The 41,825-nt window shown below is 62.8% G+C and carries 44 protein-coding genes and 1 riboswitch (1 of these 45 cut by a window edge); of the genes, 23 read left to right on the plus strand and 21 right to left on the minus strand.

What is annotated here, in order from left to right; translation table 11 throughout:
- A protein-coding gene (locus tag NVV77_RS03310; protein WP_295410714.1) for a citrate synthase crosses the window boundary here: on the minus strand, positions 1–241 show its 5' end (the start). Its footprint begins 890 nt before the window's first position; the window shows 241 of its 1,131 coding nt (coding positions 1–241); the start codon lies at positions 239–241; the stop codon falls past the left edge of the window.
- An 84-nt stretch (positions 242–325) separates the two neighbouring features.
- Here NVV77_RS03310 and NVV77_RS03315 point away from each other — a divergent pair, with 84 nt between their 5' ends.
- Positions 326–1,396 carry a citrate synthase/methylcitrate synthase gene (locus NVV77_RS03315; RefSeq protein ID WP_295410716.1) on the plus strand — a complete coding sequence of 357 codons (1,071 nt, stop codon included), beginning with the start codon at positions 326–328 and terminating at the stop codon, positions 1,394–1,396.
- Here NVV77_RS03315 and NVV77_RS03320 read toward each other — a convergent pair.
- From NVV77_RS03320 to NVV77_RS03330, 3 genes are all read right to left on the minus strand, one after another.
- Positions 1,372–2,931, minus strand: coding sequence for a VOC family protein (locus tag NVV77_RS03320; RefSeq protein ID WP_295410719.1), 1,560 nt, complete (start codon positions 2,929–2,931; stop codon positions 1,372–1,374). The genes NVV77_RS03315 and NVV77_RS03320 overlap by 25 nt on opposite strands.
- A gap of 163 nt (positions 2,932–3,094) precedes the next feature.
- The gene (gene mutL / locus NVV77_RS03325; protein ID WP_295410721.1) at positions 3,095–4,909 is read right to left on the minus strand and encodes a DNA mismatch repair endonuclease MutL; all 1,815 of its coding nucleotides are present in this window, start codon (positions 4,907–4,909) and stop codon (positions 3,095–3,097) included.
- 81 nt (positions 4,910–4,990) lie between these two features.
- Positions 4,991–5,473, minus strand: coding sequence for a RidA family protein (locus NVV77_RS03330; RefSeq protein ID WP_295410796.1), 483 nt, complete (start codon positions 5,471–5,473; stop codon positions 4,991–4,993).
- 189 nt (positions 5,474–5,662) lie between these two features.
- On the opposite strand from NVV77_RS03330, the gene NVV77_RS03335 reads away from it, so the two are divergent.
- From NVV77_RS03335 to NVV77_RS03345, 3 genes are read left to right on the plus strand one after another with little or no spacing between them, the layout of a single operon-like run.
- A complete protein-coding gene (locus tag NVV77_RS03335; RefSeq protein WP_295410723.1) occupies positions 5,663–6,337 on the plus strand; it encodes a TetR/AcrR family transcriptional regulator in 675 nt (224 codons plus the stop codon).
- A 40-nt stretch (positions 6,338–6,377) separates the two neighbouring features.
- Positions 6,378–7,232 (plus strand): DMT family transporter, encoded by an 855-nt coding sequence (locus NVV77_RS03340; RefSeq protein WP_295410725.1) that lies wholly within the window; start codon positions 6,378–6,380, stop codon positions 7,230–7,232.
- Positions 7,233–7,271: 39 nt separating this feature from the next.
- Entirely contained in the window at positions 7,272–7,724 is a 453-nt protein-coding gene (locus NVV77_RS03345) for a nucleoside deaminase (protein ID WP_295410727.1), read from the plus strand.
- A gap of 3 nt (positions 7,725–7,727) precedes the next feature.
- Here the strand turns inward: NVV77_RS03345 and NVV77_RS03350 are convergent, their stop codons facing one another.
- From NVV77_RS03350 to NVV77_RS03365, 4 genes are all read right to left on the minus strand, one after another.
- Positions 7,728–8,606, minus strand: coding sequence for a patatin-like phospholipase family protein (locus NVV77_RS03350; RefSeq protein ID WP_295410729.1), 879 nt, complete (start codon positions 8,604–8,606; stop codon positions 7,728–7,730).
- Positions 8,607–8,748: 142 nt separating this feature from the next.
- Positions 8,749–10,023 (minus strand): phosphoribosylamine--glycine ligase, encoded by a 1,275-nt coding sequence (purD, locus tag NVV77_RS03355; RefSeq protein WP_295410731.1) that lies wholly within the window; start codon positions 10,021–10,023, stop codon positions 8,749–8,751.
- Between the two features lie 77 nt (positions 10,024–10,100).
- Positions 10,101–11,471 carry a glutamate--cysteine ligase gene (locus NVV77_RS03360; protein ID WP_295410733.1) on the minus strand — a complete coding sequence of 457 codons (1,371 nt, stop codon included), beginning with the start codon at positions 11,469–11,471 and terminating at the stop codon, positions 10,101–10,103.
- Between the two features lie 75 nt (positions 11,472–11,546).
- On the minus strand, positions 11,547–12,296 hold the full coding sequence (locus tag NVV77_RS03365; protein WP_295410736.1) for a 16S rRNA (uracil(1498)-N(3))-methyltransferase: 750 nt from the start codon (positions 12,294–12,296) through the stop codon (positions 11,547–11,549).
- A gap of 121 nt (positions 12,297–12,417) precedes the next feature.
- Between NVV77_RS03365 and ubiA the strand changes: the two genes are divergently transcribed.
- The gene (ubiA, locus tag NVV77_RS03370) at positions 12,418–13,347 is read left to right on the plus strand and encodes a 4-hydroxybenzoate octaprenyltransferase (protein ID WP_295410738.1); all 930 of its coding nucleotides are present in this window, start codon (positions 12,418–12,420) and stop codon (positions 13,345–13,347) included.
- A gap of 188 nt (positions 13,348–13,535) precedes the next feature.
- On the opposite strand, the gene NVV77_RS03375 is transcribed toward ubiA, so the two are convergent.
- Positions 13,536–14,051: a DUF6101 family protein gene (locus NVV77_RS03375; RefSeq protein ID WP_295410740.1), complete on the minus strand. Its 516-nt coding sequence runs from the start codon at positions 14,049–14,051 to the stop codon at positions 13,536–13,538.
- 273 nt (positions 14,052–14,324) lie between these two features.
- On the opposite strand from NVV77_RS03375, the gene NVV77_RS03380 reads away from it, so the two are divergent.
- Positions 14,325–15,194 (plus strand): 3'(2'),5'-bisphosphate nucleotidase CysQ, encoded by an 870-nt coding sequence (locus NVV77_RS03380; protein WP_295410742.1) that lies wholly within the window; start codon positions 14,325–14,327, stop codon positions 15,192–15,194.
- Positions 15,187–15,432, plus strand: a complete 246-nt coding sequence (locus NVV77_RS03385; RefSeq protein WP_295410743.1) for a DUF4170 domain-containing protein — start codon at positions 15,187–15,189, stop codon at positions 15,430–15,432. The genes NVV77_RS03380 and NVV77_RS03385 overlap by 8 nt, the downstream gene beginning before the upstream one ends.
- Here NVV77_RS03385 and NVV77_RS03390 read toward each other — a convergent pair.
- Genes NVV77_RS03390 through NVV77_RS03410 form a run of 5 tightly spaced genes read right to left on the minus strand, consistent with a single transcriptional unit; the run spans position 15,429 to position 19,834 of the window.
- Entirely contained in the window at positions 15,429–16,592 is a 1,164-nt protein-coding gene (locus NVV77_RS03390) for a hypothetical protein (protein ID WP_295410745.1), read from the minus strand. The two genes, NVV77_RS03385 and NVV77_RS03390, sit on opposite strands and share 4 nt — an antisense overlap.
- A 2-nt stretch (positions 16,593–16,594) precedes the next feature.
- Complete coding sequence (locus tag NVV77_RS03395; RefSeq protein WP_295410747.1) at positions 16,595–16,816, minus strand: DUF2093 domain-containing protein; 222 nt, start codon at positions 16,814–16,816, stop codon at positions 16,595–16,597.
- 48 nt (positions 16,817–16,864) lie between these two features.
- Positions 16,865–18,481: an exodeoxyribonuclease VII large subunit gene (gene xseA / locus NVV77_RS03400; protein ID WP_295410749.1), complete on the minus strand. Its 1,617-nt coding sequence runs from the start codon at positions 18,479–18,481 to the stop codon at positions 16,865–16,867.
- Between the two features lie 31 nt (positions 18,482–18,512).
- Complete coding sequence (locus NVV77_RS03405) at positions 18,513–18,944, minus strand: GNAT family protein (RefSeq protein ID WP_295410751.1); 432 nt, start codon at positions 18,942–18,944, stop codon at positions 18,513–18,515.
- 2 nt (positions 18,945–18,946) lie between these two features.
- The gene (locus NVV77_RS03410) at positions 18,947–19,834 is read right to left on the minus strand and encodes a LysR family transcriptional regulator (protein ID WP_295410753.1); all 888 of its coding nucleotides are present in this window, start codon (positions 19,832–19,834) and stop codon (positions 18,947–18,949) included.
- A 150-nt stretch (positions 19,835–19,984) separates the two neighbouring features.
- Here NVV77_RS03410 and NVV77_RS03415 point away from each other — a divergent pair, with 150 nt between their 5' ends.
- Positions 19,985–20,248, plus strand: coding sequence for a DUF1127 domain-containing protein (locus NVV77_RS03415; RefSeq protein WP_295410755.1), 264 nt, complete (start codon positions 19,985–19,987; stop codon positions 20,246–20,248).
- A 167-nt stretch (positions 20,249–20,415) separates the two neighbouring features.
- Here the strand turns inward: NVV77_RS03415 and NVV77_RS03420 are convergent, their stop codons facing one another.
- Together NVV77_RS03420 and NVV77_RS03425 are read right to left on the minus strand one after the other, a co-directional pair.
- On the minus strand, positions 20,416–20,604 hold the full coding sequence (locus tag NVV77_RS03420; RefSeq protein ID WP_295410756.1) for a PilZ domain-containing protein: 189 nt from the start codon (positions 20,602–20,604) through the stop codon (positions 20,416–20,418).
- Positions 20,605–20,675: 71 nt separating this feature from the next.
- Positions 20,676–21,158, minus strand: coding sequence for an invasion associated locus B family protein (locus NVV77_RS03425; RefSeq protein ID WP_295410798.1), 483 nt, complete (start codon positions 21,156–21,158; stop codon positions 20,676–20,678).
- Positions 21,159–21,550: 392 nt separating this feature from the next.
- On the opposite strand from NVV77_RS03425, the gene coxB reads away from it, so the two are divergent.
- From coxB to NVV77_RS03485, 12 genes are all read left to right on the plus strand, one after another.
- On the plus strand, positions 21,551–22,432 hold the full coding sequence (gene coxB / locus NVV77_RS03430; RefSeq protein ID WP_295410800.1) for a cytochrome c oxidase subunit II: 882 nt from the start codon (positions 21,551–21,553) through the stop codon (positions 22,430–22,432).
- 20 nt (positions 22,433–22,452) lie between these two features.
- Positions 22,453–24,150: a cytochrome c oxidase subunit I gene (ctaD, locus tag NVV77_RS03435; RefSeq protein WP_295410757.1), complete on the plus strand. Its 1,698-nt coding sequence runs from the start codon at positions 22,453–22,455 to the stop codon at positions 24,148–24,150.
- A gap of 88 nt (positions 24,151–24,238) precedes the next feature.
- A complete protein-coding gene (locus NVV77_RS03440) occupies positions 24,239–25,147 on the plus strand; it encodes a heme o synthase (protein WP_295410802.1) in 909 nt (302 codons plus the stop codon).
- Positions 25,144–25,326 (plus strand): hypothetical protein, encoded by a 183-nt coding sequence (locus NVV77_RS03445; RefSeq protein ID WP_295410758.1) that lies wholly within the window; start codon positions 25,144–25,146, stop codon positions 25,324–25,326. The genes NVV77_RS03440 and NVV77_RS03445 overlap by 4 nt, the downstream gene beginning before the upstream one ends.
- Complete coding sequence (locus NVV77_RS03450) at positions 25,326–25,886, plus strand: cytochrome c oxidase assembly protein (protein WP_295410759.1); 561 nt, start codon at positions 25,326–25,328, stop codon at positions 25,884–25,886. Before NVV77_RS03445 ends, NVV77_RS03450 begins: the two co-directional genes overlap by 1 nt.
- A gap of 2 nt (positions 25,887–25,888) precedes the next feature.
- A complete protein-coding gene (locus NVV77_RS03455) occupies positions 25,889–26,725 on the plus strand; it encodes a cytochrome c oxidase subunit 3 (RefSeq protein ID WP_295410760.1) in 837 nt (278 codons plus the stop codon).
- 62 nt (positions 26,726–26,787) lie between these two features.
- A complete protein-coding gene (locus NVV77_RS03460; protein WP_295410761.1) occupies positions 26,788–27,141 on the plus strand; it encodes a DUF983 domain-containing protein in 354 nt (117 codons plus the stop codon).
- On the plus strand, positions 27,138–27,905 hold the full coding sequence (locus NVV77_RS03465) for an SURF1 family protein (RefSeq protein ID WP_295410763.1): 768 nt from the start codon (positions 27,138–27,140) through the stop codon (positions 27,903–27,905). The genes NVV77_RS03460 and NVV77_RS03465 overlap by 4 nt, the downstream gene beginning before the upstream one ends.
- Positions 27,906–27,984: 79 nt before the next feature.
- Positions 27,985–29,379, plus strand: coding sequence for a threonine synthase (gene thrC, locus NVV77_RS03470; RefSeq protein ID WP_295410765.1), 1,395 nt, complete (start codon positions 27,985–27,987; stop codon positions 29,377–29,379).
- 62 nt (positions 29,380–29,441) lie between these two features.
- Positions 29,442–30,704 carry a pitrilysin family protein gene (locus tag NVV77_RS03475; RefSeq protein ID WP_295410766.1) on the plus strand — a complete coding sequence of 421 codons (1,263 nt, stop codon included), beginning with the start codon at positions 29,442–29,444 and terminating at the stop codon, positions 30,702–30,704.
- Positions 30,705–30,707: 3 nt separating this feature from the next.
- A complete protein-coding gene (locus tag NVV77_RS03480; protein ID WP_295410768.1) occupies positions 30,708–31,322 on the plus strand; it encodes a GNAT family N-acetyltransferase in 615 nt (204 codons plus the stop codon).
- 331 nt (positions 31,323–31,653) lie between these two features.
- Positions 31,654–34,380 (plus strand): EAL domain-containing protein, encoded by a 2,727-nt coding sequence (locus tag NVV77_RS03485; protein ID WP_295410770.1) that lies wholly within the window; start codon positions 31,654–31,656, stop codon positions 34,378–34,380.
- 41 nt (positions 34,381–34,421) lie between these two features.
- On the opposite strand, the gene NVV77_RS03490 is transcribed toward NVV77_RS03485, so the two are convergent.
- Complete coding sequence (locus tag NVV77_RS03490; RefSeq protein ID WP_295410772.1) at positions 34,422–34,997, minus strand: YqgE/AlgH family protein; 576 nt, start codon at positions 34,995–34,997, stop codon at positions 34,422–34,424.
- A gap of 130 nt (positions 34,998–35,127) precedes the next feature.
- Here NVV77_RS03490 and NVV77_RS03495 point away from each other — a divergent pair, with 130 nt between their 5' ends.
- The 3 genes from NVV77_RS03495 (at position 35,128) to NVV77_RS03505 (ending at position 37,147) form a co-directional block, all read left to right on the plus strand.
- Positions 35,128–35,946: a protein-disulfide reductase DsbD domain-containing protein gene (locus tag NVV77_RS03495; protein ID WP_295410775.1), complete on the plus strand. Its 819-nt coding sequence runs from the start codon at positions 35,128–35,130 to the stop codon at positions 35,944–35,946.
- A gap of 110 nt (positions 35,947–36,056) precedes the next feature.
- Positions 36,057–36,551 (plus strand): peroxiredoxin, encoded by a 495-nt coding sequence (locus tag NVV77_RS03500; protein ID WP_295410777.1) that lies wholly within the window; start codon positions 36,057–36,059, stop codon positions 36,549–36,551.
- A 17-nt stretch (positions 36,552–36,568) separates the two neighbouring features.
- On the plus strand, positions 36,569–37,147 hold the full coding sequence (locus tag NVV77_RS03505) for a hypothetical protein (protein ID WP_295410780.1): 579 nt from the start codon (positions 36,569–36,571) through the stop codon (positions 37,145–37,147).
- Between the two features lie 51 nt (positions 37,148–37,198).
- On the opposite strand, the gene gcvPB is transcribed toward NVV77_RS03505, so the two are convergent.
- The 4 genes from gcvPB to gcvT are packed head-to-tail and all read right to left on the minus strand — an operon-like array spanning position 37,199 to position 41,619.
- Positions 37,199–38,743 carry an aminomethyl-transferring glycine dehydrogenase subunit GcvPB gene (gene gcvPB / locus NVV77_RS03510; RefSeq protein WP_295410782.1) on the minus strand — a complete coding sequence of 515 codons (1,545 nt, stop codon included), beginning with the start codon at positions 38,741–38,743 and terminating at the stop codon, positions 37,199–37,201.
- On the minus strand, positions 38,740–40,083 hold the full coding sequence (gcvPA, locus tag NVV77_RS03515) for an aminomethyl-transferring glycine dehydrogenase subunit GcvPA (RefSeq protein WP_295410785.1): 1,344 nt from the start codon (positions 40,081–40,083) through the stop codon (positions 38,740–38,742). Before gcvPA ends, gcvPB begins: the two co-directional genes overlap by 4 nt.
- Positions 40,084–40,085: 2 nt before the next feature.
- A complete protein-coding gene (gcvH, locus tag NVV77_RS03520) occupies positions 40,086–40,451 on the minus strand; it encodes a glycine cleavage system protein GcvH (protein WP_295410788.1) in 366 nt (121 codons plus the stop codon).
- 10 nt (positions 40,452–40,461) lie between these two features.
- Entirely contained in the window at positions 40,462–41,619 is a 1,158-nt protein-coding gene (gene gcvT, locus NVV77_RS03525; RefSeq protein ID WP_295410791.1) for a glycine cleavage system aminomethyltransferase GcvT, read from the minus strand.
- Between the two features lie 54 nt (positions 41,620–41,673).
- A riboswitch (glycine riboswitch) is annotated at positions 41,674–41,771 on the minus strand.
- Between the last annotated feature and the right edge of the window lie 54 nt (positions 41,772–41,825).

A 41,825-nucleotide genomic window follows, 5' to 3' on the forward strand; every position in this document is an offset into this window, starting at 1 on the left:
AAATGGCGGTGGAGAGAACCGGCTCGCCCCAGGCGATGCTTTCGGCGGCCACTGTCGTCGCCGGGCGGCGGCCTTTCTGGCGGGCGGCGAGGCGTTCGACATCGTCCTGCCGATAAAGGCTGCGGCGCGGGTCTTCCGGATCGGGACGGGCGGCGATGCGGCCGCGGCTGACATTGGCATAGAGCGTCTGCGGCTTGGTGCCGAGAAGGGCAAGGGCGGCTTCCGCGGATATCCAGCTCATGGCATCTCACATTGATCAATTGCATCAAGATTGACGTCAATCTTGATGTGGCCAATCTAGCGGTAAAGACGAAGGAGACGCAACATGTCTGGACTGGATGATGTCATTGCCGCTGAAACCACGCTGTCGGAAGTCGACGGCGCCAACGGCCGGCTGGTGATCTGCGGATACCGGCTCGACGAACTGGCCGGGTCAAAGTCCTATGAGGAGGTTTTGGCGCTGCTTGCGGGCGAAGTGCTGCCGCGTGGCGCGGCGCTCAAAACCCGGCTGGGCATGGCGCGGCTGCGCGCCTTTGCCGAAGTTGCCTGGCTCGACGAGGCCATTCTGGCGCTATCAATCACCGAGGGGCTGCGGGCGCTGATGGCGCGGCTGCCCGATGGCGAGGATGCCGATACCGCGCTGCTGCTGGTGGCGGCCCCGGCGGTGTTCGTGCCGGCTTTGGTGCGGCGTAAGGCGGGGCAGGCGGCGATTGCGCCGGATCCGGCGCTGGGTCATGCCGCGGATATGCTGGCCATGCTCAAGGGCAAGGCGCCGAGCAAGGCGGAGGTTGATGCGCTCGATACCTATCTCGTGACCGTGAGCGATCATGGGCTCAATGCGTCCACCTTCGCCGCGCGGGTCGTGGCTTCGACGCGGGCCGGCTATACTTCGGCCGCGCTCGCGGCGCTGGGGGCGCTGAAGGGCCCCCTGCATGGAGGCGCGCCGGGGCCGGTGCTCGATATGCTCGATGCGGTGGGAACGCCTGAACGGGCCAGTTCCTGGCTGACGGGCGAACTGGCGCGCGGCGAGCGGTTGATGGGCTTTGGGCATCGCATCTATCGCGTGCGCGATCCGCGGGCCGATGCGCTGAAGGGCGCGCTGACGCGATTGGGTGCGGCAGGCGATATGGATGCGGAGCGGATAAAGCTCGCCGAGGCGGTGGAGCGCGAGGCGCTGGCGCTGCTGCGGCTCAGGAAGCCGGACCGGGCGCTCGATACCAATGTGGAATTCTTCACCGCCTTGCTGCTCGAAGCGCTGGGCTTTCCTCGCGATGCCTTTACCGGCGTTTTTGCCGCGGGCCGCGTCGGCGGCTGGCTGGCCCATGCGCATGAGCAGGTGGCGAACGGGCGGCTGATCCGCCCGCAATCGCGCTATGTGGGGCCCAAGGCCGCCTGATCCCGGAGCCATTCGGCAATACTCGGCGCATCCTCTGCGCCGAGCCCGTGGCCGGCAGCGAGCACGCGGACAGATACCGTTGCGCCATTGGCGCGCATGGCTTCGGCGAGCTTTTCGCCCTGACCACGGAAGGCGTCGGTTTCGCCGAGGAGGATGAGGACGCTGGTGCCGCTGAGATCGGTCTGCGGGACTTCGTCGAGCACCATGGCCGGGCGGATGAGCACGGCGCGGCGGACGAAGCCTGGATGCAGGAGCAAGGCGGCGGCGAGGAGATTGGCGCCGTTGGAATAGCCGAGGGCGGCGAGCTTTTCCGGGTCTGGCCTATAGGCGGTGTTTACCTCGCCGAAGAAGGCTTCAAGGGCGCCGGATTCGAAACGGATGTCCTTCTGGTCGAAGATCGACGGGCCAAAGCTGCGGAACCAGCGCTGCACGCCGCTTTCGGTGCTGCGGCCGCGCATGCCGAGCAGCGTCGCGTTTGGCGCGGCGCGGTGTGCCAGCGGCATCAGGTCGGTTTCGTTGCCGCCGGTGCCGTGGAGAAGGGCGATGGTCGTGCCATCCGGATTTTCGGGCGTAAAGAAGCGGTGCTTGTAGATGAGGTCGCGATAGACGACGCGCTCTTCGCCGGGGAGGCCAAACTGGGGCAGCATGACTTTTACCGCCTCGGGATCGGGCGTGTCGGGCGGCATGAACAGGGTGTGGCCGAGCTTTTCCAGCGTCTCGTCGAGCGTGAAGCCGGGACCGTCGCTGGCCATCTCGATCAGAACATTCCCGGGCTCGCGCACATAGAGCGAGGTGAAATATTGTCGGTCGTGGAGATTGGTCATGCTCGAATTGAGTTTTCGCAACTCGCGCTCGACGGCCTCAACTTCTGCCTCATCCTTGGCGCGAACGGCGACATGGTCGGCTGTGCCAGTGCCCGGAGCGCCGGGCCAGAAGCCGGCGGCGTCGCGGATGTCGAGGACGTCACCCACATCGGAGACGAGGCGTTGGATCGGGCCTTCGACGGGGCCGGTGCGGAAGCCGAAATTGCGGGTGAGGAAGGCGGTGGTTTCTTCCTGCACTTCTGAGAGCAGAGTGACGCCCCGAATGCGGCGGATCGCGTGTTCGGCGGGAATGTCGGTTTCGGGCATGGTCAGCGCGGGCAGATTGGCGCTGACGAGTTTTATGACGACGCCATCGGGATCACGCAGGCGGAGGACGGTTTCGCCGAATTCCTGCGCTGTGCCCTCGACCTTGACCTGATGGGTCAGGGCGCGCTCGAGCCAATAGCCGATCGAGCCCTGGGGAATGGCGAGGGAGAGTTCGCTGACCTGGCCGGCACCGGCCTGGCCCGATGAGCCGCCCTGCCAGACGAGGAAAGTGATGAGCGAGCCGGGACTGGCGGCGTAATCGCCGTAGAAGAGATGCAGCTGGCGGGCGTCTTCATAGCCGCCGGTGCGCTTGACCAAGCGGAGGCCGAGGAAGCCGACATAGAAATCGACATTGGCCTGCACGTCTCCGGTGATGAGGGTGACGTGGTGGATGCCGGAGGTCATGGGGCGCTCTCTCTTGGTCTGGTGCCTGCCGATACCCCCACCCTTAATCCCTCCCCACAAGGGGGAGGGAGACGAAGGAACCGCGAGATCGAGGCAACCGCCTCCCTCCCCTTGATGGGGAGGGAATGAGGGTGGGGTGGGGCCACAAACTCGATGCCAGACGTCACCGGCTGCGTCCAAACAACCGCTCGATGTCGCCCTTTTTCAGTTCGACATAGGTCGGGCGGCCATGGATGCATTGGCCGGAATGAGGCGTCGATTCCATGTCGCGGAGGAGGGCGTTCATTTCGTCGACGCGCAGGCGCCTTCCGGAGCGGACGGAACCGTGACAGGCCATGCGGCCGATAATGGCCTCCATGCGGTCGGTCAGCGCAGCAGCGCTTTCCCACTCGGCGAGCCCATCGGCGAGATCGCGGATGAGGCTGTCCACGTCGCTATTGCCCAGGATTGCCGGGGTCTCGCGCACGGCAATGGCGCGGGGGCCGAAGCGGTCGAGATAGAGGCCGAATTGTTCGAGCTCAGGCGCTGCTTCTTCGAGGAGCGTGCACTCCTCCTCGGGCAGTTCGATAATGATCGGGATGAGCTGGGCCTGGCTCGCGACCGGGCCGGCGGCGAGCTGGGCCTTGAAACGCTCATAGACGAGGCGCTCATGGGCGGCGTGCTGATCGACCAGCAGAAGGCCCTTGTCGCTTTGCGCGATGATGTAATTGTCGAACATCTGGGCGCGGGCGGTGCCGAGGGGGTAGTCGATGATCTCGGGTGTTTCCGGCACGGTCTCGACGCGGGCGCGGGGCTCGGTGAAACCACTGAAGCGGCCGGGAGAGCGGTCGAGATTGAGTGGGGCTGTGCTTGGCGCGTAGCCGTAGCTTATCGGGCGCGGCGGGGCCAAGGTCGGCGTATAGCCGATAGGCTCGGGAGCCGGGGCCATTTCGGGGGCGGTGAAGGCGCCGAGGATATCTTCGGCGACGCTACTGGAGGCCTTGAAGCCGGCAGCGGCGAGGGCGACGCCAATGGCGCGGATGACGGCGCCGCGGATGGCGCCCTGATCCTGGAAGCGCAGTTCGGCCTTGGCCGGGTGCACGTTGACGTCGACCTCTGCCGGATCGATGGCGACGTAAAGGGCGACGACGGGGAAGCGGTCGCGGAAGACATAGTCGGCATAGGCGGCGCGGATGGCGCCGACCAGCACCTTGTCGCGCACCGAGCGGCCATTGACGAAGTAGAACTGCGACAGGGAATTGGCGCGGGTATAGGTGGGGAGGCCCGCCATGCCGGCGACGACGACGCCGTGGCGCGCCATGGCGAGGGGCACGGCATTGTCGACGAAATCGGCGCCCATGACCTGGCCGAGACGGGCGGCAAGCGCGCCCTCGCCGGTGATGGCTGGCCAGTTCGACATCATCCGGTCCGAGCCTTCGAGGATGAAGTGGATTTCGGGATTGGCCATAGCGAGGCGCTTGACCACGTCGGTGATCGCGGCGGTTTCGGAGCGGGTGCTTTTGAGGAATTTGCGGCGTGCTGGGACCTGCGCAAAGAGATCGCGCATCTCGATCACGGTGCCGCGGTTCATCGCCTGCGGCATGGGTCCGGTACGACGGCCATTGTCGACGACGACGGCGAGGCCGGTTTCTGCTTCGGCGGGTCGAGAGGCGACCGAGAGGCGCGAGACGGAGCCGATGGAGGCCGGGGCCTCACCGCGGAAGCCGAGGGTGCGGATATCGTCGAGATCGTCTGCGCTGAGTTTGGAGGTCGCGTGGCGCTCGACCGAAAGCATCAGGTCGTCGCGATCCATGCCGTGGCCATCATCGGTGATGCGGATGAGATCCATGCCGCCATTGGCCGTGGCAATGGTGATGCGGCGAGCGCCGGCGTCGATGGAGTTTTCGACCAGTTCCTTGACGACGCTGGCGGGGCGTTCGACCACTTCGCCGGCGGCGATGCGGTTGATCAGGTCTTCGGGTAGCTGGCGAATGGGCAAGGCGATTCTCCTTGCCCACAATATAGGGGAGGCCGCGCCGCTTTCCGACCCGGAATGGCATTTGTGCCCAGACGGGCCGAACTAGTCGAGCACGACCACCGCCTCGACCTCGAACAGCATGGGATCGATGGCCAGTTTCGGCACGGGCACCAGGGTCTGCGCCGGCAGGTTGGCGCCGAACATTTCGACGACGTTCTGGGTCAGCACGCCGAGCTTGGACATGTCGTGGTCGACGACATAGACGGTGAGCTTGGCGACCTGATCGGGGCTGGCGCCGATCCCCTCGAGCGCGGCGCCGAGATTGGCATAGGCCTGTTTGACCTGGGTGGCGAAATCGGGCGAGAGGCCGCCGGTGCTGTCCTGGCCGCCCTGGCCTGAAATATAGGCGATGCGGGCATTGGGCGCCACGATCACTGCCGTGCTGTAGCCATTGGGTGCGGGGTCGCCGAGATTGGGCGGGTTGACGATGGTCAGCTTGTTCTCGGCCGCGTTGGCCGGTGCTGCAAATGCTGCGGTCATGATGATGGTTCCTCCGATGATGAGACGCGTGATGGCGTTTGGCATGATGATCTCGTGGCTTGGCGGATCGCGGGGCATGGCCGGTTTCCGGCACGATTGAACTTTGTCGCGGATGTCGTTAGGCAAGACTCGTACAGTGTACGAATTTATTGCATCGTACGTTGTACGAGTCAATCGCCGGCCATGGACAAGGCTTGTGCTCGTGGTCAGAATTGAGCGGAAACGGGGACGTGGATGGCAGACAAGGTAGCCGGTCGGCGCGGCAGGCGCCTGCAGGGGCAGGGGGCAGAAGCGCAGGGGAATGAACCGGGGCTGACGCGTGAGCGGATCGCTGCGACGGCCGTGGGCATGCTGGACGCGAACGGCCTTAACGGTTTGACCATGCGGGGACTGGCCGAGGCGTTGGGGTCAGGCGTCATGAGTCTTTACTGGCACGTCCAGAACAAGGAGGACGTGTTCGACCTGGCGCTCGATAGTGTGCTCGAATATCGCGGTCCGACGGCGCTGCAGGATTGGCGGGGCGATATCGTGCACGTGCTGGAGGATTGGCGCGCCACCATGCTGCGTCACCCCTGGTCGGCATCGTTGCTGCCGCGCCGGGCGCTTGGTCCGAATATTCTTGTGCGCCTTGAGCGGCTGAGCAAATGCCTCTCGGCTGGTGGCGTGTCGGACACTGATGTGAATGCCGCCATCTGGTCGCTGTGGAACTATGTGATGGGGGCGACGGTCACGCGGGCCGGCTTTGGACCTTCGGACGAGGACCGGGCTGCCTCCCAACAGCGTTTGGCGGAACTCGGTGCCCTCTACCCCTCGATCGAGCACTCGCGTCTACTGCTCGATGATGATTGGGACGGCACGTTCCGCAGGGGTCTCGACTTCCTGCTCGATGGCATTGCGCCGAAGCGATGAGGCGCTGCGGTTACCGCCTATCCTGAGGTAGAGGATATCCATGCGCATCATCGTGCTGACAGTTCTGGCTCTGGTGGCCTTTGCGGCCAATTCCGTATTGGCGCGCCTGGCGCTTGCCTCGCCGGCCATTGACGCGGCCGGTTTTACCGGCGTGAGGCTGGCATCGGGAGCCGTGGTTCTCGGTCTGCTGCTCTGGTTCAGGAATGGCTCGCCGCGAGCGTTGGTGCAGTTGACCGGTACCTGGGCACAATCGGCTGCGCTCTTTGGCTACGCCATCTGTTTTTCCTTCGCCTACAACCTGCTCGGGGCCAGCATGGGGGCGCTGATCCTGTTTGCCAGCGTGCAGATCGGCATGGTGGCGCGGGCCGTCTCGGCCGGCGATCGGCCTGCGCCTCTTGAATGGATCGGCCTCGTGGCAGCAGCGGGTGCCTTTGTCTATCTGGTGTCACCGGGCCTTGCCGCGCCGCACCCGCTGGGCGCTGCGCTCATGATCCTGGCGGGATTGTGCTGGGCCGGCTATTCGCTCCTGGGGCGCGGTTCGAGCCAGCCGCTCTCCGATACCGCGGGCAACTTTATGCGCTGCCTCCCGCTGGCCGTGCTGTTGATCATTGTGGGCGTGTGGACCGGGGCGCCGCGCCTTGAGGGGATAATCCTGGCTGTGGCCTCGGGCGCCCTCGCTTCCGGCCTCGGCTATGCCATCTGGTACGCGGCCCTGCCGCACCTGAGCCGGACCCGCGCCGCGGTCGTGCAATTGAGCGTTCCGGTCATCGCCGGTTTTGGAGCGGTGGTCTTTATCGGCGAGGCTTTGACGCCGCGTTTGCTCATCGCCTCGGCGGTCATTCTTGGCGGCATTGCTGTTGCTATCGTTATGGCCGGACGGCGTCGCAGTGCCTGACCTCTTGCCGCTCACGCATTGCCCGTTTAGGACACGGCAATGACCCAATCCCTCGCCCCCATGGATCTCGCGCTGCGCCTTGCCCAAGAGGCGGCGGCGCTTGGCGAGGCACCTGTGGGCGCGGTGGTGATGGAGGGTGAGCGCGTGCTTGCCGCAACGCGCAATCAGATGCAGGCCCTGGGTGACCCGACGGCACATGCGGAAATGCTGGCCATTCGCGAGGCGTTGAAAGTGCGCGGCACCGGGCGGCTTGATGGCTGCGATCTCTATGTGACGCTCGAACCCTGCGCCATGTGCGCGGGGGCCATAGCCCATACCCGCCTGCGCCGGGTCTATTTCGCGGCCGAGGATATCAAGGCGGGAGCGGTGGAGAACGGGGTCCGGCTGTTCGACCAGCCCACCTGCCACCACAAGCCTGAGGTGATCGGCGGGGTTTCGGCCTCGCGCGCCGAGGCCATGCTGGTGGACTTCTTCCGCAAGCTGCGAAGCTAGCCGCTAGCGCTGATTGCTCTGGATCGGCTCGACCTTGTTCTGGATATAGTCTTCGATCTTGCGCGTCAGCATGTGCTTGAAGCGGTCTTTTTCCGATTCCACATGGGTGATGATCTCGCGCACCCGCCAGAATTCCATGGCGCCGAAATTGGCAACATGGGGCCGGATATAGATATCGGGCGGGTAGGCGGCCATGGAATGGGCGATCAGGGAATGCATCATGATCTGCGCCGAGCCGAACCAGATGTCGAGCGGGCGATGGTCGGTCTTGTTGATGCCCACTGATGGGTCGCCATTGACGTCGATGCCGATGAGAAAGTCGGTGCCGATATCGGCCTGGTCGAGGGGCAACGGATTGACCACGGCACCATCGACCAGGATGTGGCCGTTGTGGACGATCGGCTTGAAAATGCTCGGCATAGAGATGGAGCCGGCAATAGCGGGGCGGAGGGGGCCCGAATTGAACACGACCTGATGCCAGGACTGGAAGTCGGTTGCCACGACATAGAGCGGAATCTTGAGATCGCTGAAGTCGTTGGGGAAGTTCGGCGGCGTGAAGGCATCGACGATATGGGTGGCGTCGAGCTGCATGGAGATGCCGTTGCGCAGCAATCCGCCGAGGCCCTTGATCTGCGTCGACCAGAGTTTTGTGGCAATGGTGCGCAGGGTGCCCAGCACTTCAAAGGAATGTTCGCGCAGTTCCTTGCCGGTCATGCCGGCCGCCCAGCCGGAACCGATCAGCGCGCCGATGGACGTGCCTGAGATGACCGAGGGCCTGATGCCGAGCTCGTCCATCGCCTCGATATAGGGGATATGGGTGAGGCCACGGGCGGACCCGCCGCCCAGGGCAACGCCGATCTTGGGGCCAGATGCAATGCTCATTCCGCTTCGCTCCCTTCCCTTGGAGCGCAGCCGGTCCACCAGCACCTTGCCTCGCATTTGCAGCGGGGTCAGCTTGCGATCCGGCGGCGTCTCGTCGAAGACGGTCCGACGGGAGTGTAGGCCCGCAAGATTGAGGAAAGGTTCAGGTCTGTTCCCTGGCGATTTCACGCCAGCCGATATCTCTTCGGGAGAAGCCTTCTGGCCAATCCACTGCGTCAACGCCTCGATAAGCACGGTTCTGTGCCTCTCTCACCGAATTACCGAGCGCCGTGATATTGAGCACGCGCCCACCATTGGCGAGTAAACGGCCCCCGTCGCGCTTCGTTCCGGCGTGGAACACGGTCAAATCATCCGTATCGAGGCCGTCGGCGCCGTTGATCTCGCTGCCTTTGCCATAGTCACCCGGATAACCCTTGGTCGCCATGATAACCGTCAACGCATAGGCGTCTTTCCAGATCACATCATGACCCCCAAGGGTGCCGGTCGCGGTGGCATGGAGGAGGGGCAGCAGGTCGCTTTCCATGCGCATCATCATCACCTGCGTCTCGGGATCGCCGAAGCGCGCATTGTATTCGACGAGTTTTGGACCATCCTCGGTGAGCATGAGGCCGGCATAGAGAACGCCCTGATAGGGCGTGCCGCGTTTGGCAAGGCCCCGGGCGGTGGGTTCGACGATGTACTGCATCGCGAACTCGTACTGTTCGCGGGTCATGACGGGGGCGGGGGAATAGGCGCCCATACCGCCGGTATTGGGGCCGGTATCGCCGTCGAAGGCGCGCTTGTGATCCTGGGCGGTGGTGAGGGGCAGGAGCGTTTCACCATCGCAGAGGACGAAGAGGCTAACTTCCTCGCCTTCCATGAATTCTTCGATGACGACGGCGGCGCCGGAAGCGCCAAAGGCGCCGGAGAAGCAGTCGATGATGGCTTCCTCGGCTTCCTCGACGCTCATGGCGACGGTGACGCCTTTGCCGGCGGCAAGGCCATCGGCCTTGATCACGATGGGTGCGCCCTGGGTGTAGATATAGCCAAGGGCGGAAGCCTCATCCTCGAAGCGGGCATAGCCGGCCGTTGGGATATCAAACTCGTCGCAGAGGGCTTTGGTGAAGCTCTTCGAGCCTTCCAATTGGCCGGCGGCCTTTGAGGGGCAGAAGCAGGTGAAGCCTGCGGCACGGACGTCGTCGCCAAGACCGGCAACGACCTGCGCATCGGGGCCGACGACGACGAAGTCGATGTTTTGCGCCTTGGCTGCGGCAATCACCGCGGCGTGGTCGGTGATGTCGACGGAGAGGTTTTCGGCAATGGCTTCAGTGCCGCCATTGCCGGGCATGACGAAGAGCTTGGTCAGCTTTGGCGACTGGGCGATTTTCCATGCGAGGGCATGCTCGCGCCCACCAGAACCGATGACCAGAACCCGCATCTCGTGCCTCCATGCCGTGTTGCGGGCGTGATGCACGAGAGTGACGGGAAGGGCAAGAAAAAGCTGGTCGGTCGACCCTACATCTCGGCTTCTTTGAAGATCGGCGTCACGTCGCCGTTCCACTCGTTGCGGAACTTGTCGAGCCAGCGGCCGGCCTGGGATTTTCCGGTGCGCACCGTCTCTTCGAGGCAGGCGAGGTGGATGGTCTCGTCCTGGCCCTTGGCATTGAGGCGGTTGCGGCGCACGAGGCCGGCTTCGGCAATGCCGACGGCCTGGGCGGCGGCATCAAAAATGCTGGAACGGTCGAAGGGCGTGGTGAGGCCAAGGCGCGGGACTTCGCGGCGGAGATAGTCGCGATCTTCCTGCGTCCAGTTGCGCGTCAATTCCCGGGCAGCTTCGAGCGAGACTTCATCATAGAGAAGGCCGGTCCAGAAGGCGGAGAGGGCCGTGACATGGGCTTCATCGCCCATATCGGCGCCGCGCATTTCGAGGAACTGTTTTAGGCGCACTTCCGGGAACAGGGTGGAAAGGTGGTCTTCCCAATCTTTCACCGTGGGCTTTTCGCCGGGCAGCTGGGGAAGCTCACCCTTCAAAAAGGCGCGGAAACTTTCGCCGGCGACGTTCACGTACTGGCCGTTGCGGATGACAAAGTACATCGGCACGTCGAGCGCGTGGTCGGCATATTGCTCGAAGCCAAAGCCTTCGTCGAAGGCGAAGGGCAGCATGCCGGTGCGGGCATTGTCGGTGTTGAGCCAGATATGGCTGCGGAAGCTGAGATAGCCGGTGTCGCGGCCATCGGCGAAGGGCGAATTGGCAAAGAGCGCGGTGGCGATGGGCTGCAGCGCCAGGCTGACGCGCAGCTTCTTGACCATGTCGGCTTCATCGGAGAAGTCGAGATTGGTCTGGACGGTACAGGAACGGTACATCATCGAGGTACCGAGGGTGCCGACCTTGTCCATATAGGGCGTCATGATGCCATAGCGCGACTTGGGCATGACTTCGATTTCATTGACCGCCCAGAGCGGGGTGACCCCGAGCCCGAGGAAATGAATATCGAGCGGCGCGGCCACTTTTTTGGCAACGCGCATATGCTCGGCCATTTCGTCGGCCGTGCCGTGGAGGGTTTCCATCGGCGCGCCGGAAAGTTCGAACTGGCCACCGGGCTCAAGGGAAATGCCGCCGGCAACTTCATTGTTGCGAAGGCCGATGGGGTTTTCGCCATCGTAGAACGGATGCCAGCCGGTTTCCTTCTCGATCCCGTTAAGGAGGGCACGAATGCCGTTTTCGCCCTCGTAGGCGACGGGGCGCAGGGGATCGGTGTGGAAGACGTGTTTTTCGTGCTCGGTGCCGATTCGCCATTCGGAAGCGGGTTTACTACCGCGTTCCATCGCTTCGATCAGGTCTGCGCGCGATTCAATCAGAGGCGAAGCAGTGTCGGCGCCGGCCATGTGATCCTCGTCTAAAGGGTGAGGTCTAAATTGGGCCGGCACCATAACGAGCGCAAGCCGGAATGCAATCGGCTTTTATCGCCAATCACCGATGATAGCTTGAATGACGGCCATTGCAGCGACGGCCGCCGTGTCGGCACGCAGGATCCGCGGGCCGAGGCTGATGGGTACGACGAAGGGAAGCGAGCGGAGTTTTTCGCGCTCGGTATCCGAAAATCCGCCTTCGGGGCCGATGAGGAGGCCGATTTTTTGGTCCTTGAGGGTGGCGAGCGCCTCGACGGGCGAGGATGAGGCTTCGCCTTCGTCAGCAAAGATCAGCTTGCGGCTTTCGTGGATCTTGGGCCAGTCGGAGAGCAGGCGATCAAGGGTGATTTCATCGGCAATCGTGGGAACGGAGAGCACTTCGCACTGCTCGGCGGCTTCCACGGCATTGGCGTGGAGGCGCTCGGTCTTGAGGCGGTGGACCTGGGTATATTGGGTCATCACCGGCTGGATCGTGCCGGCGCCCATTTCGACGGCCTTCTGGATCACATAGTCGAGACGTTCGTTCTTGAGCGGGGCAAAACCATACCAGAGGTCGGGTTTTTCGGTCTGGCGCGCGACTTCTGCGACGACGGTGAGCGTGACGGATTTTTTCGAATCGCTGGTCAGCCGGCAGAGCCAGGCGCCATCGCGGCCGTTGAAGAGCACCACTTCATCGCCGACGCTCTTGCGCAGCACGGCGGCGAGATAAAGCGACTGGTCCTTGTTGAGTGCGACTTCGGCGCCCTTGGCGAGATCGGCATCAACGAAAAGGCGGGGCAGGCTGGCGTGGCTACGAGGCATTTTTCTTGGGACGCGGCAGCGTGCCGCGCCCTCCTCTTTGGATGGGCTTGGCATCAGGTCTACTTTGTCTCAAGCGATTGGAGTAGACCTCTGGTGAGTCGAACCGCGAGGTCATGGCACCATGTCCGATATTCATTCCGCACCCGTTGCTGACGCCCAGAGGGACAATTGGGTCGATCGCCATGCGCCCGATTGGCTGAAACCCTATGCGCGGCTGGCGCGCTGGGATCGCCCGATCGGCTTCTGGCTGCTGTTCTGGCCCTGTGCCTGGGGTCTGGCACTGGCGGCGGTGGAAATTCCGGAGCGCGGCTTTGGCTGGGTCTCGGTCATTCTCATGTTCATCGGTGCAGTGCTGATGCGGGGCGCGGGCTGTACCTTTAACGACATCGTTGACCGCGACATCGACATGAAGGTGGCGCGTACGCGGCTCCGGCCAATCCCTTCTGGCCAGGTGACCTCGCAACAGGCCCTGGCTTTTCTGGTTGCCCAGGCGCTGCTTGGGGCGATCATTCTCTTCCAGTTCAATCGCTTCACGGTCTGGGCGGGCGTTGCCTCGCTGGCGCTAGTGGCGATCTATCCGTTCATGAAGCGGATCACCTGGTGGCCGCAGTTTTTCCTCGGTCTCGCTTTTTCCTACGGTGCGCTGATCGGCTGGACCAGCGAAACCGGTGGGCTCTCCTGGCCGCCGATCCTGCTCTATCTTGGCACCATCCTCTGGGTGATCGGCTATGACACCATCTATGCGCTGCAGGATGTCGAGGATGATGCGCTGGTTGGCGTCAAATCGACGGCGCGGCTGTTCGGTGCCAATGTGAAGCCGGCGGTCTCGGCGCTTTATGTCGGGGCGGTGATCTTGTGGCTGATGGCGGCGCTGTCGGCGGGAGGCGGATTTATCGCCGTCGCGCTGATGCTGGTGCCGGCGGCGCTGCTGACCTGGCAGGTCTATACGCTTGACGTCGACGTGGTTGAAAACCCGCTCGTGCGGTTCAAGAACAATCACTATGTGGGGATTGCGCTGACGCTGGCACTGCTGGCCGATTGGGCGTGGTAGCAGCGCAGGCGACCCATCCCAGTACCGTCACCCTCGGGCTTGACCCGAGGGCTCTGTACTTACCGCGGCAAGTGAAGTGTCCTCGGGTCAAGCCCGAGGATGACGTTCAGTGGTGCCCCTGAAAACGCCAAAGGGACCAGCCGCACCACCAGCTGATCCCATCGACGTTGCCCTTGGAGGGGGATTTCTTAGTTGTGCTCGACCTCGCCGGGCTTCCGGCGATTGAGGAAGCGCGGGCGGCGCGCTGCGTCGGCTGCAAGCTTGCGGCGGGGCGCAGTCTCGCCGACCATCACGCCATCAACCTGCTGGCTATAGGGGAGATAGGAGCCGTCGCCGGCCTTGATGAAGAGCGGCAGGCGGAGCTTCTTGCCCCAGTTCTGCCATTCGGCCACGACGTTGTGGTTCCCTTCTTCTTCGAAAACCTTGTAGGTCAGCTCGCCATCGGGATGGACGAGTTCGATCGCGCTTGTGAGCACGCCTTCTTCGGAAATTCGGGTGGCTACGGCCACGCCGATGAATTCAGTAACCGGCACCTTGATCTTGATGGCAACGCCGCTCTGTTCGAGCTGCTTGCGCACTGTCACGGTCTTGACCGGATCGCGGGGCCCATTGTCGTTTGCCGCAACGAAGCGGCGTTCCGCCAGTACGGGCTTACCGAAAGCAAGGACGACTGACGATCCTTCCATCGCAACGCCATGAACCATTTTCTAGCCTTCCTGTAACTTCGAGAGCTGTTTTTTGCGCTCCGTTTGTGAGGGCAATCTACCGCGTCCCCTTACCCAGCGCCTTAATGGGTTCGGTTAAGTTTATCTTGTCTTGGGAGGGTGGTTAGCAGGGTGTTGCACAGTGCAACGAGCAGTTTACCCAATCGCGTTGGGTCTTGTTTACCCTGCCATATTTGGGGGTTTCTCCATCAGACAATGGGCCATCGCCGTGCGGGCCTTGTCCAAAAGTCGTACGAGGCATAAAAGCCGCCTATGCCGGCTTTCGCCCCACCTTATCAGGACGATCTAGAACTGCTTCGCGCCACTGCCGTGGCTGCGGGCATCATTGCCTCGGGCTATTTTCGCCGCGACATAAAGAGCTGGACCAAGGGCAATGCCTCCCCGGTGAGCGAAGCCGATATCATTGTCGACCGCTATCTTGCCGCGAGCCTTCTTACCGCGCGCCCGGCCTATGGCTGGCTCAGCGAGGAAACCGCTGACAATCCCAGCCGCCTTGATTGCGATCGCGTCTTTATTGTCGATCCCATCGACGGCACGCGCGCTTTTCTCCAAGGCGAGGATTGCTGGACGGTGTGCCTGGCGGTGGTCGAAAAGGGCGTGCCGGTGGCCGGCGTCGTTTATGCCCCGGCGCGCAATGAAATGTATGAGGCGTGCCTGGGTGGAGGTGCACGGCTCAACGGCGAGCCGCTGGTGCGCAACCGCCGGGCCGGAGCGCCGCCGCTGATCCCCGCGCCGGGCGCTGTGCATCAGGAATTGCAGGAAGGCGGGCTCAACTATACGCGCGGGCCCATGTATCCCTCGCTTGCCTATCGCCTCTTGCAGGTGGCGACCGGGAAACTCGATGCGGCTGTGGCGCGGCGCGGCAGTCAGGATTGGGATATTGCGGCGGCGGCCGTGATCCTGAAGGAAGCCGGGCTTGATCTGGCCGATGTGTGCAGCGGCTTCCCACAATTTAACAGACGAGATGTGCGCCATGGGGCGCTTGCGGCGCTTTCCGACATGAGCCTAAAACCTCTCGTCCATGCGGCGCTGATCAAGGTCTATGGCTGTCCGGCCGAGCCCTTGGCAGAGGCCGAGATTTCCTCCTCCTCCCAACTCAGTGGACCCTTGAGCGATGGCTGACAGCAAAGCGACTGACAAGCAACTTCTTCACCTGGTGATCGGCGGCGAACTTTCGAGCATCGAGCACGTCACCTTTGCCGATCTCGACAAGGTCGATATTGTCGGCCTCTATCCCAATTATGCTTCGGCACTGGTGGCCTGGCGGCAGAAGGCCCAGCTGACGGTGGACAGCGCGCAGACGCGCTATTTCATCGTTCACCTGCATCGCCTGCTGGACCCAGAAGCGACCGGCGTCTAGTTTTCTGCCGTGGCCGGGGTTGTGATCTCGGCCACGATTGCCTCCATCGCGCCGGGTCCGCCAATGCGAGACCGGCCGATTTCGGCAAGGCGCATGCGCTCGGACATATTGGTCAGAAGGCCATAGAGGGCCGCTGACACATCGGAGGCCTTGGCTTCGGTGACGATGCGCGCTTCCCCAAAAAGGTTCTGCTCGTCATTAAAGCGCGAGCGCCTATCGCGCGGATTAATGAAAGTGATGGCAGGGCGGCCGAGGCCGAGCGACTGGATGGTCGCGGTGCCGGCCTGGCTGAGGACCACATCCGAGGCTTCGACGAGATTGCCCATGGCGACGCCGCGGGCCATGTGGACGGTGAGATTGCCGTCGCTCAATTCACCGAGATCGTCGGATTCGGTGCTGAGCAGCGAGGTTCGGCGCAGGCTTGCGGCCTTGGCCAGTTCCTCGACATTGACGCTGCCGGCGACGGCAAGAAAAACGTCGGGACGTTCTTCTTCCGGGATCAGGCGCAGGGCGCCGATCTGCAGGGCAAAACTTTCGGCCGTCAGGGCGCGGCTGCCGGGAAGGAGGGTGACGGCGAGCGGAGCGCGGCGGCGGGCCCGGGCGTCATAGTCGCCGTGGGGAATGGCATCCATCATGATATTGCCCACGCAGCGCGCATCGACGCCGGCCGTACGAAGCTTTTCGCTGAGGCTGTCGCTGCGGCAGAACACGGTGCGGCAGGTCTGCTTGATGGCCCAGGTCTCGGCTGATGAATAGAGACGGGCGGCGCCGGTCTTGTAGACGTCGAGATAGACGAGATCGCGCAGGCCCGTCGGCAGGGCGGCGAGAATGCCGACCATGTCGCCGATGACGATGATCTTGTCATAGTGCCCGCGCACCGAGCGCAGGAATTTCAGCGCCGGCGGCACAGTAAGAAGGCCACCGCTGACGACATCGCGGCGCAGCGAGCCCTTTACATTGCGCCAGCCTTCCGAGGCGAGCGTGGCACGGGGGCCGACAATGCGGCAGGCGCCCTCATAGGACTTGCCGCTGCCGATCATGGGATAGGCTTCGACATGGGCTTGTCCGGTAAGGCGCCGGACCAGGGCCGCGCCGATGGCATCTTCTCCATGACCATTGGAAATGACGAGGTAGCGTTGACGCGTCGCTGCCTCCATCACGCTCAGTTGCCTCGGCCGTAGCGGACAAAGGCCTCGTGGGCGGTCGATGCATCGGCATAGGCTTCCTGCCGGTCGACGCTCCAATAAAAGAGCTCATCGAGAGGAATGGGCTTGCCGCTGATGGCGCAACGCACGAACGTCCCCTGCTTGAGGACGACATAGTCCCCATCAAGGTAGCGCACCGTCGCTTCGGAGGGTGAAAACCCCTTGTCGAAGATATTCATCGTCCGTGTCCTTCCGAATTATTCCGATATAGAGCGGAAAGCGGACAATCAAAAGAGACTTTCCTGTGACCCGTCGTCCGATGGTGAACGCGGTGCCTTGCGCTTTTGCGCCGGAGCGCCGGCAACATTGGCGCCGACTTCGCCATCGGCAAAGGTCAGCTTGATCGCATCGCCGGGTTTGAGGCCCGAGGCGCTGCTGATCACGTCGCCTGTTTCGTCCTGCACCAGGGCATAGCCGCGGGCTAGAACGCTTCGATAGCTCAGGGTTTTCAGCAGTTTTTCCAGCTGTCCCAGTTTTTGCCGGCGCTCGACGGTGATGCGGTCTGGCGTTTGGGCGAGACGCTGGGTGAGCGGACCAAGTTGGCCCCGCAACTGACGCAGTTCGGCGCGCAACGGTTGCGGCGAGAGGCGCGGGGCGAGACGCACGAACTGGGTGCGTTTGCGTTCGAGCGCCTGGCCGACCGAGCCCATGAGACGCGCAGCACGCGGATCGAAGGTGAGCCGGGCGCGCTCGGTGGTCTTGTGGAGACCGGCGAGGGCGCGGTGGTCGAGATTGTCGATGCGGCTCAGGAGTTCCGCGTGGCGCTGGCGTACGAGGCGCGGCTGGATGGCACCGGCAAGGCGCGAAAAGGCGAGACGCCGATCTTGCACGAAATGACGAAGGCCGCCGGAGAGACGGGTTCCCGCCATATCGAGGCTTTGACGCTGCGTGGCGATGAGATCGGCAGGGCGCGGCAGGCCGGCGCTGGCGGCGCGCAGGCGATCCTTGAGGCTGAGAAGACTGCGGCGGGCGGCCTGGCGCTGGCGGCTTCCCTGATCATCGACATAGGCGATGAGTTCGGCGCGCACCGGGACGGCGGCTTCCGCGGCGGCGGTCGGGGTCGGGGCGCGCATGTCCGAGGCATAGTCGATCAGCGTCGTATCGGTTTCGTGGCCGACGGCGGAGATGACGGGAATGCCGGAGGCGGCGACGGCGCGCACCACGGCCTCTTCGTTGAAGCCCCAAAGATCTTCGATGGAACCGCCGCCGCGAGCGACGATGAGGATATCGGGGCGCGGAATGGGGCCATTGGGGAGAAAGGCATTAAAGCCTTCGATGGCGTTGACGACCTCGGGGGCGCAGGTTTCGCCCTGCACGCGCACGGGCCAGACGAGGACATGGCTGGGGAAGCGGTCATCGAGGCGATGGAGAATGTCGCGGATGACCGCGCCGGTGGGCGAGGTGATGACGCCGATAACCCTGGGCAGATAGGGCAGGGGGCGCTTGCGCTCGCGCGCGAACAGGCCCTCGGCGAGGAGCTTCTTGCGACGCTCTTCGAGCAGGGCCATGAGCGCACCGGCGCCGGCCGGCTCGATCTGCTCGATGACGATTTGATATTTTGACGAGCGCGGGAAGGTCGTCAGCCGCCCGGTGGCGATGACTTCGAGTCCTTCGGCGGGCTTGAAAGCGAGGCGGCCATAGCTGCCCTTCCAGATGACGGCGTCTATGGAAGCAGCGTCATCCTTGAGGGTGAAATAGGCGTGGCCGGAGGAATGCTGGCCGCGAAAACCGGAGATTTCGCCGCGCACGCGGACGTGGCCGAACTCATCTTCGACCGTTCGCTTCACCGCCTGGGCGATTTCGGAAACGGTAAATTCGGCAGCGTTGGTCAGGACTTCTGGCATGGTGACTTGGTGCGGGAAATGCCGCGCCGGGTCAAGACCGGCGGTACTCGAAGTCGGTAAAGCCGTCTTCGTCTTCCTCACCTTCCACAAAGCCGCAGCGCAGCATCAATGCGGCACTGGCGACATTGCCGCGTTCGATGCCGGCGAAGAAGCGGGTGATCTGAGAGTAGGCCGGCTCTGCCATGAAGGCGGATAGAATGGCACGCCCGATACCGCGGTTGCGCATTTCCGGTGCGGTGACCACGGCGAAACTGGCGCTGTTGTCGGGATAGGTCTCGCAGTCGAGAAGGCCAACCGGGGTGGTTTCATCGAGAGCGAGATAGAGCTGGCGATCAGGCCCCTGCAACCGGAAACCCAGCGCGGGCCACTCGCGCCCGCCCAGCCAACGCTGCGTTTCCGCGTCGTCGAACCAGGGCTCGACGATCGGTAGATCACTTGCATCTAGCGGCTTCAGGCGCAGCAAATCTATTCTGCGGCCTCCGCCTGATGCGGATGTTCCAGATTGCCCATGGACTGCACGATGTGGTTGGCGAGCGCATCATAGATGCCGCCATAGGCGTGGCTGGCGCGCATCAGTGCCATTTGAGCGTCGGGGAGGTGGGGCAGGCCGTGTTCGTCGGAAACGACGCGCATGCCCGGCTGCAGGGCGCTTTCGGGCAGGAAGCCGATAGCAAGATCGGAGAGCACGGCTGAGGAAATGGCCGTGGCATTAGAAGACGTATAGGCGATGCGATAATCGGTGCCGGTGCGGTCGAGCGCATCCATCGCGTCCTTGCGCCAGATGCAATACTGCGGCCCGCAGGCAATGGCGACCGGTTCGCTGGCAAGGGCGCGTCCGCCGTGGCTCGCGACCCAGAACATCTTTTCGGTGCGGAACAGCTCACCAAAGTTCTGCTCGGTGCCCTGTGTGAAAACGATCAGATCGTAGCGGCCCGAACGCATGCCTTCGAGCAGATGCTCCGATGCCATGCAGGACACGTCGACCACGATTTTGGGATGGGTGCGCTGGAAGCTCGACAGGATTACGGGCAAGAGGCGCACGGCATAGTCGTCCGGCACGCCGAAGCGGATCGAGCCGGCAAGATCGCCATCAGAAAAATGGTCAAGAATCTCGGCATTGGTGCGCAGCATTTTGCGCGCGCGCTCATAGAGCACTTCGCCATGGTGAGTGAGGGTGACGGTGCGGCCATCGCGGGAGAGCAAAGCGTGGCCCAGCCGCTCTTCGAGGCGCTTGATCTGCATCGAGACGGCGGACTGCGTCTTGTTCACGCGGCGGGCGGCCTCGGTGAAACTGCCGCAATCGGCAATGGCGCAAAAACTCTGCAATTGGTCGAGATCGAGTGGAGCGGCCATCGCGGATCTCCCATCACTCATTTTGATTGAATGGATGAAATCTATTTGTTGGACGAATGGAAGTCCAGCGGGTTATCTCATCATCATCGCCCGAAAAGGCGTCCCTCCTGCCGACCTCCCTTCGGCACAACAACATTTTGGAGATTTGAGATGGCTCTCTCGCTGCCCGGCGAGCGGTCAGTTTCGGCCGCCATGCCGACTACCCCCTTGCGCGCTTTTTTTGCTTTTGTCGCGAAGGTGAATGCTGATCGTCAACGCCGGACCGTGCTGAAAAGCCTGCTCGATCTCGACTCGGATCGCCTGCGCGATCTTGGTCTCTCCCATGCCGATATTCACGACGCCATGTCAGCGCAGTCTGCGCGTGCCTCCACCATGGTGCTCAACACAGCCCGAGCCCGCCAGGCTCTGCGCTAAACTATTCGTCTACGCTCCTCGGGCGTGGACGTCTCCCTTGGACCGATCACGATGTGCTCGTTCCATCTCCCGGGCCAGTTTTGCCGCTGGTCCCGTTTCCTGAAAACTTAACCGGGCTTGTGCTTGCACTCGCCCGGTTTTTTTCATTTTGGGGTTTGGGTGGCGGCCTAGAGAAACCGCACACCGAGTTCGGTTTCGGTATGCCAGATCGTTTCGCAATCGAAATTGCGGCCATCGATCATGGATAGCCGAAACCGGTGTGGCAGGCCAACAATGCTGGTCACGACCAGCTTGGCGCCCTCTTCGGAAAGATTTCGCACCGTGCAATCGAAGGTCGAGTGCCCGTCATTGGTCACGATCTCGCCCGCCCTTGAGCGTGCGGCTACGATGCGATTTGCGGCGATCGTCTTCCATACTCTGTCCTGGGTCAGGGCAGGGCGGCAAAGCCTTCGGAGAATCCTTCGAGCGACACCGGAATGCCGACGCCTTCTTCGGGGGTCTTGAAGACGACGAAGATGGCGCTCGTGCCCTTGGAAAGCACGTCGATCAGGCCGTCATCGAGCTCGACTTCGGCAACGCAGCCATTGGGCAGGCACCGCACGAAGGCGACGCGGCCCATATCGGTGCCATCGACATTAAGGCCAAGGCCGTTGGGCAGCAGCACGCCGAGCGGCGCGAGGACGCGGAGGAGCCGGGCTTCACGATCGGCCGTGCGCAGCACGATGACCGAGAGGCCGACATTGGGCTGGTCTTCGGCCATGACATTCTGAATGATGGCGCATTGTTCGGAGCTGGCGCCGGGCGGGGTATCGCAGCTCATCTGCCAGTCGCCATATTCGCCACGGACAGTGCCCTGCGCCATGGCCGGCGTGGCGCCTGCAAATGCGGTTAGCGCCAGAGCCAGGCCCATCAGCCGCTTCGAAAATTCCATCACTCTTGTTCGTCTCCTGCCGATTTGCGGGCGCGGGGCGTTTGGGACCTGTTTGGGTTATCCGCAAAGGCCTGTCAACCAAAGGCGTGTTTGAAGCGATCTGGCAGCGAAACTGCGGCACGCTTGAGGCAAAGGCGTCCGATTTTGTCCAGTTTTAAACAGTCGGAAGTGTGCGATGCCCCGATAGACTCGGTCCGAGCAATGTGATTTAGGTCGAACCAGAGTTTTACGCTCCGAGGTTGAGTCGGGGCGGCGTGAGCTATGCCGCTGTTTTCCTCTCTCTTTCTCGGTGCACGCCACCAGAATTGGTTAACAGGGGGTTTATGGTGACCGGTCAGTTCGTGAGGAAGTTGGGTGCCGCCGCGACGGCCATGCTGGCGCTAATGCCCGCTTTCGCTTCCGCCCAGGAAATCGGTAAGGGCCATCCGGAGCCGGGCCAGTTCCACCTGCAGCAATCGGTTACGCCGATCATGGATTCGATCGTGGCATTCCACGACGGTCCGCTGATGTGGACGATTACGCTTATCGTGCTCTTCGTGCTTGCACTGCTTATTGTCATCGTGCTGCGCTTCAACGCCAAGGCCAATCCAGTGCCGGCGCGTTTCACGCACAATACGCTGATCGAAGTGATCTGGACGGTCTTGCCGATCGTCGTTCTGATCATCATCGCCATCCCGTCCTTCGGCGTGCTGTCCGACCAGCTCACCGTGCCCGATGGCGAGCGCAAATTCCTTGGAGCCAACATCTTCTCGTTCGGCGAAGTCGAGGTGCCGGCCGCTTCTCTCACCATCAAGGCCTCGGGTGAGCAGTGGTACTGGAACTACGAATATGTCGACGACGGCGTTGCCTTTGACTCCAATATTCTTGGCGCTGCCGTTGACGGCTATGTCCAGACGGTCAAGCCGAACCAGCCGCGCCTCCTGGCTGTGGACAATGAACTCATCGTGCCGGTCGATACCACCGTGCGCATGCAGGTGACGGCGAGCCCCTCGGGCGTGATCCACGCCTTTGCCGTCCCGTCCTTCGGTATCAAGATCGACGCCGTGCCGGGCCGTCTCAATGAAACCTGGTTCAACTCGCGCGAAACCGGCATTTTCTATGGTCAGTGCTCGGAACTGTGCGGCAAGGACCATGCCTTCATGCCGATCGCCGTGCGCGTCGTCACCGCCGAAGAATATCAAGCCTTTATCACGGCCTTCAAGGAAAGCCGTGACTATGCCAGCGCCGTCGCCGTGCTGCCGGCTATTCAGTAATAGGGTCAGGGGAGACCACAATGTCAGAAGCAGCACACCTCGAGGCCCATGCCACCGGGCATGACCACGCCGCGCACGACCACCACACACCCACGGGTTGGCGTCGTTGGGTCCTGTCGACCAATCACAAGGACATCGGGATCATGTATCTCGTGTTCTCGATCGTCGCCGGTATCGTCGGCGGCCTGCTCTCGGGCTTTATGCGCATGGAGCTGCAGGAGCCGGGCATCCAGATTTTCCATGGCCTTGCCTCCATGGTCTATGGCATCTCCGACCCCTCCGGCTCGATCGACGCCGGCAAGCAGATGTTCAACGTCTTCACCACCGCCCACGCCCTGATCATGGTGTTCTTCATGGTCATGCCGGCGACCATGGGTGGCTTTGCCAACTATTTCGCCCCGCTGATGGTGGGTGCGCCGGATACCGCTTTCCCGCGCATCAACAATATCGCCTTCTGGCTGCTGCCGGTGGCATTCATCCTCCTGCTGATGAGCCTTTTCTTTGAAGGCGCTTCGGGCTCGACCGGTTTTGGTGGCGGCTGGACCGTCTATCCGCCGCTCTCGACCGCCGGCCACCCTGGCCCTGCCATGGATTTCGCCATTCTCTCGCTGCACGTTGCCGGCGTGAGCTCGATCCTGGGCGCGATCAACCTGATCACCACGATCCTGAACATGCGCGCCCCGGGCATGACCATCCACAAGATGCCGCTCTTTGCCTGGTCGGTGCTTGTGACGGGCTTCCTGCTGCTGCTGGCCCTGCCGGTTCTGGCCGGCGCCATCACCATGCTGCTCACGGACCGCAATTTCGGCACCACCTTCTTCGCGCCCGAAGGCGGCGGTGACCCGGTTCTGTTCCAGCACCTGTTCTGGTTCTTCGGTCATCCCGAAGTGTACATCATGATCCTGCCGGGCTTCGGCATCGTGTCGCACATCGTCTCGACCTTCAGCCGCAAGCCGATCTTCGGCTACATGGCCATGGCCTACGCAATGGTCGCCATCGGCTTTGTCGGCTTCGTCGTGTGGGCCCACCACATGTACACCACCGGCATGAGCCTTGACGTGCAGCGCTACTTCGTTGCCGCCACCATGGTCATCGCCGTGCCGACCGGTGTGAAGATCTTCTCCTGGATCGCCACCATGTGGGGCGGCTCCATCACCTTCCGCCTGCCCATGCTATGGGCCATCGGCTTCATCTTCCTGTTCACCGTTGGCGGTGTGACCGGTGTGGTGCTCGCCAATGCCGGTGCGGACCGTGCCCTGCATGACACCTACTACGTCGTGGCGCACTTCCACTACGTGCTCTCGCTCGGCGCCGTGTTCTCGATCTTCGCTGGCTGGTACTACTGGTACCCCAAGATGTTCGGCTACATGTACAACGAGTTCCTGGGCAAGCTGCACTTCTGGACCATGTTCGTCGGCGTGAACCTGATCTTCTTCCCGCAGCACTTCCTCGGCCTTGCCGGCATGCCGCGTCGTTACATCGACTATCCGGATGCCTTCACGCTGTGGAACCGCGTCTCTTCCGTCGGCTACTACGTGACCTTCGTTGCAATGATCATCTTCTTCTATGCAACCTGGGAAGCCAGCCGCAAGAAGCGCCCAGCCGGTGACAATCCGTGGGGCGATGGTGCAACGACGCTGGAATGGACGCTGAGCTCCCCGCCGCCGTTCCACCAGTTCTCGACGCTGCCCAAGATCGACTCGACCAACGCGCACTAAGTCGCGGCGACAAAGCAGGCGGATCGCGCTAGGTGCGGTCCGCGCAAGAAGGAAAAATCCAGTGACCTATATCGACGACAGCAAGGGGATGCCCGCCATGGCGGGCGAAGCGCGGGTGGAAGACTACCTCGCGCTCTTGAAACCCCGTGTCATGTCGCTGGTGGTGTTCACTGCGCTCGTCGGCATGCTGATTGCGCCGGGTGGCATCAATCCGGTCATTGGTCTCATTGCCATCGTCTGCATCGCCATCGGCGGCGGCGCCTCGGGCGCGCTCAATATGTGGTACGATGCAGATATCGACGCCATCATGAGCCGCACGCAGAACCGGCCCATCCCGGCGGGTCGGATTTCGTCCGGTGAGGCACTGAGCTTTGGCCTGATCCTCTCCGGTTTCTCGGTGGCCCTGCTCGGTCTTGCGACCAATTGGGTCGCCGGCGGCCTCCTGGCCTTTACGATCTTCTTCTACGCTGTGATCTACACGATCTGGCTGAAGCGCTCGACGCCGCAGAACATCGTCATCGGTGGCGCAGCCGGCGCTTTCCCCACCATGATCGGCTGGGCCGCCGTGACCGGTACGATCACCTGGGAAAGCCTCGCGCTCTTCCTCATCGTCTTCCTCTGGACCCCGCCGCATTTCTGGGCGCTGGCGCTCTATAAGCAGGGCGACTACGCCGCCGCCGGCATTCCGATGATGCCCAACGTGGCCGGCGAAGCCTCCACCAAGCGTCAGATTTTCGTCTATTCGGTCATTCTTGCCGTCTCCGCCTTCCTGCCGGTCTATCTCGGCACCGGCGGCTGGATCTATGGCGCGGTCGCTGCCATTACCGGCATCAGCTTCGTTTATCTGGCCGTGCGCCTGCTGCGTGCGCCGACCAATGTCGACATGCGCAAGGCCGCGCGTCGCCTCTTTACCTATTCGCTGAGCTATCTCTTCGTGCTGTTCCTCGGCCTTCTTACCGACAGCTTCATTGCGCGTCTCGGAGGGTTCTGGTCATGACCGCGAAAAACCAGGCGCTTGAAACCATGACCGCCGAAGACAAGGCCGCCGAAACGCTGAAGCGCGTTCGCCGCCGCCGCTCCATCGCGCTGGCCGGCGCCCTCGCGCTCTTCGCGCTGACCTTTTATGTGCTGACCATCGTCAAGATGGGCCCGGCGCTGTTCGACCGGGGGCTCTGATGACGCTCGCGGTCGAGACCAATGCCAATGCCGGAAAGCGCAATCGCCGCCTCGGCCTGACGCTCCTGGGTGTCGCTGCCGGCATGGTGGGTCTCGCTTTCGCGTCCGTGCCGCTATACCAGCTCTTCTGCCAGGTGACCGGCTTTGGCGGCACCACGCAGGTGGCCGAGGCCAATCCGAAGGGCGTCATCGCCCGCGAGATGAAGGTGCGTTTCGACGTTAATGTCGATCATGCCCTCAACTGGACCGTGAAGCCTGCCGCTTCGATCACCGACCAGATCGGTCGCGTCGATACGGTCAACTACATCGCGACCAACAATTCCGACAAGCCGCTCACCGGGCAGGCGATCTTCAACGTCGTGCCCGAAAAGGCCGGCGTCTATTTCAACAAGATCGAATGCTTCTGCTTCACCGAGCAGACCCTTGCGCCGGGCGAAACGGTGGAAATGCCGATCGTCTTCTTTGTCGATCCCGATATCGACGAGAACCACGAACTGAAAACAATCAAAGAGATTACGCTCTCTTATACCTTCTACGCTTCAGACAATGAGGGAAGCTGAACATGGCCGCCATTGAAAAGAACCATGACTACCACATGGTAGAGCCGTCACCCTGGCCATTCGTGATGTCGGCCGCGGTGCTGGTCATGATGGTGGGCGCCGTCTTTTTCATGAAGCAGTGGACCCCCTGGCTGTTCTTCATCGGCCTCGCCGCCGTGATCTATTCCTTCTACGCCTGGTGGGCGGATGTGGTGAAGGAAGCCAATGACGGCGTCAGCCATACCCCGGTCGTGCAGATGCACCACCGCTATGGCATGATCCTGTTCATCGCCTCGGAAGTGATGTTCTTTGTCGCCTGGTTCTGGGCCTATTTCGATGGCTTCTTCCGCTTCGACGACGTCGAGCAATATGCCCGCGTGGCCTTCACCGGCGGTCACTGGCCTCCGGCCGGCATCGAGCTCTTCGACCCGTTCCACCTGCCGCTCTTTAACACGCTGATCCTGCTCACTTCGGGCACGACCGTGACCTGGGCGCACCATGCGCTGCTCGAAAACGATCGCCAGGGCCTGCGCTGGGGCCTCGCCCTCACCGTGGCGCTCGGCGTGCTGTTCTCTTATGTGCAGTTCCTCGAATACACCCATGCCGGGTTCTCGTTCTCGGGCAACCTCTATGGCGCCACCTTCTTCATGGCGACCGGCTTCCATGGTTTCCACGTCATCATCGGCACCATTTTCCTCGCGGTCTGCCTGATCCGCGCCGAACGTGGTGATTTCACCCCGCAGCGTCACCTGGGCTTCGAATTCGCCGCCTGGTACTGGCACTTCGTGGACGTGGTCTGGCTCTTCCTCTTTGCCTCGATCTATGTCTGGGGCAGCTGGGGCGTATCCCTGAGCCACTAGGCACAGGGATAGTGAATATGGGGCGCGGCATGGCTGCGCCCCTTTTTGCTTCTCGGGATCTTATGAGCCAGCCAAATCCTGTTCTTGCCGGTCTTTTCTGCCGCTGCCCGCGTTGCGGCGAGGGCAAGCTGTTTTCCGGCTATCTCAAGCTTGCGCAGCGCTGCGACAAGTGCGGGCTCGATCTCAAATTTGCCGATAGCGGCGATGGTCCGGCAGTTTTCGTGATCTTTCTCGTGGCGCCAGTCGTCGTCATTCTGGCCCTGGTCACCGGCGCCCTGGTGCCGATTGCGCCGTGGATGCATCTGGTTCTCTGGATTCCGACAACGCTGCTGCTGTCCCTAGCCCTCTTGCCGCCCTTCAAGGGCGTGCTGGTCAATCTCCAATATCGCCACGACGCTCATGAGGGGCATCAATGAACCCCTTTGCGCGGCTGCGCCTCAGCGACTGGATTTTTGCCGTTCTCATGCTGGCGCTGGCCGCGGTTTGCGTCTTTCTCGGCTCCTGGCAGATGCAGCGCCTCGCCGAAAAGGACGCGCTGGTCGCCGCCGTCGATGCCCGGCTCAACGCGGCGCCCATCCCTGTTCCGGCGCCGGAAAGCTGGGGCACGCTCAATGTCGAGGAAATGGTATACCAGCCTGTCGAACTGACCGGGGCCTATCGCTACACCCAGACCGCGACCGTCTTCACCAGCCTCTCCGACCCCAAGGGGCAGTATTCCGGCCCTGGCTATTGGGTGATGACGCCCTTCGAATTGCAGGGCGGCGGCACGGTTTTCGTCAATCGCGGTTTCGTGCCGCAGCAATATCAGGAAGCGGCAGCGCTCGGTGATCTCCATGGCGAAGATCCGGGCGCGGTGACCATTTCGGGCGTGTTGCGCACACCCGAAGCTGCGGGTTTCATGACTCCCGAAGCCGATATGTCCAATCGGATCGAGTGGGTGCGCGATCCCGCCCGGCTCGCGAAGATGGCCGATCCGGCATTGGCGCCGATCGCGCCATTCTACGTCGACCTGCCCGCCGGCCCTGCCGGTGAACTGCCGCAGGCCGGGGAGACGGTGGTCAGCTTCCCCAACAATCATTTCGGCTATGCCCTGACCTGGTACGGCTTTGCCATTGTCGCCGTGGTCATGCTCGGCTTCTGGCTCACCCGACAGGCTCGGCGACCGACCACCGGCCCCTAATGGCGGGCCGCGGCAAAACCTTGCGGTCAGCCGCCGCATTCACTAGGTTGCAACAATTCTAGAAGGGCCTTCCCCTCCGATGCAGTTTGTTTCGACGCGCGGCCAGGCGCCGGCGCTTGGCTTCTCCGATGCGGTCCTCGCGGGCCTGGCCTCCGATGGTGGCCTCTATGTTCCGCAGGCCTGGCCGCAGCTCAACCACGATGAGATCGCCGCCCTTGCCGGCAAGCCTTATGCCCACGTCGCCTATGAGATCATTTCGCGCTTTACCGGCGACGAAATTCCGGCGGCCAAGCTGCGTGCTATCATCGATGGCGCCTATCAGAGTTTCCGCCACCCCTCGGTGACCCCGCTCGTCGAGATCGAAACCAACCATTTCGTGCTCGAACTCTTCCATGGCCCGACGCTCGCCTTCAAGGACGTGGCGATGCAGTTCCTGAGCCGTACCATGGACCACATTCTTACAGAGCGTGGTCTGCGTGCGACGATTGTTGGCGCGACATCGGGCGATACGGGGTCGGCCGCTATCGAAGCCTTCCGCGGCCGCGACACGACCGACATCTTCATCCTGCACCCGCTCGGGCGCACCTCGGAAGTGCAGCGCCGGCAGATGACGACCGTGCTCGATGCCAATGTGCATAACATTGCGCTCGAAGGCACGTTCGACGATTGCCAGGACGCGGTGAAGGCCATGTTCAACAATCATGCCTTCCGCGATTCCGTGCGCCTGTCCGGCGTCAATTCGATCAATTGGGGCCGTATCGTCGCCCAGATCGTCTATTATTTCGTGGCTGCGGTGTCGCTCGGCGCCCCGCATCGCAAGGTGAGCTTCACCGTCCCCACCGGCAATTTTGGCGATATTTTTGCCGGCTACTGCGCCAAGCGCATGGGCCTGCCGATCGAGAAATTGGTAATCGCAACCAATGCCAACGACATCCTGCGGCGCACGCTCGATACGGGCCGCTACGAAATGTCCGGCGTGGCGCCGACCATCAGCCCGTCGATGGATATCCAGATTTCCTCCAATTTCGAGCGCCTGCTGTTCGAAAGCGCCGGACGCGATGCGGCTGCCGTTTCGCGCATGATGGCCGCGCTGAAGCAGTCCCGCGGCTTCGACCTGCCCGAAAAATCCATTGCCGCCATTCGCGCCGAATTTGCCGCCGGCACCTCGGGCGAAGAGGCGACGAGTTCCACCATTGCGCAAACCTGGGCCAAGTCGGCCTATCTGCTCGATCCGCATACGGCGGTGGGCGTCAGTGTGGCGCGCAATCTCTCGCGCGGTTCCGAGCCGATGATTACACTGGCGACGGCGCATCCAGCCAAATTCCCGGCGGCCGTGAAGGCGGCATCGGGCATCGAACCGGCTCTGCCGCACTGGCTCGAAGATCTTTATCAGCGGCCCGAACGGGTCGACGTGTTGGCCAATGACCAGCGCGTCCTGGAAAACTTCATCGGGTCGCGCAGCCGCGCGGCCTGAAGACGAAACGGGCCTGGGCGGAAGGGGTGAACAAACCCCGCCCTCGGTTCAGGAGGACGAGTGTGACGGTACAAACGACGACTCTTGAGAACGGCATGGTGGTGCTGACCGATGACATGCCGCATCTGGAGAGTGCCTCCATCGGTGTCTGGGTCAAGGCCGGTGCGCGCTCCGAGCGCAAGGCCGAACACGGCATTTCCCATCTTCTCGAACACATGGCCTTCAAGGGCACCAAGACGCGCACTGCGCTTGAAATCGCCGAAGCCATCGAAAATGTCGGCGGCGATCTCAACGCGGCGACCTCCATCGAGCATACCGGCTACTTTGCCCGCGTGCTCAAGGACGACGTGGTTCTCGCAGCTGATATTCTCTCCGACATTTTGCAGAATTCGACCTTCGACGAAGGCGAGATGACGCGCGAAAAGCAGGTCATCGTGCAGGAGATCGGCGCGGCGCGGGACAATCCCGACGACCACGTCTTCGATCTCTTCCAGCAGGCCGCCTATCCGACCCAGCCCATCGGCCGCACCATTCTGGGCACCGTCGATTCGGTCCGCGCCTTCTCGCCGGAAATGGTCGGCAAATATATGCGCCGCAACTATGTGGGCGACCACATGGTCATGGCCGCAGCGGGCAATGTCGATCACGATGGCCTGGTGCAGGTCGCGCGGGAACGCTTTGCCGATCTCGCCCCGAGCGGCGCCCCGGCGCCGCAGCGCGCCGAATATCAGGGTGGACAGGAGCGGCTGGTTTCCGATCACGAGCAGGCCCATATCGTCCTCGGTTTCGAGGGCCGCGCTTACAATTCCGACGGCTTTTACGCCGCGCAGGTGCTGGCTTCGGTTCTCGGCGGCGGTATGAGCTCGCGGCTGTTCCAGGAAGTGCGCGAGAAGCGCGGCCTCTGCTATTCGGTCTATGCCTTCCACTGGGCCTTCGCCGATAGCGGCGTGTTCGGCGTCGCGGCGGCAACGGGCGAGGACGAGGTCTCCGAACTGGTGCCGGTGGTGCTCGACGAGCTTCTGCGCGCTGCAGAGACCGTCACTGACGAAGAAGTGACCCGTGTGCGCAACCAGATCCGCGCCGGTCTCCTCATGTCGCTCGAGAGCCCATCTGCCCGCGCTGGCCAGCTGGCGCGCCAGCAGATCCTCTGGGGCCGCCCCATCCCCATGGCCGAGACCGTGGAGCGCATTAACCGCATCACCGCCCAGCGCGTGCGCGATGTGGCCGAGCAGATTTTTACCAATTCCAAGCCGACCTTGGCCGGTATCGGCCCGATCAGCCGGCTGGCCGATGTCGAAAGCATCGGCGAGACGCTGCAGCGCTAAACCATGCTCTGGCCCTGGTCGTCGCCAGAACAGCTGATCCATCTCCGGGGGCGCCGCATTTCCCTGCGCCTGCCGCAGATGCGGGATTACGCTGCCTGGTATGAGCTTCGGCGCCAGAGCCACGAGTTCCTGAAGCCTTTCGAGCCGCGCTGGACCGAAGCCGATCTGGGTCGTCGCGTCTATTCCATGCGCGTGCGCCGCGCCCGGCAGGAAGCCGAGCAAGGCACGGACTATACGTTTTTCGTCTTCCTCAATGACGGTACGGAAACGCTGGTGGGCGGCATCACGCTCTCCAATATCCGCCGGCGTGCGGCGCAATTCGTCAATCTCGGCTATTGGATGGGCCAGCCCTATGCCGGGCAGGGGCTGATGACGGAGGGCGTCGAAATAGCCCTGCGCTTCATCTTCGAGACGCTGGACCTCCATCGCGCCCACGCCGCTTTCCTGCCGCACAACATGGCCTCGCGCCGCGTGCTCGAAAAGAACGGCTTCATCGAAGAGGGCTTTGCCGAGCGCTATCTGCAGATCGATGGACGTTGGGAAGACCATGTGCTGATGGGCCTGACGCGCGAGCGCTGGGACAGTTTTCGCCTCAGCCGGCACAATCGGATCGTTTGAAAAGGCCTTGTAAGCGGCACGATTTCACATCGGTCTGCGTCGCCCGGCTTGCCGCAAGCGTCAATCTCCCTTACCAAGAGTGCGCCCCTTCGGAGGTTGCCAACGACAATGGCTTGTCCGCCTGGCTTTTGAACAGGCTGACTGCCGCCACAATGAAGCCTTGTGTGGGAATTAGCTGCTCTTGATGCGTCCCTTTTTTGCTCTCGCAATCTTGCTTGCGCTCGCTTTTTTGCAGCCCGCCCAGGCGTTCGAAGTTATTTCCGTCCCCGAGGACGTGAATGCCGTCAACCTATCCGATGTCATCGAAATCGTTGGTGGAACCGACGGACGCGTGCAGTTGTCCACTGCGCCTGACGCCGACGGCATCATTCGCCGCATCGAGGTGCTGGCAAGCGAGCAGGGGACCAATCCCTCCTTTGCGCTCTTTGCCCTGCGTAACGATTCCGACCAGCAGATCGAGCGCCTGCTCGTCGCGCCCTTTTTCCGTCTGCCGGGCTCCGGCGTGTTCCAGCCAGACCTGGGCGACGCGCGCATCACAGCGGTGACGCCGAGCGCCGGCATTCGGCCGGTCAAACTGACGGACCCGGAAGCCGACGTCTTCGAGGTCACCCTCGACCCCGGCGCCACGGTGACGCTGATCGCCGAACTATCCTCGGGCGCGCTGCCCGAACTCTATCTCTGGCAACCGAACGCCTATCGCGACTACGTCAACTCCTTCACGCTGTTCCGCGGCGTGGTGCTGGGTGTGGCCTCGCTGGCTGCCGTGTTCCTGACCATCATGTTCGTGGTCAAGGGGCGCGGCGTCTTCCCGGCCACGGCGGCCTTTGCCTGGGCGGTTCTGGCCTATCTCCTCGTCGATTTCGGCATTCTCGGGCGCCTCTTTGGTCTCTCGGCCGGTGGGCTGGCGCCGCTGCGCGCGGCGGCGGAGGCGGGCATAGCGACGACCCTTGCCGGGTTCCTGTTCATTTACTTGAACCTCCATCGTTGGCACCTGCGCTTCATCCATCTGGCTTTGGGGCTCTCGGCACTGTTCCTTGCGCTCTTTGGCTTTGCCTTCTTCCAGCCCGAGATCGCCGCGACCATTTCGCGCCTCGTGCTGGCGCTGCTGGGGCTTTCGGGCTTCTTCCTGATCCTGCTGCTGGCGCTGCGTGGCTATGATCGCGCGGTGCTGCTGGTGCCGACCTGGATCATCTTCATTGCCTGGCTGTTCTATTCCTGGCTGGTGATTTCCGGCCAGGTTTCCAACGATGTGGCGCAGCCCGCCGTGGGTGGCGGCCTCGTGCTCGTCGTCATGCTGCTTGGCTTCACGGCCGTGCAGCACGCCTTCTCCGAGGGGCAAGTGACCATCGGCACCCTAAGCGAGGTCGAGCGCCGCGCGCTGGCGCTGACGGGCTCGGGTGACTTTGTCTTTGACTGGAATATCGATCGCGACCGCGTCAGCGTTGGCGACGAGCTTTCCACCCGCCTTGGCGAGAAACGCGGCGCGCTGCGTGGCGCCATCAAGCGCTGGTTGGATCGCGTGCATCCCGATGATCGCGATCGCTTCCGCACCGCTTTCGATACGCTGGTTGAGCTGCGCCGCGGCAAGGTTTCGGCCGATATGCGCATCGCCGGCCATGACGGCAATTACCGCACCTTCCGCATGCGCGTAAAACCCGTTCTCGGCGGCGATGGCCAGGTCAACCGCATCGTCGGTACCCTGCAGGACGTCACTGAGGATCGTGCCGCCCGCGAACGCCTGCTGCACGACGCCGTGCACGACAGTCTCACTGGCCTCCCCAATCGCCAGCTGCTGCTCGATCGGCTGAGCCGCGCCTTGGTGCGTGCCCGCCAGCCGGGTGGCGTCAAGCCGGCCGTGTTCCTCATCGATATCGACCGGTTCATGGAGCTCGAAGAGCGCATCGGCCATTCCGCTGCGGATTCTGTGCTGCTCGCTATTTCGCGTCGCATTGCCCGCGTCATGCGTCCGCTTGATACCGTGGCGCGCATTTCAGGCGATCAGTTCGCGGTGATCCTTGCTTCCGAACAGACCGCCGGCAAGATTGCCGAAAATGCCGAACAGATCCGCAAGGCTCTGAAGGCGCCGTTCAATTTCGGCGACCGCGACCTCACTATTTCCGCTTCGATCGGCGTCACCATCTATGATGGCAACCCGGCGGAAGCCGCCGACGTGCTGCGCGATGCGGAACTGGCCATGTATTACGCCAAGCGTCTTGGCGGCGACCGCATCGAAGCCTATCGCGCCTCGGCCCGTTCCATCGCCAATTACAACCGCGCCAGCGAGGAAGACCTCGAACGCGGCATGCGCCAGGGCGAGCTGCATGTGCAATATCAGCCGGTGATGAACATCACCTCGGGCCAGATCATCGGCGCCGAAGCGCTGATGCGCTGGAACCACCCGACGCGCGGCGTGGTCAATCCCGACGAATTCGTGCCCTTGGCCGAACGCTCCGGCCAGATCGAAAAGCTCGGCCGCCTTGCCTTCGAACAGGCGGCGGCGCAGGCCAAGGACTGGATGACGACCATCGGCCTGCCCGAGGATTTCTTCATCTCGGTCAATCTCTCGCCTAGCCAATTGGCGACTGAAACCCTGCTCAACGACATGCGCAACCTCGTTTCGCAGGACAAGACGCTGGCGGGGCATTTGAAGCTCGAAATCACCGAGGGCCAGGTGATGAGCAATCCCGAGCATTCCGCCTATATGCTCGAAGCCCTGCGCAGCCTCGGCCTTGGTCTCGCGCTCGATGATTTCGGCACCGGCAGCTCGTCGCTGAGCTACCTGCATCGCTTCCCCTTCGACACGATCAAGATTCCTGCAGCTTTCGTGAAGATGGGCACAGAGACTGGTATTCCGCACACGCAGACCCCGATTATCCGCGCCATTGTCGGGCTTGCCGAAGATCTGGATCTGATGGTGGTGGCGGAAGGCGTCGAAACGCTCGACGAAATTGAACGCCTGCGTCAGCTCAATTGCCGCTTCGCCCAGGGCTTTGCATTCGGCTCGGCCATGACTGGGCAGGAAATGGCGAAGAAGCTGCTGGCGCAGTTGGGACGGTAGGCGCTCTTCACCTCTCCCTTGAGGGGCAGGTGAAGTGGCCCTCAGGCATGTCCGGCGTCGGAACTCAGCGTTGCGCGAGTGATGTGAAGGCTCTCGAGAGCCTTCTCATAGCGCTGTTCCACCGGCACATCGAACAGGAGCGCGCGGTCGAATGGCACGGTGAGCCAGCCGTTCTCGGCAATTTCGCGCTCAAGTTGGCCAGGGCTCCAGCCGCAACACCCGAGCGCGAAGAGCGATGCCTTGGGCGCCGGGCCAAAGGCCATGGCCTTGAGCACATCCAGCGTTGCCGTCAGCCCTATCTCTTCGGTGACCTTGTAGGTATTGCCGCTACTGTAATCCGCCGTGTGCAGCACGAAGCCGCGGCTCTTTTCCACTGGGCCCCCGCGCAGCACCGAGCGGTCGCGGATGCGGTCGGGCAGGCGGATGACGGCGTCGGGATCGCCGAGGTCGAGTTCGTCGAGAATATCGGCAAAGGTGAGATTGGCGAGTTCCTGATTGACCACCAGGCCCATGGCGCCTTCGTCGCCATGGCCCACGAGCAGGATGACGCTTTCGGCGAAGCGCTCGTCCTCCATGCCCGGCATGGCCACCAGAAACTGTCCTTCAAGAGTGTTCATGCCGGTGATTTTAGGCTCATAGCGCCAACCTGCCAAGCGCTTGCAGGGCGAGAGGTGGCACGCGGCCTTCACGAAGGCCTGAACTGGCGTCAGCTATTCCTTCATCCTCTCCTGCGCTAATGGCTTGCTCATGCGTAATCTTGCCCTCGCCACCATCGTCTCCTTGGCCCTCGTTTCCGCGCCCCTCGCAGGCGAAACGGAATGGCAGGAGGTTGTGCCCGGCGTAAAACTGCGACTGGTGAGTTCGGGCCAGGTCAGGGCCGACGGGGCGACCCTGTTCGGCCTCGAAATCGAAATGCCGGAAAACACCAAAACCTATTGGCGTGTGCCCGGGGAAACTGGCTTTCCGGCCGAACTCGATTTTGCCGGCTCGGACGGGGTCAAGTCGGCAGAAATCGTCTGGCCGCATCCACAGCTCGATACCAGTTCCGGCTATGTCGATTTCGCCTATTTTGGCGACACAATGCTGCCCATCGCCGTGAAGGCCGGCGATCCCGCAGGCAATGTCATGGTTTCGGCCATGCTCGGCATCTGTTCCGACATCTGCCTGCCGGCCCAGGCCAATTTCACTCTGCCGTTGACCGACGCCGAGCCCGACCGGCCGAATGCGCTCAGGATCAAGCAGGCGCTGTCCGAAGCGCCCATTCCCTGGAATGAGGGCGAGGAGCCCATCGGCAGGATCGAATATCGCGCCGAGGACAAGGCCCTGGCCGTTTGGCTCAACGACGATACGGTTGATATCTCGACGCTGATCGTTGCCACCGAAACGGGCACGCCGCTCTTCGGCGTGCCGCAAAAAAGCCCGCAAGACGGCCTAGTCCTGCTTCCCATTCTGACGAAAACTGACAATAGTGACCTCGAAGGCGAGGACGTTCAGGTGTCGTTCATGACCGGTATGGGAGCGTTCGAGCTTTCGCGAACCATTAGTGCTGGTCCGACGAGCAATTAATCCCCAACAGGCCTTTGGGCTTGTAACGTGCGGCCAAGCCGCCTATCGCGGGATAGCGTTTTGGAGTATGGCGATCGCAAGTCGCCAATGGGCATGGGGCAAATCCTCTTATGATTGAGCGTGGCAATGCGATCCCTTCGGTTGGGATCAAGCTGGTGAATGCGTCCGGCGTAGCCGAAACCACCAGCGATGCCGTCCTTGGCTCGGGCACCGTAGTGCTCTTCTCCGTGCCGGGGGCTTTTACGCCCACCTGTCACGTCAACCACCTGCCGGGTTTTATGGCCAATGCCGTCAAGCTCAAGGCCAAGGGCGTCGATCGCATCATCTGTGTTGCCGCCAATGATGCCCATGTCATGAAGGCCTGGGCAGAGGCGTCCGATGCGCTGGGCCAAGTGGAATTCATCGCCGACGGCAATGCCGACCTCGCCAAGGCCCTGGGCCTTGCCAAGGACTTTTCGGCCAGCGGCATGGGCACGCGTTATGCGCGCGCCGCCATGATTGTGCGGAACGGCGCGGTGAGCGATATTTTTGTGGAGGACGCCCCCGGCGTCAACGCCAGCGGTGCCCCTGCCATCCTGATGGCGCTAGAAACGGCCCAAGCATGATGAGCCGGGAGAAAACCATGACCAAGCCGACCTTTACCCGACTTGTCGCAATGGCCGGTCTCAGCGTCGCCCTTGCCGGTTGCTCGATGGGCAGCATGTTTGGCGGCGGCACCAGTTCCAATGCTAACCTGCAGAACGCGACCGCGACGCCTCAGGCTGTGGCGCAGGCGCAGACCAATGCGCTGCCGGCTATTGCCACCGAATGCCCGCCGATCAAGGTGCGCGTTGGCGGCGAGGCCATGTACTATTATGGCGGCGGCCGCACCGGCGACGCCAAGGCCCTGCAGTATCAGGGTGTCATTGATGAAGTGACGCGCAACTGCGTCGTTTCGAATGGCCTCATCACCGTCAATATGGGCGCTTCCGGCCGCGTATTGCTCGGGCCCGCCGGCAACCAGTCTTCGGTCAATGCTCCGATCCGCTTTGCCGTCGAGCGCGATGGCCAGGCCGTGTTCTCGGAAAAGTACACCATTCCGGTAGCGATCGCCGCGCCGGCTCAATCGGCCGAGTTCGTCAAAGTGGTCGAGAATGTCGCCATCCCGTATCTGGGCGGCGAGAGCATCACTATCTGGGTTGGTTTCGATACCCGCGGCTAAGGTTTTGCGGTTCTGGAATTGAAAAAGGGCGGCCTCTCGGCCGCCCTTTCTTTATTCGGCTGCCTGCGGCAGGTCCGCGGGCTTTTCCCACTTCAGCACCGGCTGGCGGGCCGCGCGGGTCTCGTCGAGACGACGGCGCGGAGCCTTGGTCGGAGCCGAGGTGAAACGTTCCTTGTTCCCAGCGATGGCGTCGGTCGCCAGTTCCGCCATGACGTCGCAGAAGCGGTCGAGCGTCTGCTTGCTTTCGCTTTCGGTGGGTTCGATCAGCATGGCGCCATGCACGACCAGCGGGAAGTACATGGTCATGGGATGGAAGCCCTCATCGATCAGCGCCTTGGCGAAATCGAGGGTCGAGACGCCTGAATCCCTAAGGAAGCTGTCGTCGAAGAGCGCTTCGTGCATGGTCGGATAATCGGGGAAGGGCACCGAGAAGATGTGCTGCAGGCGAGCCTTGATGTAGTTCGCGTTGAGCACCGCATCCTGCGCCGCCTGAGCGAGGCCATCGTCGCCGTGGCTGAGCATATAGGTCAGCGCGCGGACATACATGCCCATCTGGCCGTGGAAGGCCGTAACGCGGCCGAGGGCGTCGCCCTCGATGTGCTCGACGAGTTCGAGGCCATTGGCAGTCTTGCGCACGAAGGGGACAGGCGCGAAGGGCGCCAGCGCTTCGGACAGCACGACCGGACCCGCACCCGGACCGCCGCCGCCATGGGGCGTCGAGAAGGTCTTGTGGAGGTTGATGTGCATGGCGTCGATGCCGAGGTCGCCCGGACGGACGACGCCCATGATGGCGTTGAAATTGGCGCCATCGCAGTAGAAGAACGCGCCCGCATCGTGCACCGCCTTGGCAATCTCAATGACCTGAGGCTCGAAGAGGCCGCAGGTATTGGGATTGGTCAGCATGATCGCGGCGACGTCGGGTGAGAGGGCGGCCTTGACCGCTTCGACGTCGACGGTGCCGTCGTCCTTGGCGGGCACCGGTTTCACCGTGTAGCCGAGGAAGGCAGCGGTCGCGGGATTAGTGCCATGGGCGCTTTCGGGCACGAGCACGACGGTGCGGTGCGCCTCGCCCTTGGCTTCCTGCGCCGCCTTGATGGCCATCATGCCCAGCAGCTCACCATGCGCGCCAGCCTTGGGCGAGAGCGCCACGGCGGCCGTATTGGTCAGGGTAAGCAGCCAGTGGCTGAGCTGGTTCATCATTTCCAGCGCGCCCTGCACAGTGGACACCGGCTGCAGCGGGTGGATGTCCGAGAAACCTGGCAAGCGGGCCATTTTCTCGTTGAGGCGCGGATTGTGCTTCATCGTGCATGAACCGAGCGGATACATGCCGCTGTCGATCGAGTGGTTCATGCGCGAAAGGCGCACGTAGTGGCGCATCGCTTCCGGTTCAGTGAGACCGGCGAGGTCGAGCTTGGACTTGCGGGCAAAACCGCCGAGGCGATCGCCGCTGAAAGTGACGTCGGGCAGGTCGACGCCGGAATGCTCGGTGTCGCCGATTTCGAACAGCAGCGGTTCATCGGGGATGAGCGCCGAGCCCGAAGCGCCGGTACCGACAGTGCCCACGCCGGTAGGGCGGCCTTGCGTATTCATGCTCATGCCAGTTCCTCCGTCAGGGCGGCCGCGAGGGCCGATATATCGGCGTCGGTGGTCAATTCCGTCGCCGCGAGGATGATGAGGTTGTCGACGCTGCGGTCATTGGGCAGCAGGCGGCTGGCCGGGACACCGGCCAGGATGCCGCGACGGGCGAGGCGTTCGACGAGACCCGCGGCTGGCTGGGGCGTGCGGATGGTCATCTCGTTGAAGAAGGTCTTGTTGAGCACGGTCACGCCGGGAACGCCTTCGAGGGCGTCGGCCAGCTTGATGGCGTTGAAGTGGTTAAGACGGGCGAGGCGGACGAAGCCGGCTTCACCGAGCAGACCCATATGGATCGAGAAGGCGAGGGCGCAGAGGCCGGAATTGGTGCAGATATTGCTCGTCGCCTTTTCGCGGCGGATGTGTTGCTCGCGGGTCGAGAGCGTCAGCACGAAGCCTCGGTTGCCATCGGCATCGACGGTTTCGCCGCAGAGACGGCCCGGCATCTGGCGGATGAATTCCTTCCGCGTCGCCATGAGGCCGAGATAGGGTCCACCGAAATTGAGCGCATTGCCGATCGACTGGCCCTCGGCCACGACGATATCGGCGCCAAGTGCTCCGGGAGCCTCAAGGAGGCCCAAGGAGACGACTTCCGTGACCACGACAATCAGCAGCGCGCCCTGGGCGTGGGCGGCTTCGGCTGCGGATTTGAGATCGCGCAGGTGGCCGTAGAAATCGGGGGTCTGGATGACGATGGCGGCGGTGTTGCCGTCGATCTGCTGCAGGATATCGCCCTGGCCCTCGGGGGAGGGGGAGAGACAGACGAGATCCGGATCGTCCTTGAGATAGGCTTTCACCACGTCGCGATAATGCGGGTGGAGGCCGCCGGAAAGGACGATCTTGTTTTTGCGGGTCAGGCGGCGGGCCATCAGGACGGCTTCGGCGGTGCCGGTGGAGCCGTCATAGAGCGAGGCGTTCGCCACATCCATGCCCATGATCTTGGCGACCTGGGTCTGGAATTCGAACAGCATCTGCAGGGTGCCCTGCGAGATTTCCGGCTGATAGGGCGTATAGGCCGTAAGCCATTCGGAACGCTGGATTAAATGGTCGACCGTGGCCGGAACGTGGTGCCGATAGGCGCCGGCGCCGACGAAGAACGGGCCATCGCCGGCTGCGTGGTTCTTGCTCGCGAGGGCGCGCATATGGGCTTCGACGAGGAATTCCGGCTGGTGCGCGGGAAGGCCGAGGTCGAAGCTTTTGAGGGCAGACTTGGGAACGGCTGAGAATAGCGCGTCGATATCGGCGGCGCCGATAACGCCGAGCATGTCGGCGCGTTCATGGGCAGAATGGGGAAGATAGCGCATGGTCAGAGGGTCAGTTCCGCATAGCCGTCGGCGTCGAGGAGGGTGTCGAGTTCGCTTGCATCGGAGATGGCGATCTTGAACATCCAGCCTGCGCCCTCGGAATCCGAGTTCACCAACCCGGGCTCATTGGTTAGCAGACTGTTAACCTCGACGATGGTTCCGGTTACCGGCGCGTAGATCTCCGAAGCGGCTTTCACCGATTCGACGACGGCGGCTTCGTCGCCCTTCTTGAGTGCCTTGCCGACGGCGGGGAGTTCGACGAAGACGATGTCGCCGAGCTGCTCCTGTGCATAGGGCGTGATGCCGACAATGCCGGTCGAACCCTCGACGCGGATATATTCGTGGTCGGGCGTGAATTTCGTGGTCATGGCTGGGGCCTCAGACTGATTTGCGGAAATAGCGATGGGGAACGAAGGGTGTCGGCACGACTTCGGCCGGCTGCGAGCGGCCGCGAACCGAAACCTGGAGCTTTGTGCCAATGGCGGTGTGCTCGGGCGACACGAAGCCTAGGGCGATGGCCTTGCCGAGCGAGGGGGCGAAGCCGCCGCTGGTGACGACGCCAATGGGAGTGTCGGATGCATCGAGGATCTCGGCGCCTTCGCGGGCCGGGGCGCCTTCGATGAGAAGGCCGACGCGCTTGCGGGTCAGCTTGCCGTCGCGCTCGGCGAGGATGCGCTGGGCGCCGGGGAAGTCGGCAGCCTCGCGGCGGCGTTTTGAGACGGCAAAGCCGAGATCGGCTTCGATGGGGGAGACGGTTTCGTCGAGGTCGTGCCCATAGAGCGGGAGGCCAGCTTCGAGGCGGAGACTGTCGCGGGCGCCGAGGCCCATGGGTTTTACGCGCGGGTCGACCAGCAGTTCGTCCCAAAGGGCGACGGACATATGGGCGGGGGCGAGAATCTCAAAACCGTCTTCGCCGGTATAGCCGGAGCGGGAGACGGTGACGGGGATGCCGTTCCAGTCGAACTCGCCGAATTGCATGAAGCCGAGATCGGCGGCTTGCGGGATGAGCGCGGCCATGACGTTGACGGCTTCCGGGCCCTGAAGGGCGAGGAGGGCGCCATCGTCTGCGCGCTTCAAAGTGGCCTTGTCGCCGGCAGCGGCGGCGATGCGGGCAAAATCGCCTTCCTTGGTGCCGGCATTGACGACGACGAAGAGCGTGCCCGGCGTGGTCGAACGGGCGACCATCAGGTCGTCGATGGTGCCGCCCTGGTCATTGAGGAGTAGGGTGTAGCGGATCTGGCCGGGTTTCAGGTTCAGAATATCGCCGCAGATCAGCGGTTCAATGATGGCCGCGATCGCGGCGTGGTCGGCGTCGGCATCGCCGCTCGGCGTGTTGAGAGTGAGAAAACTCGGGCCCATATGGCTGACGTCGAAGAGGCCGGCATTTTCGCGCGTCCACTTGTGCTCGGTCATGATGCCGGTGGGATATTGCACGGGCAGGGCATAGCCGCCGAACGGGACGATACGGCCGCCGGCAGTGACGTGGCGCTCATAGAGCGGGGTGTGCTTGAGGTCTTCTGTGGGCACTTCGGCCATGGGCACTCTCTGGTTCAAGGCGACACGACAAGGCTCCGCCAAACGGCGGGAATGCGTGCCCCCTCTGTCCTTGCCCTGAGAGATTTCCCGGCTGAGCGCCGGTTGCTACCTTCGGGGAGGCTGCATGCAGCCTGCTTTCCAGAGTTGTGACCTGACTGCGGTCCTTTTGCCTGAGAGTTTCCGGGGCGGTTGCTCCTTCGGCGCTG

The organism is Devosia sp. (genome assembly GCF_024707125.1).
Taxonomy (GTDB): domain Bacteria; phylum Pseudomonadota; class Alphaproteobacteria; order Rhizobiales; family Devosiaceae; genus Devosia.

Excerpts from the sequence above, each read along its gene's own strand:
- NVV77_RS03450 (WP_295410759.1), top strand. The coding sequence starts at position 25,326 with ATGACGCTCGCGGTCGAGACCAATGCCAATGCCGGAAAGCGCAATCGC.
- NVV77_RS03380 (WP_295410742.1), top strand. The coding sequence starts at position 14,325 with ATGCCGGCTTTCGCCCCACCTTATCAGGACGATCTAGAACTGCTTCGC.
- NVV77_RS03330 (WP_295410796.1), bottom strand. The coding sequence starts at position 5,473 with ATGCCAAACGCCATCACGCGTCTCATCATCGGAGGAACCATCATCATG.
- thrC (WP_295410765.1), top strand. The coding sequence starts at position 27,985 with ATGCAGTTTGTTTCGACGCGCGGCCAGGCGCCGGCGCTTGGCTTCTCC.
- NVV77_RS03345 (WP_295410727.1), top strand. The coding sequence starts at position 7,272 with ATGACCCAATCCCTCGCCCCCATGGATCTCGCGCTGCGCCTTGCCCAA.
- coxB (WP_295410800.1), top strand. The coding sequence starts at position 21,551 with ATGCTGGCGCTAATGCCCGCTTTCGCTTCCGCCCAGGAAATCGGTAAG.
- NVV77_RS03385 (WP_295410743.1), top strand. The coding sequence starts at position 15,187 with ATGGCTGACAGCAAAGCGACTGACAAGCAACTTCTTCACCTGGTGATC.
- NVV77_RS03320 (WP_295410719.1), bottom strand. The coding sequence starts at position 2,931 with ATGACCTCCGGCATCCACCACGTCACCCTCATCACCGGAGACGTGCAG.
- NVV77_RS03395 (WP_295410747.1), bottom strand. The coding sequence starts at position 16,816 with ATGAATATCTTCGACAAGGGGTTTTCACCCTCCGAAGCGACGGTGCGC.
- NVV77_RS03360 (WP_295410733.1), bottom strand. The coding sequence starts at position 11,471 with ATGGCCGGCGCCGACACTGCTTCGCCTCTGATTGAATCGCGCGCAGAC.
- NVV77_RS03500 (WP_295410777.1), top strand. The coding sequence starts at position 36,057 with ATGATTGAGCGTGGCAATGCGATCCCTTCGGTTGGGATCAAGCTGGTG.
- gcvPA (WP_295410785.1), bottom strand. The coding sequence starts at position 40,083 with ATGCGCTATCTTCCCCATTCTGCCCATGAACGCGCCGACATGCTCGGC.
- gcvT (WP_295410791.1), bottom strand. The coding sequence starts at position 41,619 with ATGGCCGAAGTGCCCACAGAAGACCTCAAGCACACCCCGCTCTATGAG.
- NVV77_RS03410 (WP_295410753.1), bottom strand. The coding sequence starts at position 19,834 with ATGGCCGCTCCACTCGATCTCGACCAATTGCAGAGTTTTTGCGCCATT.
- NVV77_RS03365 (WP_295410736.1), bottom strand. The coding sequence starts at position 12,296 with ATGCCTCGTAGCCACGCCAGCCTGCCCCGCCTTTTCGTTGATGCCGAT.
- NVV77_RS03460 (WP_295410761.1), top strand. The coding sequence starts at position 26,788 with ATGAGCCAGCCAAATCCTGTTCTTGCCGGTCTTTTCTGCCGCTGCCCG.
- ctaD (WP_295410757.1), top strand. The coding sequence starts at position 22,453 with ATGTCAGAAGCAGCACACCTCGAGGCCCATGCCACCGGGCATGACCAC.
- NVV77_RS03315 (WP_295410716.1), top strand. The coding sequence starts at position 326 with ATGTCTGGACTGGATGATGTCATTGCCGCTGAAACCACGCTGTCGGAA.
- NVV77_RS03480 (WP_295410768.1), top strand. The coding sequence starts at position 30,708 with ATGCTCTGGCCCTGGTCGTCGCCAGAACAGCTGATCCATCTCCGGGGG.
- NVV77_RS03465 (WP_295410763.1), top strand. The coding sequence starts at position 27,138 with ATGAACCCCTTTGCGCGGCTGCGCCTCAGCGACTGGATTTTTGCCGTT.
- xseA (WP_295410749.1), bottom strand. The coding sequence starts at position 18,481 with ATGCCAGAAGTCCTGACCAACGCTGCCGAATTTACCGTTTCCGAAATC.
- NVV77_RS03495 (WP_295410775.1), top strand. The coding sequence starts at position 35,128 with ATGCGTAATCTTGCCCTCGCCACCATCGTCTCCTTGGCCCTCGTTTCC.
- NVV77_RS03440 (WP_295410802.1), top strand. The coding sequence starts at position 24,239 with ATGCCCGCCATGGCGGGCGAAGCGCGGGTGGAAGACTACCTCGCGCTC.
- gcvPB (WP_295410782.1), bottom strand. The coding sequence starts at position 38,743 with ATGAGCATGAATACGCAAGGCCGCCCTACCGGCGTGGGCACTGTCGGT.
- purD (WP_295410731.1), bottom strand. The coding sequence starts at position 10,023 with ATGCGGGTTCTGGTCATCGGTTCTGGTGGGCGCGAGCATGCCCTCGCA.
- NVV77_RS03340 (WP_295410725.1), top strand. The coding sequence starts at position 6,378 with ATGCGCATCATCGTGCTGACAGTTCTGGCTCTGGTGGCCTTTGCGGCC.
- NVV77_RS03415 (WP_295410755.1), top strand. The coding sequence starts at position 19,985 with ATGGCTCTCTCGCTGCCCGGCGAGCGGTCAGTTTCGGCCGCCATGCCG.
- NVV77_RS03350 (WP_295410729.1), bottom strand. The coding sequence starts at position 8,606 with ATGAGCATTGCATCTGGCCCCAAGATCGGCGTTGCCCTGGGCGGCGGG.
- NVV77_RS03490 (WP_295410772.1), bottom strand. The coding sequence starts at position 34,997 with ATGAACACTCTTGAAGGACAGTTTCTGGTGGCCATGCCGGGCATGGAG.
- NVV77_RS03445 (WP_295410758.1), top strand. The coding sequence starts at position 25,144 with ATGACCGCGAAAAACCAGGCGCTTGAAACCATGACCGCCGAAGACAAG.
- NVV77_RS03335 (WP_295410723.1), top strand. The coding sequence starts at position 5,663 with ATGGCAGACAAGGTAGCCGGTCGGCGCGGCAGGCGCCTGCAGGGGCAG.
- NVV77_RS03375 (WP_295410740.1), bottom strand. The coding sequence starts at position 14,051 with ATGGTTCATGGCGTTGCGATGGAAGGATCGTCAGTCGTCCTTGCTTTC.
- NVV77_RS03425 (WP_295410798.1), bottom strand. The coding sequence starts at position 21,158 with ATGGGCCTGGCTCTGGCGCTAACCGCATTTGCAGGCGCCACGCCGGCC.
- NVV77_RS03505 (WP_295410780.1), top strand. The coding sequence starts at position 36,569 with ATGACCAAGCCGACCTTTACCCGACTTGTCGCAATGGCCGGTCTCAGC.
- ubiA (WP_295410738.1), top strand. The coding sequence starts at position 12,418 with ATGTCCGATATTCATTCCGCACCCGTTGCTGACGCCCAGAGGGACAAT.
- NVV77_RS03455 (WP_295410760.1), top strand. The coding sequence starts at position 25,889 with ATGGCCGCCATTGAAAAGAACCATGACTACCACATGGTAGAGCCGTCA.
- gcvH (WP_295410788.1), bottom strand. The coding sequence starts at position 40,451 with ATGACCACGAAATTCACGCCCGACCACGAATATATCCGCGTCGAGGGT.